This is a genomic window from Sphingomonas psychrolutea, assembly GCF_014636175.1.
Taxonomy (GTDB): Bacteria; Pseudomonadota; Alphaproteobacteria; order Sphingomonadales; family Sphingomonadaceae; genus Sphingomonas; species Sphingomonas psychrolutea.
Map to the genome: position 1 here is coordinate 1 of NZ_BMDW01000027.1, position 49201 is coordinate 49201.

The following is a 49201-nucleotide window of genomic DNA, read 5'->3' on the forward strand; positions in this document are numbered from 1 at the left end:
ATCCCACACGCAGGCACTCGACCTTGGGCTATCTCAGCCCCATGGACTTCGAGAAGCAGGCTCATGTAGTCTAACTTGGTGTCCATGGGACCGGCAGCAACTCACCCTCCCTCTCCCTTTGGGAGAGGGAGGGAGGAGCGAAGCGACGGAAGGGTGAGGGTGAGGGTGACTGCGGTTGATCAAAAGCCAAACGAACGGAACGAGTGGGGAGTTACCCACACCCCCACACCGCCTCACCCCACGAAGGCACGCTCCACCACGAATTGCCCCGGATTGCTCCGCGTCCCCTCGCGCAATCCCGCGGCCTCCAGGATTTCGATCATCTCGCGGTTGAAATCGATCGAGCCGCAGATCATCCAGCGCGTCGTGCTCAGATCGCCCTCGGGCAGACCGACATCGGCGGCGAAGCGGCCGTCGCGGATGCGGTCGGTGACGCGGCCCTGGCGGTGGAAACTGCCGCGCGTCACGGTCGGATAATAGGTAAAGCGATCCGTGAGCAGCTCGCCGAAAATCTCGTCGGTGCGAATGTCTTCCTCGAGCAGCGAGTGGTACGCGAGCTCTTCGGCCTGCCGCACGGTGTGCGCGATCACGATATGGCCGAAGCGCTCATGCGTGTCGGGCTCGCGCAGCACCGACAGGAACGGCGCGAGGCCGGTGCCGGTGCCGATCATCAGCAAATGCGCGCCGGGCTCCAGCGCGTCGGGGACAAGCGTGCCGGTGGGTTTACGCCCGAGCAGGATGTGATCGCCGACTTGCAGATGCTGGAGCCGTGAGGTGAGCGGGCCGTCCTTCACCTTGACCGAGAAGAATTCGAGATGGTCCTCCCACGCCGGGCTGACGATCGAGTAAGCGCGCATCAGCGGCTTGCCCTCGGGCGTGCCGAGCCCGATCATGATGAATTCGCCCGAGACGAAGCGGAAGCTTTGCGGGCGTTCGATGCGGAAGCTGAACAGCGTCTCGGTCCAATGGTGGACCCAGGTCACCTTCGGGCAGAACAAGTCCTTGGCTTCGGCAATCGCCTGAATGTTAACGTTGATATCGGTCATTCGTGCACCTTTTCGGGCTTAGTCTGGCCCCGCGGCCCACGCCGTTAGCAAGGTATGCGCGATTGCATAAGGGGGTGGCGGCAGGAACGGGCCGTCTTCCCCCGCCAGAACCGCGCGCACGACAGCGCGTTCCACCCAGATCGCATCTTCCAGTTCATGCGTGTCGAGCGTGATCGTGTCGTCCTCGGCCATGCCGACACACGCGATCATCAGCGAGGAGGGGAAGGGCCAGGGCTGGCTGGCGATGTAGCGCACGTCGCGCACGCGCACGCCCGCTTCCTCCATGATCTCGCGCGCGACGGCTTCCTCGATCGATTCGCCGGGTTCGAGGAACCCCGCAAGCGCGGAATAGCGGCGCGGTGGGAAGGCGGGCTGGCGGCCCAGCAGCGCGCGACCGTCATGTTCGGCGAGCATGATGACGACCGGGTCGACGCGCGGGAAATGCTCGGCCTGGCAATTCGGGCAGTTGCGGCCCCATCCGGCGCGGAACATCGCGGTCTGGTGCCCGCAATTGGCGCAAAACTGGTGGCGGCTGTGCCAGTCGAGCACGCTGCGCGCCGCGGCATAGGTCGCTGCTTCGCCGGGTGCGAAGGCATCGAGCATCCCGAACAGCCGCATCGACCGCCCCGCCGGCGCGCGCATCCCCGGCGTGTAAGCGGCAAAATGCGGGCGCTTCGACTCGTCGAGCCCGAGCAGGACGAGTTCGGCATCGTCGGGCGCATCGGCGAGCGTGGTCCAGCCGAGCAGGCCGTCGCCGGTCAGCTCGGGCATGAACGCGTCGAGTTTCAACAGCCGTGCGCGCCAGTCGCCCTGCGCCGCCGCGAGCGCGTCGGCATTATGGCGCAGCGTGTCGGCACGATCGAGCATGCCGCCGGTAAAGCCAGGGGCGATCACTTGGCGCGCGCGGCGTCGGTCAGCAGCGCAGCCATGGTTTGCTTGAGCACCGGATATTTCTCGCCCGGGAAGTAATTGACCATGATCGTGCCGCGCGTCCTGGTGATCGGGTTGACCCACGCCTTCGATCCGGCCGCCCCGCCCCAGGCATAGGTGCCCTTGGGCGCGCCGCCGGGCGAATCCGCGAGCACGACCGATCCGCCCGCGCCGAACCCGGTCGTGCCGTTGGACGATCCCTGATTGGTGTAGCTGACACCCGTTGGCAGCAGGTTGGACATCATCAGCTCGGCGGTTTGTGGCTTCATGACGCGGACGCGGCCAATGCTGCCCTTGTTCTGCAGCATGTGCAGGAAACGATCATAGTCGCGCGCCGACATCACCAGACCGGCACCGCCATAGGGAAAGGTCGGCGGCTGGAGCCAGACCGAGGTCGCGCCGGGATCGAGCGCGACGCGGCGATCGGAGAGCAGCGTATAATTGGTGGCAAGCCGCGCCGCGTCGCGCTGCGGCACTGTCCAGAAGCTCGAGCGCAGCTGGAGCGGATCGAAGATATGCCGCTGGACGAAGCGGTCGAAGGGCTCGCCGCTGGCGACCTCGATCACCCGGCCCATGATGTCGAGGCCGATCGAATAGCTCCACACCGTCCCCGGTTCGGCAATAAGCGGTTGCGCGGCGACTGCCTTGGCGAAGGCTTCGAGCGAGCGGGGGCGCAGTGGGCGGGCCTGTGCCTCGCTCGCCGCGTCCGACATCGCCGGGACCAGCCCGAGCCGGAGATACTCCTTGTCGACCGGTCGGCTGAAGATCGGCGCATAGGCCAGCCCGGCAGTATGCGTCAGCAGGTTGCGGATCAGGATCGGGTGCGTCGCGGGGTGGCTGGCAAGCCCGGTCGGGCCATCGACGACGCGCATATGTTTGAATTCTGGAATGTATTTCGACACTGGATCATCAAGGCCGATCTTGCCCTGTTCGATCAGGATCATCGCCGCGGTCGCAGTGACGGGCTTGGTCATCGAATAGACGCGCCACAGGCTGTCGGGCCCGGCGGCTGGCGCGTCGGGTGTGTCGCTGATCTTGCCCGCGCCGACGAACTGGGTCGGGAAATCGCCGACGCCGAAGCCGCCGACGATGCCCGGCATCTTGTCGGTTGCAACGTAGGAGTCGAACAGCGCCTGCGTCGCGGGCAGGGTGCGCGATTTGGCTGGAGCCGCAACGGGTGCGGGCGACGACACTTCCTGTCGTACGGCCTGGCCGGCGAGCGCGGTGCCGGCGAGCAACACGGCGAATGCGGTGGTCGAAAAGACGTGCCGGAAGATCTTCATGTCGCTCTCCTGATCGCTGCCGCCGCCTTGGCGAAAACGCTAGGCAGCCCGACCGAGTCGAGCTCGGTTACGGGCCACCATGCCCCGACCGCGACATGCCCATCTGCGCGCGCGACCGCAAGCGCGAGTTCGAGGCGGAAGTGCGTGAAGACGTGTGCGACGGTGCCGGGCAGCATCTGCCACTCGGCGGGGAAGGGCGGATCGGCGAGGCCGGGCGGCGCGTCGGCCCACGGCCCGGTCGGCAGCGCGCGCATCCCGCCGAGCAGCCCGCGCGGCGGGCGGGTGACGAGCAGGACCTTGCCCGCATCCTCCGCCCAAAAGATCGTGCCGTAGCGTTGTGGCTTGATCGGCTTTGCGCGTTTGACCGGAAAGCCTTCGGGGTTGCCCGCGCGGTAGGCGGCACATCCCGCCGAGAGCGGGCAGGCGAGACAATGGGGAGCGCGCGGGGTGCAGATCGACGACCCCAAATCCATCATCGCTTGCGCGAAATCCCCGGCGCGCAAGTCCGGCGTGATCGTGTCGGTTGCCGCGCGCAAGGCGGGCATTGCGGCGGGAAGCGGTTGTTCAAGTGCGAACAGCCGCGCAACGACGCGCGCGACATTGGCATCGACCACCACCGCACGCTCCCCAAAGGCGATCGCGGCGATGGCGGCGGCGGTGTAGGCGCCGACGCCGGGGAGCTCGCGCAGGCCTTCCTCGGTATTCGGGAAGCCGCCACGCTCAACCACGGAGCGCGCGCAGGCGTGGAGATTGCGGGCGCGAGCATAGTAACCGAGCCCCGCCCAGGCCGCCATCAGATCGGCCTCGGGTGCCGCTGCGAGTGCTTCGACACTCGGCCAGCGCGCGACGAACGCGGCGAAGCGCGGGGTCACCGCGGCGACGGTGGTTTGCTGGAGCATGATCTCCGATAGCCACACGCGGTACGGGTCGGGCGCGTTACTCCCGGGGGCGGCACGCCACGGCAGCGCGCGCGCGTGCGCATCATACCAGGAGAGTAGAGCGTCGGCTGTTTTGGGGGCGATTTCGGATGGGCGCTTGGCGGACACGCCTCGCCTATGGCATGGACGCAGCGATGAGCAAACGCGGCCCCTCCGCCCCCCCGATGGAAAAGCCGCGCGGCGGGCGTGCGCGCTCGGTCGCGGAGCTGCTGCCCGATGCCGGGCGCGCCGCGTTCCGCCGCTTCGGCTTCGTGCAAAGCGCGGTGGTCAGCCGCTGGGGCGAGATCGTCGGGCCGCGCTATGCCGGGGTGTCGACGCCCGAATCGATCCGGTTCCCGCATGGGGAGCGGACCGGGGGGACGCTCAATCTTGTGGTGCGCGGGGCGCATGCGACGATGATGCAGCATATTGCGCCCGAAGTGATCGAACGCGTCAACCGCTTCTTCGGCTATGCCGCGGTGGCCAAAGTGCAGATCCGCCAGGGCGACGTGCCGGTCCCTGCGCCGCGCGCCGCGCCGCCATCGCTCCGGCCAGTCCCGGTCGAGCTCGGCGCGAGCTTGCGCACGATTGCCGATCCGGAATTGAAGGCAGTGCTCGAAGCGCTTGCGGCAGGCGTGGCGGCGACACGTGGCGCCCCGGTGATGGGAGTGGATGAATGAAGCGGCTTGTGACGGCGATCTTTGCGGCGGCGATCCTGGCGGTTCCGGCGGCACACGCCGCGCCGGTTAAGAAGGCGGCACCCGCAAAGCGTGCCACGGCGCGGCCCGACTGGGTCCAAACCGTTGTGCGCACGCCTGAAGGCGGGATGCGGATGGGCAATCCGGCGGCCAAGGTAAAGCTGATCGAATATGGTGCGCGGACGTGCCCGACGTGTGCGGCGTTCACCCTGGGCGGCGTGCCATCGCTGACCAAGAGCTATGTCGCGACCGGGCAAGTTTCCTACGAATTCCGCGATTATCCGATCCATGGCGCGATCGATCTCGCGCCGATCCTGCTCGGTCGCTGCGTGCCGGGCCGCGCGTTTTTCCCGTTGCTCGAGACGATGATGGCGAATCAGCGCGCGCTGATTGGCCGCCCCGACGAGATTCCGCAGGCCAAGCAGGAGGAATTGCAGAAACTGCCGCCCAATGCGGTCGCGGCGTATCTCGGCAAATTCTATGGCTATACCGATTTCATCGTGAAGGCGGGCTTGCCGGTCGCGCGCGCGAAGGCGTGCCTTGCCGATCGCAAGGCGCTGGATGCGATCGTCGCGCAGACCGCCGCGGCCAACAAAGCCTATACCATTCCCGGTACCCCGACCTTTATCGTCAACGGCGTCGTCGCTGACAAGGTGGCCGACTGGACCGGGCTGGAGCCGGTGCTGCGCGCCGCGGGTGCGAAATAACCTTTCTGTCTGGAGTGAGCTTGCCATGAAACTGTCCTTCCCCGTCGTCCTGCTGGCTGCCGTCGCGCTCGCATCGTGCGGCAGCGGCAACACTGGCGGCAACGTCGTCGCCTCTGCGCCGGTCGCGGCCAAAGCGGCACCCGCGGGCAAGAATTGGATCGAGACCGTCGTCAAGACGCCTGACTACGGATTTCGCATGGGTAACCCCGATGCGCCGCTCAAGCTGGTCGAATATGGATCGCGCGCGTGCCCGGCCTGTGCGGCCTTCGATGCCGAGGGCTTTCCAAAGTTGAAGGAACAATATGTCGCGACGGGCAAGGTGTCCTACGAGTTTCGCGAGTATCCGATCCATGGGGCGCTGGATCTCGCACCGATCCTGCTGGGGCGTTGCGTGAGTGAATCGGCCTTTTTCCCGGTGCTTGACCAGATGATGGCGAATCAGCCGACGCTGCTCGCCAACGAACGCGACGTTTCCACGCGGGTCCAGGCGATGCAGGGTGCAACACCCGCCGCGATCGCCACGGCCTATGCCGAAGGGCTGGGCTATCTCGATTTCGTGAAGCAGCGCGGCGTGCCCGAGGCGAAGGCACGGGCGTGCCTGAATGACGCGGCCGAGCTCGAAGCGCTGACCAAATCGACCGAAAAGGCGAACACCGACTATAAGGTCGCCAGCACCCCGACCTTCGTGCTGAACGGTACGCCGGTCGTGCTCGGGCCCGGGGACGTCTGGCCGCAGATCGACTCGGTGCTCAAGCGCTCCGGCGGCTGAGCCGGGAACCCGGGGGACGAGGGGGCCTGACGCGTGCAAATCAAACGGCTGCGATTGTCGGGGTTCAAGAGCTTCGTCGACGCGGCTGACTTGCGGATCGAGCCGGGGCTGACTGGGATCGTCGGGCCCAACGGCTGCGGCAAATCCAATCTGCTCGAAGCGCTGCGCTGGACGATGGGGGAAACCTCGGCCAAGTCGATGCGTGGTGCCGGCATGGACGATGTCATCTTCGCGGGCACCGGCACCCGGCCCGCGCGCGATTTCGCCGAAGTTTCGATGCTGATCGAGGCGGCGGGGCAAGAAAGCGAAATCGTCCGCCGGATCGAACGCGGCGCGGGCTCGGCGTACCGGATCGACGGGCGCGACGTGCGCGCGAAGGATGTGGCGTTGCTGTTCGCCGATTCGGCGACCGGCGCGCATTCCCCCGCGTTGGTCAGCCAGGGGCGGATCGGCGCGATCATCTCCGCCAAACCGGCCGAACGCCGCGCGATGCTTGAGGAAGCCGCCGGGATCGCCGGGCTCCACGTCCGCCGCCGCGATGCCGAGCAGAAATTGCGCGCGACCGAAGTCAATCTCACCCGCCTCGACGAGCTTATTGCGGATCAGGATGCGCGCGCCAATGCGCTCCGGCGGCAAGCGCGGCAGGCCGAGCGCTATCGTGCGCTGTCCGATCAGATTCGCGTGGCGGAGGCGCGGTTGATCTTCGCGCGCTGGCGCGATGCGCAAGCCGCCGCCGATGCGGCCAAAGCGGACGCGGCGCTGTGCGAGACGCGCGTGAGCGCCGCCGCCGAGGCGCAACGCGCGGCGGCGGCGCATGCCTTGGCGGGGACCGAGGCGCTGGCGGCGGCGCGTGGGCACGCGCAGGCCTTGCGCGAAGCGGCGAGCGAGGCGGGGCATCGACTTGGCGGCTTACGCGCTGAGCAAGCAACGGCGGCACGGCGCGTGACCGAAGTGGCGGCGGCGCGCGTGCGGCTGGCCGAGGACCGCGCGCGCGAAGGGTCGCTCGCCAGCGATGCCGCCGAGGCGATTGCGCGGCTGGCGGAGGAGACCAAGGCGCTGGAGGCACGGCTGGCCGAAGCGGTCGCGCGCGTGCCCGACCTGGAGGCGCGGCTGAGTGCGGCCGAGCGCGCCGGGCGTGATGCCGAAGTTGGGCTGGCCCAAGCGCTTGGGCTCCAAGCGACCGAGGCGGCCGATGCGCGCGTGGCCGAGGCGGCGCTGGCGGCGGCGCGGGTGCGGGCGGAACGCAGCGCGCGCGATCTGGCGCGGGTGACGGCGGAGGTCGCGGCGCTGGGCGACGCGGCACCGTTGCTGGCCGGGCGCGCGGCAGCCGTAGCAGCGCGGGCGCGGGCCTTGCGCGAGATTGAGGATGCGCGCGCTGCGCTGACCCGCGCCGATGCGGACGAACGCGGCGCGATCGACCAGCGCGACCGCGCGCAAGCCGCGCGCGCGACCGCGCATGCCGATCTGTCGGCGCTCGACAGCGAAGCGGCGGCGTTGACCAAGGCGACGCGGCGCGAGGGTCGCGAACGGCTGCTCGATCAGCTCCGGCCCGATCCCGGCTATGAGCGCGCTTTGGCGGCGGCGCTGGGCGACGATCTTGAAGCTGGGCTCGATCCGGCGGGCGAGCGCTTTTGGGCGGGGGCGGATGTCGCGCCGGGCGATCCGGATGCGCCCGATGGGACGGTTGCGCTCGCGCGGCATGTCGCGGCACCCCCGGCGCTCGCGCGGCGGCTCGCGCAGATTTTCGTCGGCGACACGGATGAGGGTGTCGCACTCGCGGTCGGGCAACGGCTGGTGACGATGGCGGGCGTGCTGCGGCGCTGGGATGGCTATGTCGCCAAATCGGGCGGCGCGGCGGCGGCCGAGCGGCTCGAGCGGATCAACCGGCTGCGCGCGATCGAAGCGCTGCGGCCAGCGGCGGTCGCGGCGGTCACGGCGGCGGATGGTGAACTCGTCCGGATCGATACGGCGATCGCCGCCGCGCGCGCGGCGGCGCTGGCGGCGCGGCGGTCGCTGGAACAGGCCGAAGCTGCGGCACGCGACGCAGCGCGCTCCGAAGATCGCGCGACCGCCGCGATCGAGCGGATCGAGGCACAGCGCGCCGATCTTGCGGCACGCCACCAACGCACCGTCGCCGAACAGGACGAAGCCACGTCCGAAGTCGCACGCGCCGCGGCGGCGCAAGCGGCGCTTCCCGATGGCAGCGCGACGCGCACGCGGGTGCAGGCGCTGTCGGGCGAAGCCGATGCGCGGCGCACCGCAATCGCCACCGCGCGCGCCGAGCGGGTGGGCCTCGACCGCGACGTGGGTGCCGCGCGCGAGCGGCTGGCGGGGATGGCGGCGGAGGCGAAGGGCTGGCGCACCCGCGCGGGCGAGGCGGCGCGGCGCATCGCCGAGATGGACACGCGCGACGGCGATCTGGCGCGCGAGGCGGCGACGCTGGCGGGGCGGCCCGAGGCGCTGGCGGCGGAGATTGTCGGGCTCGAAGCATCGCATGCGACCGCGCGTGCCGCGGCCGACGCGGCGGCGGTGGCCGAGCGCGCCGCTGAGACCGCGCTGCGCCAGGCCGAGACGGTCGCCTCCGCCGCCGGCGAAGCGCTGGCGCAAGCACGCGAAGCGCGCGCCGGGGCGGCAGCGCGCGCGGAAAATCAGGAATTGCGTCGGGTCGAGATGAACCGCCTGTCGGGCGAGCGCTTCCAATGTCCCTCGATTTTGCTGCCCGAGCGCGTCGGTTTCGACGCGGTGCGGGTGCGCGAGCCGGGCGAGGAATCGGCGAATCACGATAAATTGCTGGTCGACCGCGAGCGGATCGGCCCGGTCAATCTCGTCGCCGAAACCGAACTCGCCGAACTTGAGGCGGCCAGCATCGGCAATGCCGCCGAGCGCGAGGAATTGGGGCTGGCGGTCAACCGGTTGCGCGGCGCGATCGGCACGCTCAACCGCGAGGGGCGGCAGCGGCTATTGGCGGCGTTCGAGGCGGTCGATGGGCATTTCCGGCGGCTGTTCACCACCTTGTTTAATGGCGGGCAAGCGCATCTTGAATTGATCGATTCGGACGATCCGCTCGAAGCAGGTCTCGAAATCATGGCACAGCCGCCGGGCAAGAAGCTCCAGTCGCTGACCCTGTTATCGGGCGGCGAACAGGCGCTGACTGCGGTCGCGCTCATTTTCGGGCTGTTCCTGACCAACCCCGCGCCGATTTGCGTGCTCGACGAAGTCGATGCGCCGCTCGACGATGCCAATATCGAACGTTTTTGCGGGTTACTCGACGCGATGACGCGCGAAACGCAGACGCGCTATCTGATCGTCACGCACAATGCGGTGACGATGAGCCGGATGCACCGCCTGTTCGGCGTGACGATGGTCGAGCAGGGGGTCAGCCGCCTGGTGTCGGTCGATCTCGGCGGCGCGGAAACGCTCCTCGCCGCCGAATAAGATATCAGCGGCAGCGCTTCTTCGCGGTGATCGTGCGATCGATCGCGCGGCCGCCAAGCGCGCCGCCGACGCCGCCTGCGACCGTACCGAGCAAGCCACCGCCAAGGGCATTACCGACCAGCGCACCACCGACGCCGCCCGCAACCAAACCGGTCGTTCCGCTCGAATGGCGGCACGAGCGATATTTGCGATTGTCATGGCTGTAATAGCGATGCTTTTTGGCTTCGGCCTTGTCCACCGGAAGCGACATCGAGACCGGAATTGCGAGCGAAACGGCGGCGAGCGTGAGGAAAATCTTGCGCATAATACGGTCCCTTATGATCCTTGTGGCTGCGTAACGTTCTCAGGCGGCAAAGAGTTGCATCGCCTCGAGCGATCAAAGGCTTGTGTCGCAACGGGTTAGAACATAAACGGAACGCATGGCCCAACTCGATGTCCAGCAGAAACTCGCGATTCTTGCCGATGCGGCGAAATATGATGCGTCGTGCGCGTCATCCGGCTCGGTCAAACGCACGTCGCGCGACGGCAAGGGGATCGGATCGACCGATCAGGGGATGGGAATTTGTCACGCTTATGCGCCCGACGGGCGGTGCATCAGCTTGCTCAAAATCCTGCTCACCAACAGCTGCATCTTCGACTGCCATTATTGCATCAACCGCAAAAGCTCGAACGTGCGGCGCGCGCGCTTCACCGCCGATGAAGTGGTGCGGCTGACGCTAAGCTTTTACCGGCGGAATTATATCGAGGGGCTGTTCCTGTCCTCGGGTATCATCGGCAGCTCCAATTACACGATGGAGCAAATGGTCGAGGTGGCGCGGTCGTTGCGCGAGGACCACCATTTTCGCGGGTACATCCACCTCAAGACGATCCCCGATGCCGATCCCGAACTGGTGCATCGCGCGGGGCTGTATGCCGATCGGCTGTCGATCAACGTGGAATTGCCGACGGTCTCGGGACTTAAGCGACTGGCACCCGAAAAGTCGGCGGAGCGGATCGAAGACGCGATGGCGGGGACAAAAGCGGCGATCCTCGATACGGCGGATGCCAAGAAGCGCTACAAATCCGCACCGCGCTTCGCCCCCGCCGGGCAATCGACACAAATGATCGTCGGGGCCGATGCCGCGACCGATGGCGAGATCGTGACCAAGGCCTCGGCGCTGTACGACCGGTTCGGGTTGCGGCGAGTCTATTATTCGGCGTTCAGCCCGATCCCCGATGCGAGCACGGTGCTGCCGCTGCAACGCCCGCCGTTGATGCGCGAGCATCGGCTGTATCAATCGGACTGGCTGATGCGCTTCTATCATTACACGCCGGGCGATGTGGTCGCAGCGGCAGATGCGACGACGGGGATGCTGCCGCTCGACATCGATCCCAAGCTTGCGTGGGCGCTGAAGTTTCGCGGGAGCTTTCCGGTCGATGTCAACCGCGCCCCGCGCGAGGCGCTGCTGCGGGTGCCAGGACTTGGCGTGAAGGCGGTGGGCGCGATCCTGACCGCGCGGCGCTGGCGGCGGTTACATCTGGCGGATGTCGCGCGGCTGACGGTGTCGGTGGCGAAGGTGCGGCCGTTCCTGATCACCGAGGATTGGCGGCCGGTCGCGCTGTCCGACCGCGCCGAGTTGCGCCCGGTGGTCACACCCAAAGCGGCGCAATTGGAGTTGTTTGCGGCTTGAGGAGGCAGGCGCGATGCATGTCGTAACGCTCGACGACTCCGATGATCTCGACGGCTGGCGCGTCGCCGCGCGCGCGCTAGCGATGGCCGGGGTAAATCCTGCTGACATCGTTTGGCAGGTGGGCGATCAGGCGACCGATCTGTTCGCGGGTGCGGCCGATCCGCTACCGACCAGCGGCACGCCGTTCGCGGTGCCGCGCGCGTTTCTCGATCTTGCGCGCTCGGTCGTGCTGCACCGCGACCCTGAGCGCTTCGCGCTGCTCTACACGTTGCTGGCGCGGCTGCGCGCGCAGCCCGGTGCCATCCAAGACCGGGCCGATCCGCTGGTGCGGCGGCTCGAGCATCTGGCGCAGGAAGTGCGACGCGATATCCACAAGATGCGCGCGTTTCTGCGCTTTCGCGAAGTGGCGGAGCCGGACGGCACGCCGCGCTTCGTCGCGTGGTTCGAGCCCGACCATCATATCCTGCGCTACAATGCGAAGTTCTTCATCGATCGCTTCGCCAGCATGCGCTGGTCGATCCTGACGCCCGATCGGTCGATTCACTGGGACGGCGCGACGCTCAGCGAAGGGCCGGGCGCGGTCAAAGGCGATGCCCCCGCTGGCGATCCGATTGAGGAGGTATGGAAGACCTATTACGCCTCGATCTTCAATCCGGCGCGGGTGAAGATCGGCGCGATGCTCAAGGAAATGCCGCGCAAATATTGGAAGAACATGCCTGAAACCGCGTTGGTGCCGGGGCTGATCGCGGCGGCGCAAGCACGCGAGAGCGGGATGATCGATACGGCGCGGCATGAGGTGGGCGGCAATGTCGCGGCGGCGTGGGCGTTGCTGCGCGACGAGGCGGCGGGGTGCGCGCGTTGCCCACTCCACAAGCCGGCGACGCAGACAGTGTTCGGCGAGGGGCCGGTCGATGCCGCGCTGATGTTCGTCGGTGAGCAGCCCGGCGATCAGGAGGATCTGGCCGGGCGACCCTTCGTCGGCCCGGCAGGTCAAATGTTCGACCGCGCGCTGGCGGCGGCGGGGATCGATCGGGCGGGGGTGTACCTCACCAACGCGGTGAAGCATTTCAAGTTCGAACAGCGCGGCCCCCGCCGCATCCACGCCAAGCCGGGGGTGGGCGAGATCGACGCGTGCCGCTGGTGGGTGGAGCAGGAACGCTTGCTGGTGCGGCCGAAGGTGACGGTGGCGCTCGGCGCGACCGCGGCGCGCAGTTTGCTCGGGCGGACGGTGACGATTGGCAAGGAGCGCGGGCGCGCGCTCCCGCTATCCGACGGGAGTGAGGCATGGATTACCGTGCATCCGAGCTATTTGCTGCGGATCGAGGACAAGGGCACGGTCGCCGAGGCGTTTGAGCACTTCGTCGCGGATTTGCGCGCGGCAAATCAGCGGATCGCCGCCCTCTGATAACACTTGTAGCGATCGCTACAACGCTGTAGGTCACCCGTAGCACTCGCTACGGAGATTGGACATGACGACCTTTACCGCTCGCCAAATCGCGATCCTGATCGTCTTTGGGGCCTTGCTCTGGTTCGGGGCGGCGCTGCTGATCCGCGCGCTCGAACCATTAGGTGCGCTGCGCGGATCGGGGGTGGCGCTCTTTTATGCGGCGCTGATTCCTGGCACCTACCCCTTCATCCTGCTTGCCCGCAAAATCGGACGATTGCAGCCCGGCCAGACGCTGATCGCCGTGGTCATCGCGACGACGACCGCTTCGTTCCTCGATGGCACGGCGCTGATGGTCTATCCGGCGCTCTACGGCGCCGATCGCGGGGGTGCTGGAGCAGCGATCCTGTGGGGCGTCGGGGTCGGGCTGGCGCTCGCGCTCGTAATGGACCGGCCGAAGCGGGGGAACGGTAGGTAGACTTGCGCACCACCAACCGTTCGCCCTGAGCCTGTCCAAGGGCTGCTCACCACTCGCACGGCATACTTTTGTTGCACGCTGCCTTTAGACAGGCTCAGGGTGAACGGTAGAGACTGTGCGACCTTGAGCGGCCAGTGCCCTACAACGCCGCCCGCGCCACATCCTCGAGCCCGATGCTTTTCAACAGCACCATGCCCTCGACCGTCACGAGCAAGCGCGCGGCGTCGCGCGCGCGGTCCGCACTGTCGAGCTGCGCCGCGCCCCAGGCGAGGAAGCCGCGACCGATCCGCCCGCCAATCTCGCGGTACAGCGCATCGCCGTGTCCGGCCCGCGCCGCCATTTCCAGCCATAACCGCATAAACGGCCACAGCGCATCATCGAGCACGATCGGCCCAAGCCGCGCACGCAAAGCGTCGAACGGCAGCGGCGTCGCCGCAGTGTTCGCGCCGAGCAGCAGCACCATCCGCGTGGCGACACGTTCGAGCGTGGCCGCCATGATCTCGGCCTTGTCCTTGAAATGGTAAAGCAACATCCGGTCGCTCAGGCCCGCCGCCGCGGCGAGCGGGCGCAAGCTCGATCCGGCAAGGCCGTGCGCGAGCACATGATCAGCGAGCTTGTCTAACAGCTCGGCGCGCCGGGTATCGGATGTAACCACTGCGCCCCCGGAATGGCCTGCTTCGCCTGACGCGGCTCGCGTCAAAAAGGTGGGGAGTTTCTGTTGCTCGGTACTCCCCGGACCGCCGGTGTCTGCTTCTGTTGCCCGGTGCAGCCCGAACCGCGTTCTTTTGGGGTAACCTAGGCCGTTAGGCCTTTAGTTACGCCGCAATCGCGAGTGCTTCGTTATCGTTAGCACTTGTGGTTTTGAGCCTTTTACAGGTTACTCAGCCCGGGAAAAAACGGCGCTTTTCAATACACGTCGATCCTGGTTCGACCCCGTCAGAGCCCCTCTCGGGAGAGGGGTTTTGGTGGAGTCGCCGGGTACTGCCCCCGGGTCCGCTGCATCTATTGTACGCCGCACTTTATCGCCATAGCCGGACGGATCCGGCGAAACTGATATAGGCGCGCGGCGCGAAATTGCAAAGGCTGCCTTCCACTCGCCACAAATTGCGTGCATTGGGTATAGTATCATGCTGACGCAACGTTCCCGCTACGCCCTTCGTGCAATGCTGTTTTTGGCCGAGGCCCCCGCGGGTGGCCCCCCGATCCCGATGAATCGGATCGCCGCCGAGGCCAACGTCCCGCGCAAGTTCCTCGAGCTGATCCTGGCCGATCTGCGCGAGGCGGGTTTCCTGCACAGTCACCGCGGCAAGATGGGCGGCTATTGCCTGTCGCGCCCGACGCATTTGATTTCGCTCGGCGAGATCATCCGCGTCATCGAAGGGCCGCTTGCGCTGGTCCCGTGCGTCAGCCGCACCGCGTATCGCAGTTGCAAGGATTGCAAGGACGAAGCGACGTGCGCGATCCGCCACGCAATGCTGCGCGTACGCGACGAGACCGCGCGGATTCTCGACGGCACCAGCCTGGCCGATGCGGCGGCCGAGGAATTGGTCGCGGCTTAAATTCCCTCTCCCTCTGGGAGCGGCAGGGAGGAGCGAAGCGACGGAAGGGTGAGGGCGACGATGGTTCGCCAATCACCCTCATCCGGCCCTGCGGGCCACCTTCTCCCAGTAGGAGAAGGAATTAGCGCTTCTTCAATTCGTCCCTGATTTCGCGCAGCAGCGTCACATCCGCCGGTTCGACCGGCTCTGCGACCACTTCCGGCGCTGGCGGCATCATCCGGTTCACCGCGCGCACGAGAAGGAAAATGATGAACGCGATGATCACAAAATTGACCGCCGCCGTCACGAACGCGCCATAGCCCAGCAACGGCATGCCAGCCTTTTTGAGCGCGGCATAATCGGACGATCCGGCGAGCGCGGCGGGCACCGTGCCCAGCACCACGAAATAGCTCGAAAAATCGAGTCCACCGAAAATTTTGCCGATCACCGGCATGATGACATCATCTGTCAGTGAGGTGATGATCTTGCCGAACGCCGCGCCGATGATCACCGCGACCGCGAGATCGAGCACGTTGCCGCGCGCGATGAAGGTCTTGAACTCCTTGAACATGACGTGTGCCCTCCCGATTTCGCTTCGTGTCGCCACCCTACGCAGGTATCAAGGCGGCACAAGTTCTGGAGGGACACGTCAATGAAGTATCGCACCCTGTTCGCACTCACCGCCAGCGTTACGCTGGCAGGCTGCGGCCTCAACAGCGTGCCGACGGCGGAAGAGAACGCCAAGGCGAAATGGGCCGATGTCGAGAATTACTATCAGCGCCGCGCCGATCTGATCCCCAATCTGGTCGCGACGGTGAAGGCGGCCGGCGCGCAGGAAAAGGCGATCCTGGTCGAGGTGACGCAGGCCCGCGCATCGGCCAGTCAGGTCAAAATATCGGGCGCGGACCTCAACGATCCGGCCAAGGTGCAGGCCTATGAGCGGGCGCAGAACGGCGTGACACTGTCGCTGCAGCGCTTTCAGGAGGCTTACCCCGAGCTGAAATCGCAAGGCAATTACGCCACGCTGATGTCCCAGCTTGAGGGTAGCGAGAACCGCATTTCGACCGCGCGGCACGATTATAACGACGCGGTGCAATCGTATAACACGACGATCCGCACCTTTCCCGATGCGATCGGCGCCAAGGTGTTTTACGGTGCCAAGCCGCTGGTGCCGTTCAAGGCGACCACGCCGGGGGCGGAAGCCGCGCCATCCGTCGCGAACGCATTCGGCAACACCAACTGAACGATCCGGGCCGGAGGCCCATTTTTATGCGCCTGATTCAGGCTATTCTCGCGGCGTGCGCTGCGCTGCTGCTGGGGCTGTCCCCGGCAGCGGCGCAGACCTATCCGAAATTTACCGGTTTGGTCGTCGATGCCGCCAACGTCCTGCCCGCCGCAACCAAGGCGGATCTTAACGCAAAGCTGCAGGCCTTGCAGCGCGATACCAAACGACAATTGGTGGTGGCGACGATCCCCGATCTGCAGGGGCGGGAGCTGGTCGAATATGGCGTTGGCCTGGGTCGCGCGTGGGGCGTGGGGCTGAAGGACGTCGATAATGGCGCGATCCTGTTCATCGCGCCGAACGAACCCGCGGGCCGTCGCGGGCCGCGACTCGAGGTCGGACGCGGGCTCGAACCGTTCCTGACCGATGCCTTCTCCAGCGTGATGATCCGCGGCGTGATGCTGCCCAAGCTCAGACAGTCGAACGATATTCCCGGCGCACTGGAAGCGGGGACGGACGCGATCATCGCGCAGCTTCGCGCGTCGCCCGAGGAGCAGAAGGCGCGGCTCGATGCGGCGGCGGCAGAATTCGATCGCACCCACCGTACGGCGCGATCGGGCGGCGGCGGGATCCCGGTCGGGTTGATCATTTTCGGTTTCATCGCGGCGTTTGTGTTGCTGTCGTTCGGGCGGCGCGCGGGCGGCCAAAAATATGCCGCGCGCGGTGGTGACGGCGGTTTGATGCCGATCATCCTGTGGGGCATCGCCAATGAAATCGGTAATCAGGCGTCGCGCGGAAGCTGGGGCGGCGGCGGCTCGGGCTTTGGCGGCGGCGGTTCCGGCGGCGGCAGCGATTCGGGCGGCTGGGGCGGCAGCGATTTCAGCGGCGGCGGCGGCGGCGATTTCGGTGGCGGCGGCGCGTCGGGGGATTGGTGATGGCACAGTTCGTTCTCACCCCAGCCGACCGTGATCGTGTGACCGAGGCCGTCGCCGCGGCCGAACGCGGCACCGATGGCGAGATCGTCACGATCGTGGCGGGCAGTTCCGATCGCTATCAGGATGTCCCGCTGCATTATGCGGTGCTGGCGATGCTGTTGGCGGCGGCGCTCGCGACGATCGATGTGGATTGGCTCAGCTGGGGCGGCAGCGCGTGGGAGGCGGTCGATGCGGGGCGCATCCTGCTCGGCCTCGTCATCGTACAAGCCGTGCTGTTCCTGGCGGTGCGCTATGCGGTTGCGTGGACGCCGCTCAAAATGGCGCTGACGCCGCGCGCGACCAAGCGGCGGCGCGTGCGGCGGCGCGCTGTGCAATTTTTCAAGGTGGGCGCCGAACGCCGCACCCAAGCGCGCGTCGGCATCCTGCTCTATCTATCGACCGACGAGCATATGGCCGAGCTGATCGCCGACGAAGCGATCGTGCGCGCGGTGCCGGCCGAGCGCTGGGGCGAGGCGATGGCGGCCTTGGTCGGGGCTGTGCGCGACGGGCGATCGGGCGATGGAATGGTCGCGGCGGTCACCGCGATCGGCGCGATTCTGAGCGAGAGCTTCCCCAAGACGACCGACGATGTCAACGAACTGCCCGACCGGGTGATCGAGCTTTGAGCGCCGAGACCGTCTGGGAAGGCAAATATATCAAGGTGCTGCAGGACGGCACGTGGGAATATGTGGCGCGCGCGCGCGGGATTCAGGCGGCGGTGATTCTCGCGGTCGAGGACGGGCATGTCCTGCTGGTCGAGCAATATCGCGTGCCGCTCGGGCGGCGCTGTCTGGAGTTACCGGCCGGATTGGTCGGCGACGAGGATGCCGGCGAGAGCGTCGTGGCGTCGGCCGCGCGCGAGCTGGAGGAGGAAACCGGCTATCGCGCGCGCGCGATCACACCGCTTGGCTTTTTCCATTCCTCGCCGGGGATGGTGTCCGAAGGGTTCACGCTGGTGCGCGCGACCGGGCTCGAGCGCGTCGGGCCGGGTGGCGGGGATGCGGGCGAGGACATCACGGTGTTGCGCGTGCCGGTGGCGGGGATTGCGGATTTGGTCGCCGCCAAACGTGCCGAGGGCGTGGCGATCGACGTGAAGGTGCTGCTGCTGCTCGGCGCGGGGATGCTGGCGGGCTAGCGTTCTTCGTCACCCCGGCCTTGTGCCGGGGTCCACCCATCCGTCGGCACTGTGCTGCGTGAGATGCGAGCGCGGTGCCGCTTGCACCGTGGACCCCGGCACAAGGCCGGGGTGACGGAAGAAAAATCCTACCGGAAATTATCCGCGTAAGACTGCAGTTTCAGCGTCCGCTCCGGCGCCGCAACCACGGTGAACGCCAGCCCCTGCCGCTCGGCATAAGCGATTGCGGCCGCTTGCGTCGGGAAAGTGAGGCGGACCTGATCGTTGGTGTCGCCTGATCCCGCCCAGCCGGTCAGCGGATCGGGGCGCTTGGCCTCGGCGGGTGCGAATTCGAGCACCCAGATGCTGGTGCGGGCACGGCCCGACGACATGGAATTTTTCGGGCGTTGATAGATTCGGGCGGTCGACATGGTTGCTCCCTTATCGCGCTTTTCCCGCCCGCGCATCCGCGTTTTTTGTGCGCAGCGTTGCAGGCGCGGCGGCGGGGTCGTCGGGCCAGGGGTGGCGCGGATAGCGACCGCGCATTTCGCGTGCCACGTCGGCCCAACTGCCCGCCCAAAAGCCCGGCAAATCGCGCGTCGTCTGGATCGGGCGACCGGCGGGCGAGGTGAGGCTGAGCACCAATGGCACGCGCCCGCCCGCGACCATCGGGTGGGTGGCGAGGCCGAACAGCGCTTGCGGGCGGAGCTCGACGCGCGGGCCGCCCTCGGCCGCATAATCGATTGCGTGCGTCGATCCGGCGGGGCTGGTGAAATGCGTCGGCGCGAGGCGGTCGATCGTGCGCAGCGCGTCCCAATCGATCAAACCGCGCAAGGCCTCGGTGAGCGTGCCCGGGTCGACCGCGTCGAGGCGGCGCTTGTTCGCGAGCAGCGGGGCGAGCCAGTCCTCGGCACTTTCGAGCAGCGTCGCATCGTCGAGCGCAAGCTCGGCGCCGCCATGCGCGGCGGCAAAGGCGGCGCGGTGGCGCAGCGCGAGCGCGGCGTCGCTCCACGGCAAACGCGCGAGGCCATGGCTGCGAACGCCTTCCAGCAAGGCAGTGGCGATCGCTTCCGGGTCGGCGTTGGCGTCCGGCCCGCTCGACAGGCGCAGCGCGCCGAGGCGACGTTCGCGTAACGCCTGGACGCCGCCGTTCGCCGGATCGAAGCTCACACTGCGGTGCGTCGCGATCCGCTCGCCGAACAATGCCTCGATCGTGGCGAGGTCGATCGCGGCGGCGGAGAGGATCCGCGCGCTCGCGGCCATGCCCTGCGTTTCGGCAACCGCGAGCCATTCCTCGCGCGCGAGGCTTGAAGTGGCATCAAGCTTGAACCCGCGCCCGCCGACCGAGGCCCAGGCCTCGCCCGATGCATCACGGCGACGCGCGATGCGGTCGGGAAAGGCGAGGGCGATGGCCAAACCTTCTCCCCTCCCTGAAAGGGAGGGGCTGGGGGTGGGTTGGTGTGAGGAGAGTGCGGCGCTCCCCCGGGAGCGACCCACCCCCAACCCCTCCCTTCCAGGGAGGGGAGAAAGAAGCGACGCCCACCGCTTCGCCAGCTTCCGCCCCGCCTCGGCACGCTGCCCTCGCTCGCTGTGCCATCGCCGCCGCCGCGTCTCCAAATCCACGTCATTCCCGCCGAGCCCGCGCTCGCCGAGCAACACCGCAACCTCCGCCGCGACCGCACCCAGCCCGCGTTCGCCGCTGCGCACCAGCATATGCCCAAGCCGCGGGCTGAGCGGCAGGCGTGCAATCGCGTGGCCGTGCGCGGTCGGGCGGCCATCGCCGTCGAGCGCTTCCAGCGCCAGCAACCGCGCGCGCGCCTCCTGCACCGCCGCTTCGGACGGCGGATCGAGCCAGCGCAGGCTGCGCGGGTCGGTAACGCCCCAGAGCGCGCAATCGAGCGTCAGCGCCGACAGATCGGCCTCGAGGATTTCGGGCGGGTCGAAGCGCGGCAGCCCCGCCGTCGCCGCTTCCTCCCACAACCGATAGGCGACGCCCGGCATTTGCCGCGCGGCGCGACCGGCGCGTTGCGTGACGGCGGCCTGGCTCGCGCGTTCGGTGACGAGCCGGGTCATCCCCGCCGCACGATCATAACGCGGGCGGCGCGCGAGGCCGGAATCGACCACCACCGAGATGCCGTCGAGCGTCAGGCTGGTTTCGGCGATGCTCGTCGCGAGCACGATCTTGCGACGGCCCTCGGGATCGGGCGCGATCGCGGCGCGCTGTGCGGCGGGATCGAGGCTACCGTGGAGCCGGTGCAGCACAATGCCGCTACCGAGCCCGTCGAGCCGCTCGGCGGTCCGCTCGATCTCCGCGACCCCGGGCAGGAACGCAAGCACACCGCCCGTTTCCTCGCGCAAAGCGAGCCGAATCGCGACGGCGACCGAATCCTCGATCCGCGCTTCGGCGGCGCGGCCGATATGGCGCAGTGTCAGCGGGTGCATCCGCCCCGCGCTTTCGATGGCCGGTGCGTCGCCCATCAGGACGGAAAAGCGCGCGCCGTCGAGCGTCGCCGACATCGCCACCAGCCGGAGATCTGGCCTGAGCGCGCCTTGCGCATCGAGCGCGAGCGCGAGGCCGAAATCGCTGTCGAGGCTGCGTTCATGCACTTCGTCGAACAGCACGGCGGACACGCCGGTGAGTTCGGGGTCGGCCTGAATCCGCGCGACGAAAATCCCCTCGGTCACCACCGTCACGCGCGTTGCGGCCGAGCGCTTCGAATCCATCCGGGTCGCATAGCCGAAGGTGTGGCCGACGCCCTCGCCCGCATTGGCCGCCATGCGTTCGGCGGCGGCGCGCGCGGCAAGGCGGCGCGGCGAGAGCAACAGGATTTCGCCGCTGCACCACGGCTCGGTGAGGAGCGCGGGTGCCACCGCAGTCGTCTTGCCCGCGCCCGGCGGCGCGACCAGCACGGCGTTCGCGCAGTCTTGCAGCGACGCGAGCAGATCGGGCATGACGGCATGGATCGGCAGCGCGGTTTGCCCGCGGGGGGATCGCTCGGGTTCGGCTGACAGATTTGTCATGCCCGGGGTCCTAGTATCTCACGGGGGGCTGATGCTAGCGTCTTCCTTTATTTGACGAAAGCGAGTGCATTGGCCGGACATAGCCACAGTCATCACGGGCACGACCATGGGCACGATCACGGGCATGGCCATAGCCATAGCCACGGGCATGGCCACGCCCATGCGCCGCCCGCCGGGCACGACCGCGCGTTTGCGATCGGCATCGGGCTCAACCTCGCGTTTGTCGGGGCGGAGGTGGTGTTCGGGCTGATCGCGGGGTCGGTCGCGTTGCTCGCCGATGCCGGGCATAATCTGTCCGACGTGCTCGGGCTGTGCGCGGCCTGGGCGGCGATTGCGCTGGGCAAGCGCGCTGCGTCGAAGCGTTTTACCTATGGCTTGAAGGGATCGACGATCCTCGCCGCGTTGCTCAACGCGTTGCTGTTGCTGGTGGCGCTCGGCGCGATCGTGCTGGAGGCGGTGCAGCGCTTCGCTTCGCCTGCACCGATTGACGGGCCGATGGTGGCGTGGGTCGCGGGTGCCGGGATCCTGGTCAACGGCGCGACCGCGCTGCTGTTCATGCGCGACCGCAAAAACGACATCAACATTCGCGGCGCCTATCTCCACATGCTGAGCGACGCGATAGTTTCGGCCGGCGTGGTCGTGGCGGGCCTGGTGATCTGGTGGACGGGCGCGGTGTGGATCGATCCGCTGGTGAGCATCATCATCGCGGTGCTGATCTTCCTGCAGACCTGGGGCTTGCTCAAGGAATCGATCGAAATGGCGCTGTCGGCGGTGCCGCGCGGGATCGATTCGGACAAAGTGTGGAGCGAATTGCGCACGCTGCCCGGCGTGGCGCGCGTCCATCACGTCCATATCTGGCCGATGAGCACGACCGAGACGGTGCTGACCGCGCATCTGGTGATGCCGGGCGGGCATCCCGGCGATGCGTTTCTTGATCATGCCCGTGGGATGTTGAAGGAGCGTTTCGGGATCGGCCATGCCACGTTGCAGGTGGAACTGGCGGGCGGGGAGACGCCTGCGGCGAAGGTCGGCTGCTAGTACGCCCGCGCCACCGCGAATTCGACCGCCTCGACCATCACTTCCTTCGCCTTGCTGTTGGCAAAGATGCCCAGCGCATCGATCGCGCGCTGGCCATAATGCCGGGCGCGGGCGAGCGTGTCGTCGACCGCGCGAGTCGAGCGGACGAGCTCGATCGCGCGCGCGAAATCCTCGTCGCGGTTGCGGTGCCCCTCGATGGCGGCCTTCCAGAAGGTGCGATCCTCGGCCGAGCCGCGCGCATAGGCCAGGATCACCGGCAGCGTCGCTTTGCCTTCGCGGAAATCGTCGCCGGCATCCTTGCCCATCGTGTCGGCGTCGGACACGTAGTCGATCGCGTCGTCGACCAATTGGAAGGCAATGCCGAGGTTGCGGCCATAGGCATCAAGCGCAAGCTCTTCCGCTTCGGGCCGTTCGGCCACCACCGCCGCGACGCGGCAGGCGGCGGCGAACAACGCTGCGGTCTTCGCGCCGATAATGTCGAGATAGCGTTCCTCGGGCGTGTCCACCCGGCGTGCGGCGGTCAGCTGATTGACCTCGCCCTCGGCGATGATCGCGCTGGCGCCCGACAGGATGCCGAGCACTTTCAGCGATCCGTCCTCGACCATCAGCTCGAACGAGCGGCTGAACAGGAAATCGCCGACCAGCACGCTCGCCGGATTACCCCAGATCAGATTGGCGGTGCGTTTGCCGCGGCGCAGGTCCGATCCATCGACGACATCGTCATGGAGCAAGGTGGCGGTGTGGATAAATTCGACCGCCGCGGCGAGCCGGTGGTGGCGCGTGCCCATATACCCAAGCAGCCGCGCGCTCGCGAGCGTCAGCATCGGGCGCATCCGCTTGCCGCCGCCCGCGATCAAATGCCCGGCGAGTTCAGGGATCAGCGGGATCTGCGATTGCATCCGCGACAGGATGACCGCGTTGACCATGTTCATGTCGCCCGTGACCAGCGCGACCATCGGATCGAGCGAGGCGGCGGGGCGGCCCGGATCGCGGTGCGGGTCAAGGCGGTGGATCGTGGCGGTCATCGTAGCCGGGATGTGGCGTTGCCGCTGCCCAAAGGCAAGCCTTTCCCGACTTGCGCAGGCGCGCGGCGGCACGCAAAAGGACGATCCCGGACGATATTCGGGATGGGGAGTGCGCGGTGATCGACGAAACGCTGAACGGATACCGCCAAAGCATCGACAATATCGATGCTGCCTTGGTGTGCATGCTGGCCGAACGCTTCAAGGTCACGCAGGCGGTTGGGCGCTATAAGGCGACCGCCGGGCTGCCCCCGGCCGATCCAGGGCGCGAGGAAGCGCAGATCACGCGGCTCCGCGGTCTGGCGCGCGATGCCAATCTCGATCCCGATTTTAGCGAGAAATTCTTGCGCTTCATCATCGACGAAGTGATCCGGCATCATGAACGGGTGCGGGACGGGGGGTAGGCGGCGGACACTGCGGGGCTAAACCCCACACGATCAAACCGCAGGCGTTGGACGTTGGCGCGCGATGGCGGCGACTCGCTCGAAAATCTGCCGCACGGTTGTGGCAGATGCTGCTTCGAACGCGCCAGCCATGACCTCCGCCGGGGACCACGCCATTGACGGCATTTCGTCATCGAGCATGCTCCATTCGGGAAACATCCGCGTCTCAACCGTATCGGACAGCAACAATCGAACCTCGGAATGGCGATCGTCGCGCAGGATGCGGGCGTAGAGCGCATCGATTGCCGGGGCCGCGCCTTCGATCAGTTGAAGATACAGATCGTGGCGGCAAATCAGCGCGCCGGTAATGGCGTCCCGCGCATTGTTACGCCGCGCACCCACCAGGATCCCGGCAAGCATCGCGCGATCGAACCCGAACGGTTGCGAGCGATAGATCACCTGTTTCACGGCACGAACTCCTGTCAGGGTCGGGAGAACAGGCTACGCGATCCACGGCGGCGCGGATCGCGGCGTCGGACGCACGCGATGGTGTTCCGAAATTTCAACGAAAAAGGGGCCCGCGTTGCCGCGAGCCCCTTATCCTCTCCCGAAACTTCGTCCGGTTTAGTCGCGATCGCCCGTCAGGAAGGCTGGCGCGAATTCAGGCGCTGGGCCGTTGTCGTCACCACCGGCTGCACGCTCGGGGCGCGGAGCGCGCTCACCGCCGCCATCACGACGGGGCCCGCGGCCACCGTCGCCGTCACGACGCGGACCACGGTCACCGCCGCCGCCGCCACCCCGGTCATTTCTGGGACCGCGATCACCGCCGCCGGGACCACGACCGCCGTCGCCATCACGGCGCGGGCCACGATCCGGGCGATCGCCGCGCGGACGCTCTTCGCGTGCCGGGCGGGTGTCTTCCAGCTCGGCACCGGTCTCCTGATCGACGACGCGCATCGACAGACGAACCTTGCCGCGCGGGTCGATCTCGAGGACCTTGACCTTGACTTCCTGGCCCTCGGAAAGAACGTCCGAGACCTTCTCGACGCGCTCGTTCTTGATTTCGGACACATGGACGAGGCCGTCCTTGCCGCCCATGAAGTTCACGAACGCCCCGAAATCGACGAGGTTGACGACCTTGCCGTCATAGACCTTGCCGACTTCGGCTTCCTCGACGATGCCCTTGATCCACTTGATCGCGGCTTCGATCTGCGACGTGTCGGACGACGACACCTTGATCACGCCCTCGTCGTCGATGTCGACCTTGGCGCCGGTCGTCGCGACGATCTCGCGGATGACCTTACCGCCCGTGCCGATCACGTCCCGGATCTTGGTCTTGTCGATCGTGAAGGTCTCGATGCGCGGTGCGTGCGCCGAGAGTTCCTCACGCGTGTGGTCGAGCGCCTTGGCCATTTCGCCCAGGATGTGCGCACGGCCTTCCTTGGCCTGTGCGAGCGCAACGCGCATGATCTCGTCGGTGATGCCGGCGATCTTGATGTCCATCTGCATCGTGGTGATGCCCTCGGACGTGCCCGCGACCTTGAAATCCATGTCGCCGAGGTGATCTTCGTCGCCCAGGATGTCGCTGAGAACCGCGAAATCCTTGCCCTCGAGGATCAGGCCCATCGCGATGCCCGACACCGGGCGCTTCAACGGCACACCAGCATCCATCATCGACAGCGAACCGCCGCACACCGTCGCCATTGACGACGAGCCGTTCGACTCGGTGATGTCCGACAGAACGCGGATCGTGTACGGGAACTCGTCCTTCGACGGCAGCACCGGGTGCAGCGCGCGCCAGGCGAGCTTGCCGTGGCCGACTTCACGACGGCCCGGCGCGCCGAAGCGGCCGACTTCACCGACCGAATAGGGCGGGAAGTTATAGTGCAGCATGAAGTTTTCGTAGGACAGGCCGGTCAGCCCGTCGATCATCTGCTCGGCATCCTTGGTGCCGAGCGTGGTGGTGCAGATCGCCTGCGTTTCACCGCGGGTGAACAGCGCCGAACCGTGCGCGCGCGGCAGGAAGTGCACCATCGCCTCGATCGGACGGATCTGCGTGGTGGTGCGGCCGTCGATGCGCTGGCCGTCCTTGAGAATGGCACCGCGAACGATCTCGGCCTCAAGCTTCTTCATCAGCTTGCCGGCAGCCATCTGGTCCTGCGGGGCAGCATCGGCGAACGCTGCCTTGCCCTTGGCGCGGGTTTCGTTGAGCAGGTTCGAGCGCTTGGACTTGTCGGTCACCTTATAGGCAGCCGCAATGTCCTTGCCGATCAGCTTCTTGAGCTTGTCCTTGGCCGCGGTCAGATCGGCCTGTGCGGCCATTTCCCACGGATCCTTGGCAGCTTGCTCGGCGAGATCGATGACGAGGTTGCAGACTTCACGGCACGCCTTGTGCGCGAACTGCACCGCGCCGAGCATGACCTCTTCCGAAAGCTCCTTGGCTTCGGATTCGACCATCATCACCGCGTCACCAGTAGCGGCGACGACGAGATCGAGCTCGCCGGCCTTGATCTGCTCGATCGTCGGGTTGAGGATGTACTCACCGTCGATATAGCCGACGCGCGCCGCGCCGATCGGGCCCATGAACGGCACGCCCGAGATGGTCAGCGCAGCCGATGCAGCGACCATCGCCAGCATGTCGGGCTCATTCTCGCCGTCATACGACAGGACCTGACAGATCACGTTGATTTCGTTGTAAAACCCTTCCGGGAACAACGGGCGGATCGGGCGGTCGATCAGGCGGCTGGTCAGCGTTTCCTTTTCGGTCGCGCCGCGCTCACGCTTGAAGAAGCCACCGGGGATACGGCCGGCCGCCGAATATTTTTCCTGATAGTGAACGGTCAGCGGGAAGAAATCCTGGCCTTCCTTCACCGACTTGGCGGCGGTTACGGCGCACAGCACCACGGTTTCGCCCAAAGTCGCCATCACGGCGCCGTCAGCCTGGCGCGCAACGCGGCCGGTCTCGAGGGTCAGGGTCTTGCCACCCCATTGGGTGGTTACGGTCTTGGTATCGAACATTGTATTTCCTTCAACGCCGGTCGCCCTATGCGATCCGGGGCCTTTGAGTGAGCCTTGAGTGGCTCATGGGATTTGGCCGAATTGCCTTATCCCCTTCCGTCACCCCGGACTTGTTCCGGGGTCCACTTCACCGCTTGGCCAAGCCCTGCGGTGGATCCCGGCACAAGGCCGGGATGACAAAAGGGGCGACCCGCAGGCCGCCCCTCCTGAATTACTTGCGAAGCCCGAGCTTCGCGATGAGACCGGTGTAGCGTGCGCCGTCCTTGTGGCGGAGATAGTCGAGCAGCGAACGCCGCTTGTTGACCATCATCAGCAGACCGCGGCGCGAGTGATTGTCTTTCTTGTGGCCCTTGAAATGCTCGGTCAGGTTGCGAATGCGCTCGGTGAGGATCGCGACCTGGACTTCGGGGCTGCCGGTGTCGCCTTCGACGCGGCCATGTTCCTTGACGAGCGCGGTCTTGCGCTCTGCAGTGATCGTCATGTGTTTTCCTTCGACATCGTTTACAGGTTGAAACCGCGAACGACACGGACCTCGCGGTCCAGAACCTCGACCAGAGCGATCGGAACATCGTCCGAAAGCGCGAAGTAGGGGCCATCGTCTGCGGCAATCCCGATCAACACCCGCCCCTGTCGGAGCAGCCCTGCCTGATCGGGGGAGAGGGGTAGAGCCGGGATGTCGTCCAGCCCCGCCCTCAACGGCAGGAGTTTGTCTTCAAGCGTGCGCGCCTTACCCAATTCGGCCAGTTTGTCCAGCGATATCGCTTGGGACAGGTCGAACGGCCCGGCTTTGGTGCGGCGCAGATAGGTAACATGGCCGACCGTCCCGAGCGCGATCGCAATGTCGCGCGCTAGGGCGCGGATGTAGGTGCCCTTGGAGACATGCGCGGTGAGGGTGACGCTATCCAACGCTTCGTCACCCCGGGCTTGACCCGGGGCCCATCCCTCCACTTGCGGCGTCGTTGCTTGTTGCACGATGGGCCTCGGCTCAAGGCCGGGGTGACGAAGAGCGAGAGCATGGACCACAACGAAGCGCCCCGCCAGCACCACATCTTCCCCCGCCCGCGCCAGATCATACGCCCGCGCGCCATCCACCTTCAGCGCGGAGTAAGCCGGCGGCACTTGCTCGATCGGCCCGGTAAACCGCCCCAGCACCGCCTCCACCTGCGCGAACGTTGGCCGCACGTCACTCTCGGCAATCACCTTGCCCTCAAGATCGAGCGTGTCGGTCTGCACCCCAAAACCGATCGTGAAGTCATACACCTTGTCGCTGTCGAGCATCCGCCCAGCGAGCTTGGTCGCCTCGCCCAGCGCGATCGGCAACACGCCCGTCGCCAGCGGATCGAGCGTGCCGCCATGCCCAACCTTGATCCCGCGCTTGCTGACATCGAACCCGGCATCGCGCAGCGCGCGCTTCACCGCCGACACGCCTTGCGTCGAGCCGAGCCCGAGCGGCTTGTCGAGGATCAGCCAGCCATGCACGCCGCTCACAATCCGCCGAGTTGCGCGATGCCGAGGAAGCCCTGGAACACCGCATTGGCAATCGGCCCGATGAACCGCCGGACGATATCGAGTTGCGGGCTGATCATCGGCAGCACGAACAGCAGGATCAGCAGCAGCGGAAAGCCGAACCGTGCGAGCTTGGCATAGTGCGCGGCCGCGGCGCGCGGCAACAGACCCTGGACGACGTGTCCGCCATCGAACGGCGGCAAGGGGATCAAATTGAAGACGCCGAGGAACACATTGACCTGCAGGAAGCTGACGAGCGAGAGAAACGCGAAACCCGACACGGTGTAGAGCGCGCTGGCGGGCGGCACTGCACCGGAAAAGAACCCCGCGAGCGTCAGCGCCGTCAGCATCGCCAGCACGAAATTCGTCCCCGGCCCGGCCAGCGCGACGAAGATCATGTCGCGGCGGGGCTCCCGCAGATTGCGATAATCAACCGGCACGGGCTTGGCCCAGCCAAAGATCGGTGCGTGCGCAATCGCCAGCACCATCGGCAGCACGACCGTGCCGACCGGATCGACATGGCGAATCGGGTTGAGCGTCAGCCGCCCCATCCGGGCGGCGGTATGATCGCCGAACAGCCGCGCGACATAGCCGTGCGCGACTTCGTGAAACACGATCGCGATGACGAGGGGGATGAGCCACACCGCGATGGTGTAGGGCAGGGGAAGGTCGGTCATGGGTTCCGTTCAGTTCAGCTTGCTTGAGCCAGCTTCTCGCTGAAATGGCGACGGCACAGCGCAATGTACAGGTCGTTGCCGCCAATCTCGGTCTGCGCCCCCGCTGCGACCGCCTTGCCCGCGGCATCGACACGCAGATTCATCGTCGCCTTGCGCCCGCACGCGCAGACCGATTTGATCTCGATCAGCGAATCCGCAATCGCCAGCAACCGCGCCGAGCCTTCGAAGAGATTGCCCAGAAAATCGGTGCGCAGCCCGTACGCGAGCACCGGGATACCGTGCGCATCCGCCAGCGTGGCGAGCTGGTCGACTTGGCCGGTGGTCAGAAACTGCGCTTCATCGACCAGCACGCATGCGGGCGCATCGGCGCCGCTCGCCAGCACTGCTGCCGCCAGATCGGTCGCGCGGTCGAAGGCCAAAGCGGGCGTGTCGAGCCCGATCCGCGAGGTGATCTTGCCCGCCGCGAACCGGTCGTCGATCGCGGCGGTGAACAGCACGGTCCGCATCCCGCGCTCGCGATAGTTGAAATCGGCTTGCAGCAAATTGGTCGATTTGCCGGCGTTCATCGAGGCGTAGTAGAAATAGAGCTTGGCCATCAGATCATCCAGTGAGCTATGTCCCATTCGCGCGGATGACAGTGTCGAGCTCAGTCGTCGCCCAAATCCTGCGCGACATGCGGCGCGCGCAGCAGCGTGTCGATATGGCTGCCTTCGTCGAAACTTTCGTCGGCGAGAAACTTGAGCTTGGCGGCATATTTCATATGCACCCGCGCGGCGACTTCGCGCTGGAGATAGGCGGTGTTGGTGCGCAGCGCCTTCAGCACCGCTTCCTCGTCACGGCCGAGCAGCGGCTTCATGAACACCGTCGCATGGCGCAGATCGGGCGACATCCGCACTTCGGTGATCGTCACCGGATGCTTGGCGAGCGTCTCGTCATGCACGTCGCCGCGCGCGAGGATGTCGCTGATCACATGCCGCATCTGCTCGCCGACGCGGAGCAGACGGACGGCACGGGTTTCAGGGGTTTCGTTTGGGCGCATAATGCCTTCTTACACCTCTCCCAGCGGGAGAGGGAGGGGCCCAAGCCATTTGGCTTGGGAGGGTGAGGGTGAGGTCGCGCTGTCGCACACCCTCACCCCGCGCCGCTCCGCGGCTTGCCCCTCTCCCGCCGGGAGAGGGAGATTTCTCACAAAGTCCGCTCTCGCAACTCGACCTCGAACGTCTCCAAAAAGTCGCCCGGCTTGATGTCGACGAAGTTCGACGTGAAGGTAACCCCGCACTCCAACCCGGCCCGCACTTCTGCGACATCGTCCTTGAAGCGCCGCAGCGAGGCGATTTCGCCCTGGTAGATGATGACATCGGCCCGGGTGATACGCGCCTTGAGCGCCTTGCGGATGTTGCCCTCGGTGACGAGCAGACCTGCTGCCTTGCCGTGCTTGCCGGCTGAGAAGACGTCGCGAATTTCGGCACGGCCGACCACCGTTTCGAACGCCTCGGGGCCAAGCTCACCCGCCATACCGGCGCGGATTTCGTCGGTCAGATCGTAGATCACGTCATAATATTTGAACGCGACCTTGTGCCGCTCGGCAATCTCGCGCGCCTTGGCGTTGGGCCGCACGTTGAAGCCGATGATCGGCGCGCCGCTTGCACCCGCGAGCGTCACGTCGCTCTCGGTGATGCCACCGACGCCCGAATGGAGCACGCGCGCCTTGATCAGATCGGTCGAGATCTTGTTGATCGCGCCGACGATCGCCTCGACCGAACCTTGCGTATCGGCCTTGACCACCAGCGGATATTCGATCGCCTGCTTTTCCTTCAAAGCACTGAACATGCTCTCGAGGCTCGCCGGGCCACCCGCGGTGCGCTTGCTGGTCATCACGCCCTGGCGATATTCCGCCACTTCGCGCGCGCGCGCTTCGTTTTCGACCACCGACAGCGGATCGCCCGCACGCGGCACGCCCGACAGGCCGAGCACTTCGACCGGCATCGAGGGCCCGGCTTCCTTGATCTGCTGACCCTTGTCGTTGGTCATCGCGCGGACCTTGCCGCTTTCGGCACCGACGACGAAGATGTCGCCGACCTTCAGCGTGCCACGGTTCACGAGCACGGTCGCGACCGGACCACGGCCCTTGTCGAGCTTGGCTTCGATCACGGTGCCCTCGGCCGGGCGATCGGGATTGGCCTTCAGCTCGAGCAATTCGGCCTGCAGCTGGATCTTCTCGATCAGTTCGTCGAGCCCGGTCTTCTTGAGCGCCGAGACTTCGACGTCCTGGACGTCACCCGACATTTCCTCGACCACGACTTCATATTGCAGCAGCGCTTCGCGCACTTTCTGCGGGTTGGCGTCGTGCTTATCGACCTTGTTGATCGCGACGATCATCGGCACGCCGGCGGCGCGGGTGTGATTGATCGCCTCGACCGTCTGCGGCTTGATCGCATCGTCGGCGGCGACCACCAACACGACGATGTCGGTGACGTTGGCACCGCGCTGGCGCATTTCGGTAAAGGCTTCGTGGCCGGGCGTGTCGAGGAAGGTGATCTTCGACTTGTCTTTGAGCGTCACCTGATACGCGCCGATATGCTGCGTGATGCCACCGGCTTCACCGCGCACGACATCGGTGCCGCGCAGCGCGTCGAGCAGCGAGGTCTTGCCGTGATCGACATGGCCCATGATCGTGACGACGGGCGGACGCGGCACCGCATTTTCATCGGCATCCTCGCGCGTGTCGTTGGTCAGATCGACGTCCGAATCGCTGACGCGGACGATGTTGTGGCCGAATTCGGTCACGAGCAGCTCGGCCGTGTCCTGGTCGATCGTCTGCGTCATCGTGACGGGCATGCCCATCTTGAACAGCGTCTTGACCAGGTCCGCGCCCTTTTCCGCCATGCGGTTGGCGAGTTCCTGGACGGTGATCGCCTCTGGCACGACGACATCGCGGATTTGCTTGGCCTGCACTTCGCGCGGGCCGCCCATCCGGCGATGTTCTTTTTCGCGCGCACGCTTCAGCGCGGCAAGGCTGCGGGCGCGGGCGCCGTCGCCATCGTTGAGCGCGCGGTTGACGGTCAGTTTGCCGCCGCGACGCTCGTCCCCCTTGCGGTCGCGTTGACCCGGTCGCGAGGGTGATTCGGTGGCGGCAGGTGCCGAAACGCCGATCGCCGGACGCTTGGCCGCGCCGGGAGTGGCGGATGCGCTCGTCTCGGCGGCGGGTTCAGGGGTTGGTGCGGGGGCAGGGCGCGGCCGTTCGGGACGCGCCACCGGCGAAAACATGCGCGGGGCGGGCAGCGACGGATCGAGGCCGAACATCCGCGGCGGCTCGGGCGCGGCCGGTGCAGCCACGGCTGGGGGAGCAACGGGCGCGGCGGCGGAAGCAGCAGTGGCTTCGACCGGCTGCGCGGCCGCCGCTTCGGCAACGGCCGTGGGCGCAGCCGGTTCCTGGGCCAGTTCTTTGGCTGGTTCTGGAGCCGGTTGCGGCGTCGGATCGGGCGCTGCGGCGCTGTCGGGGGCATCGCCTGCACGGCGATTTTCCTCGGCGCGGCGGCGTTCTTCCTCTTGCGCTTCGATTCGGTCGCGCTCTTCACGGCGACGCGTTTCCTCGAGCGCGTTCATCCGCGATTCTTCAGCCTCGCGCAGCAACTTGGTCTGCAGCTCCTGGCGGGAGAGCAGCGAATTGCCGGGCGAGATCGGCGCGGGTGCGGGCGGCGGGGCGGGACGTGGCGCTTCGGCCGCCGGAGCGGGCGCAGGCGCCGCTTCGACCACGGGGGCCTCGGCCGGACCACCGGGTCCGAGGATGCGGCGGCGCTTCACTTCGACCACGACGGTGTTCGACCGGCCATGGCTGAAGCTTTGCTTGACCTTGCCGGTCTCGACCGTGCGCTTCAGCCCAAGCGGCTGACGCATCCCGAGTTTCGGCTTTTCGTTGTCGGTGTCGCTCACTCAAGTTCCTCGCATGTGTCGTCGTCCGCGACGGAGTTGCCAGCTCCGGTCGGGATAATTTGAAGCGCCGATGCGCCCTGCGAAACGGTTTCGCAAGTCGGAAGGGCGGGATGGGATCCGATGAAATGCAGCCAGCGGGTCAGTGTTTCACTCACTCGCCGCGCCGCATCACGCTCTGTCAGACCGATATGTACCACATTCTGCCGACCCAGTGCCACGGCCAATATGGTGCGCGGGACGGGCAGTGCCAACCCCCTGAGGTCGCTGCCCTCTTCGTCCTTGCCGACGCGCCACGCCTGGTCGAGCTTGCGGTTGCCGTCGGTGCCGGCATCGGCCGCGTGGAGCAGCAAGTGCAGCTTGCCCGATCGCGCCGCCGCCTCGATCTTTTCGGCACCGGTCAGCAGATTGCCCGTACGCGCCTCGAGCCCGAGCCGGTCGAGCACGGCGCGTTCAAGCGCGGCGGCGATCATATCAGGGAGATCGTCCGGAATCGCGATCGGCCCGGTCTTGAACGCGCGCGCAAGCGCGGCCTTGAGCTTGCCCTTGGCGATCGCGCTTTCCAGCTCGGCGCGGGTGACGCCGATCCAGGCGCCGCGACCGGGGGCCTTGGCCCGCACGTCAGGAAACACCGCGCCGTCGGGGGAGAGCGCGAGCCGAATCAGCGACTCACGCGGCGCGCGCTCGCCGAGCAGGATGCAGCGGCGGATGGGATCGTGCGCGTTCATCGTCCGTCACCCCCCCGTTTCGTCACCCCGGCCTTGTGCCGGGGGCCACCGTGCCGCAAATTCTGCGTCCGACGATCGAGCGGCACAGTGGACCCCGGCACAAGGCCGGGGTGACGGGGGTTGGAAAAGTGCGAGAACGACAACCGTGCGTGTATATCCTGGCCAGCGGTTTCAACGGCACGCTGTATGTCGGCGTTACGTCGAATCTGATTGGACGGATTCTCCAGCACAGAGACGGGGTGTTCGATAGCTTCACCAAACGGCACGGGATTATCCGTCTTGTTTGGTTCGAGATGGCTGACACCATGGAGGCCGCGATCACCACGGAAAAACGGCTCAAAAAATGGCAGCGCGACTGGAAGAAGAATCTGATCGAACGCAACAATCCGTACTGGGAGGATTTGGCCGTAGCGCTGGGCTTGCCACCGCTTAGCTAAACCAAGCCCGTCACCCCGGGCTTGTCCCGGGGTCCACGGTGCAACACGCCCCTCGGCACGCCGAATACGCGGCCCGGTGGCCCCCGGGACAAGCCCGGGGTGACGGTCGTTCTGGGTAAACCCTAGCGTTTCATTGCGAGGATTCCGCATGAGCGTCCTCCTGCAACTTAGGCGCGTCGCGATCCACGATCAGCACCCCGCCGGCACCATAATTCTCGGTCGACACTTCCTCGATCACGATCTGCACCGCAGCCGGGTTCTTGCCCAGCCGCTCCACGAGCGACTGGGTGACGTCCGCGACGATCCCGGACTTCTGGTCCTTCGTCGCGGTGCCCGAGATGCGGATGCTGACGAAGGGCATCAGGCCTTTTCATCCTCGAACCAATGCGCGCGCGCCGCCATGATGATCTCGTTGCCCTGCGCTTCGGTCAGGCTGTATTCGCCGAGCACGCCGCCCTTGTCCTCGGGACGCTTATTCTGCTCGGCCCCTTCGGCGCGGCGGCGTTGCTCCTGGCGCTTCTTCTGGATCAGCTCGTCGGTCGCCAGATCGGCGAGATCGTCGAGCGTCTTGATCCCGGCCTTGCCGAGCGTGACCAGCATCGCTTCGTTCAGATGCGGCAATTCGGCGAGCGCATCCTCAACGCCCATGCCGCGGCGTTCCTCGCGGTTGGCGACTTCGCGGCGGTCGAGCGCCTCGGCGGCGCGGCTCTGCAATTCGGCGGCGAGATCGTCATCAAAGCCTTCGATCGAGGCGATTTCCTCGACCTCGACATACGCGACTTCCTCAAGCGCGCCGAAGCCTTCGGCAACGAGCAACTGGGCCAGCGTCTCGTCGACGTCGAGCTCGGTCTGGAACATCTCGGTGCGCTCGGCGAATTCCTTCTGGCGCTTCTCGGAGGCGTCCTGCTCGGTCAGGATGTCGATCGCCTTGCCGGTGAGCTGCGACGCCAAACGCACGTTCTGGCCGCGACGGCCGATCGCGAGGCTGAGCTGATCGTCGGGAACGACGACTTCGATGCGGTCCTCTTCCTCGTCGATCACCACGCGCGACACCGAGGCCGGCTGGAGCGCGTTGACGACGAAGGTCGCGGTATCGGGCGACCACGGGATGATGTCGATCTTCTCGCCCTGCATTTCCTGCACGACCGCCTGAACGCGGCTGCCCTTCATGCCGACGCACGCACCGACCGGATCGATCGACGAATCATGCGAGATGACGCCGATCTTCGCGCGCGAGCCGGGATCGCGCGCGGCGGCCTTGATTTCGATGATGCCGTCGTAAATCTCGGGCACTTCCTGCGCGAACAGCTTCTTCATGAAATCGGGGTGCGCGCGGCTGAGGAAAATCTGCGGCCCGCGATTCTCGCGGCGCACATTCAGGATCAGCGAGCGGATGCGGTCGTTGACGCGCACCACTTCGCGCGGGATTTGCTGGTCGCGGCGGATCACGCCCTCGGCGCGGCCGAGATCGACGACGACGTGGCCGAATTCGACGCGCTTGACGACGCCGGTGATGATCTCGCCCATGCGGTCCTTGAATTCTTCATGCTGGCGCTCGCGCTCGGCGTCGCGGACCTTTTGGAAGATGACTTGCTTGGCGGCTTGCGCGGCGATGCGGCCGAATTCGATCGGGGGCAGCGGATCGACGATATAATCGCCAACGACCGCGCCGGCCTGAAGCTTCTGCGCTTCCTTCAAATTCACTTGCTTGAAATAATCATCGACCGCCTCGACCACTTCGACGACGCGCCACAGGCGCAGGTCGCCGGTCTGCGGATCGAGCTTGGCGCGAATGTCGTTTTCGGCGCCGTAACGGGCCTTGGCGGCGCGCTGAATCGCGTCCTCCATCGCCTCGATCACGATCGCCTTGTCGATCATTTTCTCGGTCGCGACGGCGTTCGCAATCGCGATCAGCTCGGCGCGGTTGGCGGTAACGCCGGAGGTCGCTGGGATGGCCATCAAATCTGTCCTTCGTCTTCGGTACCCTCGGGCACCAATTCTTCTTCGGTTTCTTCTTCCTCGACCCCGTCCATCGAAAGCGGACGGGTCGCGGCAATCAAGGCGTTGGTCAGCACCAATTTGGCGGTACCGATTTGCGAAAACGGCACTTCCATCTCGCCCTTGGTGGCGACGTAAATGGTGATGATATCGCCCTCTACGCCTTTGAGCAGGCCGGTCAGCACCTTGCGCCCGTCGATCGGGCTGCTGAGCACGATGCGCGCTTCATGCCCGTCCCAATCGGCGAAATCCTTAAGCCGCGTCAGCGGACGGTCGATCCCGGGCGAGGAGACTTCGAGGCGATATTCCTCGCTGATCGGGTCGCGGCCTTCGGCCTCGAGCGCGTCGAGCCGGTCGGAGATGCTGCGCGACAGTGCCGCGCAATCGTCGATCGTCAGCTGGCGCGTGGCGGGGCGTTCGGCCATCACTTGCAGCGTCAAGTCGCCCTTGCCGCCGAACAGCTTCACGCGCACCAGATCGAAGCCGAGCGCTTCGGCGAGCGGGGCGACAAGCGCGGTAAGATCGGGCGTTTCGGCCACAGGAGTCCAATGCAAGGGTCTTCGGCGCCGGAACCGGGGGGCTCCAGCCTCTTCACCGTAACGATGTAGAGAGTGAGGACGATATAGGCGGCTCGCGGGCGGCTGGCAAGCGCCGTCCACCAATCCGTCACCCCGGACTTGTTCCGGGGTCCACGCTGCTGCAAAAACCGTCGGCGGGGTTCGCGGAGCAGGGGACCCCGGAACAAGTCCGGGGTGACGACGGTATGGTACTCCGTCACAGGAGATTGCCATGCGCGTACGGGTTTTGATGCTTTCGGTAGCGATGATCGGGTCGGCCTGTTCGGCGCAGGGCACGCAGAAATTGCCGCGTAACGCGCCCGAAGCCACGGTCAAGAACGTGCCCGCGACGACCGGCCGCGCCAATCTGCGTGAGACGCCGCCGCCCTTCACGATGACCCGGATCGGGACCTTCGCCGAACCCTTCGCGCTTGCCATGCTGCCGGGTGGCGCAGCGCTGATGACCGAGAAAGCCGGGCAGTTGAAGCTGCGCTGGGCCGATGGCAATGTCGTGACGGTAAGCGGCGTGCCGCGTGTGGCGAAGGTCGATCAGGGCGGCTTACTCGATGTCGCGATCGCGCCGGGTTTCGCGGCGAATCGCGGTATTTATCTCAGCTATTCCGAACCGGGCAAGAACGGCGCCGCGCTCGCGCTCGCGCATGCGACGCTGAAAATCACGCAAGTTCAGTGTGTTCGCGCGCCATGCCCGGCGCAGGCATCGCTCGAGGGTTTCCGCGTGCTGTGGCGCTCGGGCATGAACGGCGTGGGTGGGCAGTTCGGCGCGAACATCGCCTTTGCCCCCGATGGCAAATCCCTGTTCCTGTCTTCGGGCGAACGCCAGCGTTTCACCCCGGCGCAGGATCCTGAACAGCGGCTCGGCAAGATCCTGCGGCTGACGCTCGACGGCAAGGCGTGGCCGGGTAACCCGCAATATAAAGCGGGCGGCGTGCGCTCCGAAACGTGGAGCACCGGCCACCGCAACCCCTACGGCCTCGCCTTCACCGCCGACGGTCGCTTGTGGGAGGAGGAGATGGGGCCGATGGGCGGCGATGAACTCAACCTCATCCTGCCGGGCAAGAATTACGGCTGGCCGGTCGTCTCCAACGGCGACAATTATTCGGGCAAGCCGATCCCCGACCATCCCAGCCGCCCCGATCTCGAAGCGCCGAAACTGTGGTGGAACCCGTCGATCTCGCCGGGCGGGATGATCGCCTATTCGGGCGCGATGTTCCCGGGGTATCGCGGCAATCTGTTTATCGGCGCGCTTGGCGGCCAGGCGCTGATTCGAATCGTGGTCACTGGCGACAAGGCCATGGCCGTCGCGCAATGGCCGATGGTCGCGCGCGTCCGCGATGTGGCGCAAGCGGCCGATGGCGCGATCTGGCTGATCGAGGATGAAGGCGCGTTGCTGCGGCTGACGCCGAAGCGGTAAGGCGGGTGGGGTCTTAGAGCGGGATGACGTTAGTCGGACTCCCCCCCCTGAAGGGAAGGGGCTTGCCGGATCAACGTAACGTCATCCCGCTCAATCCGCGTCGGAAAATACCGCGGGGCGCTTCTGCATATTGGCGGCGACCTGCTCCATCATCGGGGCCTTGCCGATCACCGCGATCTGCTCAGTGGTTTCGGCCTCGAGCATCGTCAGCGGATCGGCATCGTGCGCCATGTTGCACAGCCGCTTGGCCCCGCGAATCGCATTGGGGTTCTTCGCGGCAATGTCGCGCGCCAGTGCCATCGCGGCGGCGTGTGGGTCCTCGGCGATGCGCGTGATGAAGCCGTGGTGCAGCGCTTCGTCTGCGTCGAATTCGCGCGCGGTATAGACCAGCTCGCGCAGCACATCGTCGCGCACCAGCCCGCGCCAGATCGGGAAGCCCGCCATATCGGGGACGATTCCCCAATACAGTTCGCGGATGGCAAAGCGCGTGCCCGGCGCGGCGATGCGGATGTCGGCACCCGACATGATCTGAAAACCGCCGCCCATCGCGACACCGTGCACTGCCGCGATCACCGGCACCGGCAAATTGCGCCAGCCCCAGGTGACGTGTTGCGGCAGGATCGATCCCTGATCGTTGCGGTCGATTCGCGAGAGGCCGGATCCGCCGCCCGCCATGCTCGCCATGTCGAGCCCGGCGCAAAAGCCACGCCCCTCACCTGACAGCACGACGCAGCGCACATCCTTGCGCGGGTGCAGCGCGTCGATCGCCGCGCCGATCCCTTCGAACATCGCCGGGTCGATCGCATTCATCTTGTCGGCGCGCGTCAGGCGCACATCGGCGATATGATCGGTGACGGTGACGGATACGCGGTCGTTCATCTAGCTAACTCCATCTTTCGTCACCCCGGACTTGTTCCGGGGCCCACCCATCCCCGAACCTTTCGCTGGCGAGGCGCGGTGGACCCCGGAACAAGTCCGGGGTGACGGCAAGGTTTAAACGATCCCGGCGTTCATCTCACCCCAATACTGATCCCGCAGCAGCCGCTTATACAATTTGCCCGTCGCGTGACGCGGCAATTCTGCGCTGAAATCGATCTGGCGCGGCGTCTTCACCCCCGACAATTCGGCGCGACACCACGCCGTGAGTTCCGCCGCCAGCGCATCGCCCGCCTCGGCCATGTCGACCGGCTGCACCACCGCGACGACCCGCTCGCCCATTTCGGGGCAAGGCGCGCCGATCACCGCCACATCCGCCACGCGCGGATGCGTGATCAGCCGGTTCTCGATTTCCTGCGGATAGATGTTCACCCCGCCCGAGATGATCATGAAGCTCTTGCGGTCGGTGAGATACAGATAGCCATCGGCGTCGATCCGCCCGATATCGCCAAGCGTCGACCAGCCGAGCGCGTTGCGCGCCTCCGCCGTCTTGGCCGGATCGTTATGATATTCGAACGCGCCGCCGCCCTCGAAATAGACCAGGCCCTCCTCGCCGGCGGGCAGTTCAACGCCATCCTCGCCGCAAATGTGCAGCACGCCATACGCCGCCTTGCCGACCGATCCTTTGTGTTCCAGCCACTGCGCCGAATCGATCGTCGTCAGGCCATTGCCCTCGGACCCGGCATAATATTCGTACAGCACCGGCCCCCACCAATCGATCATCGCTTCCTTGACCGGCACGGGGCAGGGCGCGGCGGCATGGATCGCGACCTTGAGGCTCGACAGATCATGCGCCGCGCGGGCGGCGGCATCGAGTTTGAGCATCCGCACGAAATGCGTCGGCACCCATTGGCTGGCGTTGATGCGGTAGCGCTCGATCGCCGCGAGTGCCGTGTCGGGGTCGAAATGCTGGAGCATCACCACCGTCCCGCCGAGCCGCTGCACCGTCATCGACCAGCGCAAGGGGGCGGCGTGATAGAGCGGCGCGGGGCTAAGGTAGATGCTGTCCGGCCCCAGCCCGTACAGCCCGCGCGCGAGCATCATCAGCACCGTCGCGGCGGTGATGTCGGGGTCTTCGGGAAGTGCGACGCGCACGCCCTTGGGCCGCCCGGTCGTGCCCGAGGAATAGAGCATGTCGATCCCGGCGCGTTCGTCGGGGATTGGGGTGGCAGGCATCGCCGCGACCGCATTTTCCCAAACATCCCAGCCGGGCACCGCACCGCCGACCGAAAAGCGCAGCCCGCCCGCATCGGTGCCTGCGATACCGGCGAGGCTGGCCGAGACGATCAGCAGCTTCGCCCCTGAATCGGCGATGATATACGCCAGCTCGGGCGCGGTCAGCTTGGTCGAGATGCAGACGAAGAACAGTCCGCTGCGCTGCGCGCCCCAGGCGATGTCGTAAAATTCGGGCGTATTCTCCAGCATCAGCGCGATTGTATCGCCCGCCACCAGCCCGCGCGCGCGGAAAAGCTGCGCCGCGCGGTTCGACCGCGCGTCCAACTCGCCAAACGTGATCGTCTCGCCGGTCTCCGCGACGATCAGCGCAGGTTTGGCGGGGTCGGTCCGCGCATGGATGCTAGGGTGCGACATTCTGGGCCTCTCCAGGCTTCTGGTTTCGTTTTGCAACCCGATGCTATACGCCCGCTTCCGGCACGGCAAGGCGATAGCCGACGCCCTTTTCGGTGTGCAGCATCGCGGACTCGAATCCCCGATCGAGCTTGGCGCGCAGCCGCGAGACATGCGCCGCGACAAGGTTCGTGCCGGGGTGGAAGCGCAGGCCCCAGACCGCGCTGCGCAATTCGTCGTGCGACACCACCGCACCCGCGCGCTCGGCCAGATAGAGCAACAGCCGATATTCGCGCGGCAACAGATCGAGCGCGCGTCCGGCGCGCATCGCACAGCGTTCGACTCGGTCGATCGTCAGCGGCCCGATCCGCACCGCGGTCGGCACCCGCCGCACGAGCGCCGCCAAGCGCGCCGCGATCAGCCCGTCGCTGGAAGAGAGTGCGACCGCGTCATCGGCCCCCGCATCAATCGCAGCGGCAACCGCAGCATCGCCGCCACGCACCACGTGCAGCGTCGGGATGTGCGCGGCATATTCGGGGCCCGCTGGAGCACCGTCGATCACGAACCGAACGCCGGCTTTGACGACCCCGCCCCCCGCCACCAGCCGCAAGCCGCGTTTCGCCATTTCGGCCCCGAGACCAGGGCGCACGACGCCAAAGGCGAGAACGGACTCCACGATCACGACATATAATCGAAGCACGATACGCAAATGCCGCAATTCTAGTCCATTATGGATTGACGAGGGCCCGTGCCTGGTGCGCGACATAGCGGTCGGGATCGTCCACGCCGCGTTCGAAGATAGCGATCCGGTCGGCGCGATCCTCTTCGCACGACGCCAGCGCGCGCAGCGCCGTAACCCGCATCCGCGCGGCGGGGTGGCGCAGCGCGAGTTCGCTCGCCAGGCCGCGTCCGGCCTCCCCGCCATAATGCACCGCCAAGGCGACCAGCGCTTCGGACGGCGCGGTCGTCAGACCCTCCGCGATCGTGCCCGCCGCGATATCGAAGCGGAACTGGTCGCGCCACGGCTGCGCGCGGTCGAACGCGAGGATGTTGAGCGAGACCGACAGGCTGTCGGGCGGCAATTGCACATGCATGTCGTGCCGCGCGCGGTAGAGCAGCACCTTGCCCTCCTCCAGCCGCGAGCGCTCGACGAACCGCAGGCCGGCCTCTTCGCCCGCCACCCCGACCAGTGCCTCCACGTCATACTCGTAATAATCGCTCCAATAGCCCGGCCCCTGATAGCCGACCGTCAGAAACGAGAAATTATGGTCGTGCGGCATGTCGTAGAAAAACGGCGCGGTCCCGCTCGCGCGCACCACCGCATCGGCGCGGGCGGGCCAGAAATTCGCGCGCAACACGTACCGGCCATTGGCCGGGCGCAGCAGGAACACTTGCGCCCCATACGCATTGCCCGCCGCCTGACCCGAACAGCGGTCCTCCAGCTCGGCAATCACGAGATCTGCGAGGAACGTGCGGTTGCGCGCCAGCCGCGCGAGCATGGGACCGAGCGCGGCGAGCGACTCCGCGTCGCGCGGATCGAACGCGCTGGCGTCGAGCGCGTCGACCAGATCGTCGAGCCCGATCGCATCGCCATGTCCGGGATCGATCACGCGCGGCATCAGGCGGCCAGCCGCTGTTCGACCAAGGCGAGCGTCGCGTTGGCCGCCGCGCGGACCTCCGCATTGGGGTCGCCGCCCGCCATCTCGCGCAAGCGTGGCAGCGCGGCCCGCGCATCACTCGCCAACCACTCGCGCATCGCTGCCCAGCGCAGGAAAAAGGCCGGGTCGCGCGTCGCGGCGGCAAAGCACGCTTCGCTCCCCCGTCGCCCTGCCAGCCGCAAATAGGCCAGCAGCATCTGCGTGCGCGCGGCACGGTCGTCATTCGTCGCGACCCGCACCAGCGCGCCGCTGTCGATTGCATATTCGCGCGCATAGGGAATCGTCTGCGCCCGCAGCGTTGCGCTCAGCGTCACGACATCGCTGGTTGCATCGGCGATGACATGGCCTTGCGTCCGCCCGTCGCTCCGCACGACATCGCCATCGCCGAGCCGCAGGTCGGGTAACGGCGCGCACGGCTTTGCGGTCGTCGCCGAAAAATCCGCGAGCATCGGCTCGGCCTCCCACCGCCGCAGCCGCGCGTTCCCGGCGCGGACATAGCGCGTCACCGTCACGCGCCCCGGAATGACGACCGTGCGCGGCGGGGGCAAGTGCGCGAGCGCGTCGGCGGACAGCACCGTCGCCGCAATCGACACCGCCGCCGATTCGAACAGCACCGTCCCGATCCGCAAGCCATCGCGCGCGACGCGAAACGGCGGTTCGAACCACGGATCCTCGGCCAGCGCGGCGATCAGCGGCGCGATCAGCGCGCCGACCCAGTCGTGATCGCGCAAAAGCGTAGAAATCGCACGCTCCACCGCAACTTCGGCGAACAAATCCTCCAATCCGCGATACGGTTCGCTCGCCCGGAACGCGGCGGCGGCGGCAAAAGAGCGTGCCGCCGCCGCGTCCAAACTGACCCGGTCGGGCAGCACGATCAAGGGTGAACCTCATAAATCAGAATCGCGACGCCGATGATGTAATCGAAGATATCGTCGCCGACGATTTCGAGCGAACGGATCGCGCCGCTCGTGCCGACGTGCGTCGCAAGATCGACGATCTGGTTGATATCAATGCTGAAAATTTCCATCGCCTGCCCCCATGGTGCGGATGAGCCCGCATTAGGAGGCTAAATCGATCGCTGGTCGCGCGCTTAGTTAAATCGCTGTAACGTGGTGCACGGGCGCGCGCCCTTGCGCCGATGCTGCCTTGCGGTACGGAGGTGGCATGTTTCCTGCCGATCCCCCCGCCTTCGATCCGCAACGTTTCCTGCGCTATGGCGTCGGCGGGCATGGCAGGCTGCTGGGGTTGACCTATCACGCGCACGGGCCCGATTGGGTCGAGCTGCATTTGCCGTATCGCGCGGAATTAATTGGCGATCTGGACAGTGGTGTGCTCGCCTCCGGCCCGATCCTGACGATGATGGACATGGCGACCAGCATGGCGGTGTGGACTCGGATCGGTCGCTTCCGCCCGCACGCAACGCTCGATCTGCGGATCGATTATCTGCGCCCCGCGACGCCGGGCAAGGCGGTGTTCGGGCGCGGCGAATGCTATCGGATCACGCGCTCGATCTCGTTCGTGCGCGGGCAGGCGCATGATGGCGACCCGGCCGATCCGCTGGCGCATGTCGCGGGGACTTTCATGTTTACCGATGCGCCGGTCGAGCCTTCGGTCGGAGCAGGCGCATGAAATTGCCGCCTTATGCTGATCTGCTGGGGATCGCGCCCGTGGGTGGTAACGATCCGACGCTGCTGACGATGCCGAGCGCCTACACGTTGCTCGGGCGGCCCGGCTATTTGCACGGCGGCGCAATTGGCGGCTTGCTGGAAATGGCGGCGATCATCGCATTGCGTCACGCGCTCGCGGCCGATGGCGGCGGCCAGATCAAGCCGATCAACGTCACCGTCGACTTCATGCGCGGCGGGCGCGAAAAGTCCACCTTCGCGCGCGGTACGGTCACGCGGCTCGGCGGGCGGGTCGCCAATGTCGAAGCAATCGCGTGGCAGGATGACGCGGCCAAGCCGATCGCGGCGGCGCGGATGAATTATCTGATCGTGCGCGGCTGAGCCGACCGCTTACCGCCGGACCTTATGCGCTTCCAGACCGGCGCGGAAATCGTCGGGCAGCGTTGTGATCCCGCCGCTCGCGCTCATCACGATCACGACGTCGCAGGTGGCGACGCATTCGCCCTTCTGGAACCCCGCCGACAGGATGTGCCAGCTGCGATTGCCGATATCGCCAATTCCGGTCGCAATCTCGACATCGGCGGGAAAGAAGCTCTCGCCGATGTAATTGATCTCGACCTTGGCGACGAGCCAGCGATGCCCCGCCCAACCGGCCAGATTCATCGACCGGTTGAAGCGTACCCGTCCGCTTTCGAACAAGGCCGCCATCGCGACATTGTTGATATGGCCGAGCACGTCGAGATCCTGAAAGCGGGTCTGGATCGGTTCGCTGTGCGGATAGGATGCGGGGTCGATCCGCCAGGATTCGGGTTTGGACATGGCGGCGACCTACAGGCCGCTCGGGAACACGTCCAGCTTGCCGAGTGGCACGCCCTTCGACCGCAGGATCGCATAGACCATGTTGGCGTGGAAGGCGATGTTGGTCGCCGCGAACACCGTGACCCATTGCGCAGCGGGCAGGGTAGGCTCCATGTTTGGCCCCAACTGGGCGGTGATGGAGACATTGTCGCGACCGGCGAACTGTTCGGGCGTCAGCGCGGCGAGCCACGCCTTTGCCGCTACGATTGCGGCCTGATAGCCCGCGACGTCGAGATCGGCTGTGACCGGTTCGGGGATGGCCATGTCGATCGCGCGCGCGATCCAGGATTGCGAAAAGTTGATGACGACCATCGCCTGAAATGACACCGGGTGCATATCTTCGGCAAGCCGCCAGCCAAGCATGTCCGCCTCGGGAAGGCTGTTGGCCGCGGCGAAGGCGCTGCCCTTGGTGAGCAGGTGCGCGACGGTGTCGAGCTGGCGACGGAACAGGTCGACGAAGCTGAAGAGCGTGGTGGTCATGGGGAGGGTTCCAAATTCCCCTCCCGCTTGCGGGAGGGGTTAGGGGAGGGGTTGTTATCGGGGTCTAAATTCAGCGGCCGCATGCCCTCCCGCAAGCGGGAGGGGAGAAAGACGGCGGCCTTAGTCAGCGAGGCGCCATTCTAATCGCGCCATCCAACCGCACGTCCTCGCCATTGAAGTACGAATTTTCCAGCATCGTCAGCGCCAGATGCGCATATTCCGCTGGCATGCCGAGCCGCTTGGGGAAGGGGACCGAGGCGGCGAGATTGTCCTTAACCTGCTGTGGCGCGCCCTGCATCAGCGGAGTTTCGAAAATGCCGGGCAGGATCGTGTTGATGCGGATACCCTCGCCCATCAAATCGCGGGCGATCGGCAGCGTCATGCCGACCACGCCGCCCTTCGATGCGGAATACGCCGCCTGGCCGATCTGGCCGTCCTCCGCCGCGACCGAAGCGGTCATCACGATCGCGCCGCGCTCACCATCGGTGCCGGGGTCGAGCGTCAGCATGCCCGCCGCCGATTTGGCAACACAGCGGAAGGTGCCGACGAGGTTGATCTGGATCAGCCAGTCGAACGCCGCGAGGCTGAAATGCTTGATGCTGCCATCTTCCTTGGAGCGGCTCGCGGTTTTCATCGCATTGCCGGTCCCGGCGCAGCAGACGAGCACCGCCTCCTGTCCGTTGGTGGCACGCGCCTTGGCGAAGCCGGCGTCGACCGATTCCTCGGAGGTGACGTTCACTTCGCAGAACACGCCGCCGATTTCGGCGGCGAGCGCTTCGCCCTTTTCGGCCTGCAGATCGAAGATCGCGACCTTGACGCCCTTGGCGGCAAGCGCGCGCGCGGTGGCGGCACCGAGGCCGGATGCGCCGCCAGTGACGACGGCAGCGGTGGTGGAGTCGAGTTTCATCGTGTCATTCTCCCCTTGTGTTCCTGCGGACGCAGGAACCCAGAGCCGCAAGTGCGGCGTTCATAACCCTAAGCTCCTGCGTTCGCAGGAGCACGGCGCAAAAATCAAAGCCGCTCGATGATCGTCACATTGGCGATGCCGCCGCCCTCGCACATCGTCTGCAGGCCATAGCGCCCACCCGATGCCTTCAGCGCGTGCACCAACGTCGCCATCAGCTTCGTGCCGGAAGCACCCAGCGGATGGCCGAGCGCGATCGCGCCGCCATTGACATTGAGTTTCGCATGGTCGGCACCGGTGTGCTTCAGCCACGCCAGCGGCACGGGCGCGAACGCTTCGTTGACTTCGTACAGGTCGATTTCGTCGATCTTCATGCCCGAACGCTGCAGCGCGCGGTCGGTCGCGAAGAGCGGTTCCTCGAGCATGATGACCGGGTCGCCGCCGGTGACGGTCAGATTGACGATCCGCGCGATCGGGGTGAGGTTATGCGCCTTGAGCGCGGCCGCGCTGACGATCATCACCGCGCTCGCCCCGTCGCAAATCTGGCTGGCATTGGCCGCCGAGATGCTGCCGCCTTCCTGTAGCAATTTGACCTGGCCGATGCTCTCGGGCGTCGCGTCGAAGCGAATGCCCTCGTCGATCGCGTGCGCGATGACGCCCTCGGGGGTCTCGACATCGATTGCGACGATCTCATCGGCGAAGGCCCCGCGCTGGGTCGCGGCGGCGGCGCGCTTGTGGCTTTCGGCTGCGAAGGCATCGAGTTGTGCGCGGTCGAAACCGTGCTTCTTGACGATCATTTCTGCACCCATGAACTGGCTGAACATGATGCCGGGATATTTTTCTTCAAGTTGCGGCGATTTGTAATTGCCCAGCCCCTCTTTCATGAACAGCGTCGCGGTCGACCCCATCGGCACGCGCGTCATGCTTTCGACGCCCGCTGCGATCACGATGTCCTGCGTGCCCGACATGACCGCTTGGGCGGCGAATTGCATCGCTTGCTGCGACGATCCGCACTGGCGATCGATCGAGACGGCAGGCACGCTGTTAGGCAGATTCTTCGCGGCGAGCACGGCGTTGCGGCCGACTTGGCCCGCTTGCTGCCCGCCCTGCATGACGCAGCCCATGATGACATCGTCGACGGCTGCGCCATCAATCCCGGTGCGCGCGATAATTGCGTCGAGCACGTGGGCGGCCATGTCGACAGGGTGCGTTCCGGCGAGCTTGCCGCCACGTTTGCCACCGGCGGTGCGGACTGCGTCCACAATATAGGCTTCGGCCATGCTCGACTCTCCAGATCGGTTGTTGTTTGCAACCTCTTGCCGCGAATGCGCGCGTTGGGCAAGGTGGGTTGGCGTACCCGATGATCGAAAGGCGAGATGGCATGAACGTGAGCGAGGCGATTGCGGCGCGTCGATCGGTGCGAGGATATCGCACCGATCCGGTCGATTCCGCGGTTTTGCATGGTATCGTCACCAAGGCGGCGCGGGCGGCGACGGGGGGCAATTTGCAACCTTGGCACGTCGATGTTCTAATGGGCGCGCCGCTGGAGGCGCTGAAAGCAGCAATTGCCGCGAAGCTGTGGCGTGGCGAGACCGAGACGCCGGCGTATGACATCTATCCCTCCGAACTCGTCGCGCCGTATCGCGACCGGCGTTTTGCGGTGGGGGAGGCGCTATATGCCGAAATCGGCATCCCGCGCGACGACAAAGCCGCGCGGCGGCTCTGGTTCGCGCGCAATTTTCAGTTTTTTGGCGCGCCTGCCGCCTTGTTCTGCACGGTCGATCGGCGGATGGGACCACCGCAATGGGCCGATCTCGGCATGTATCTGCAGAACGTGATGCTGCTCGCGGTCGAGGCCGGGCTCGCCACCTGCGCGCAGGAATGCTGGGCGGTCTATCCCGAGACGGTCGCGGCCGCGATCGACGTTCCGCCGGAACGGATGCTGTTCTGCGGGATGGCGATCGGCTTTGAAGATATTGAAGAGCCCGCGAACCGCCTGTGCAGTCCACGGGCTCCCGCGACAGAGTGGTTGAAGATCAGGGAATGATGAGACAAATTCTGCGCTAGCAAAGACCCAATGACCAGCTCCGCACCAATACTCTGTTAAAGCCTCATGTCGCCTCTTCCAGCCGGGACGTCGCAGTCTAGATTCCACGCAAAACATAGTTTATCTAATGCGGTGTCCGGGAGGGAAAAATGAGCGATTTCAATCGAGGTGGACTGAGTTTAGCGGAGATCAAAGAAGAGATCTTTGATCCCGTTCTAGCCAAAATGATCTATATCCGAGTCGTTCATGGGGCTCAAATTACGGAATATCTTCGGTATCGCCCGATCGTGGACGAATTGACTCCGGTCCTTCACAGATTGATCAATCCCGCACTTCTGGATTCGATCGTAAATCGACGTGAGAACCCGCAATTCAACGTCGATTCCTTGAAGCGGAAAATTTACGTCCCCGAAGACCAGGCGCGGTCGTGCCTTCGCAAAATCGTCGAGATCGAGCATGGCATTCGAGACATGACACTTGTTCGGAGCGTGACCGAATCGTGTATGAATTTGCTACTACGCCTTATCCATTCGAAGGAGTTCGCGGCTGAACTTGCCGGCGTCCTCGCGCCGTTCGATATCGACTATCCGCCGAGGCCGCCTAAGCGGCCAAAGCCGCCCAAGAGGCCGAGATGAAATGGACCATCTTGCGCCAACTCTCCCAGTCTCAAGCGGTCTATTGGGCTTTCGGGTTATGGATCCCCGTGATCACAGGAGTGCTGCTGGCTAGGGCGGGGGCGCTGGTGACGCAATATCCGGATTTTGCCCGCATTCATTACCCCAGCGTGGTGTTTTCGGCGTTTCTGCTAGCCTTGGCGGGGACGGCATGGGCCATTTTTGCAACGGTCTGCAATCTCGCGCCCGACGCCGCTATCCGCGAACATAAAAGCCAGGCCGAGTATCTCGAAAAATGTCAGAAGGCGTATTCGGGTGACGACTGGCCGCCGATCTTCACGGCTTTGGTACAAAAATGGGAACGGACAAATCGCCTGAACCTGACAGATGTCGCGTTGGTAACGGTCCTGCTCGTCTTAGCCTTCACCTTGGCAGCGCTCGCCTTCTGGCATCTCCTGACCGCGATATCGCCATTGATTGCGATTTTGATCCATCGCTAAGAGCCCGTCTTGAATCTCAAGCGTAACGAGCGAGGCGTCGGAGGATAACGAGGGCGGCGGCAGCGTAGAGGAAGGCTGTTGCGGAACGGATGGTGTTTTCA

At 65.9% G+C, this 49201-nt stretch carries 53 protein-coding genes and 1 other RNA gene; 21 read left to right on the plus strand and 33 right to left on the minus strand.

Going from position 1 to position 49201, the window contains the following annotated elements; all coding sequences use genetic code 11:
• Positions 1 to 233: 233 nt before the first annotated feature.
• The 4 genes from IEV62_RS16360 to IEV62_RS16375 are packed head-to-tail and all read right to left on the minus strand — an operon-like array spanning position 234 to position 4305.
• A complete protein-coding gene (locus tag IEV62_RS16360; RefSeq protein ID WP_188449392.1) occupies positions 234 to 1046 on the minus strand; it encodes a ferredoxin--NADP reductase in 813 nt (270 codons plus the stop codon).
• An 18-nt stretch (positions 1047 to 1064) separates the two neighbouring features.
• A complete protein-coding gene (gene nudC / locus IEV62_RS16365) occupies positions 1065 to 1913 on the minus strand; it encodes an NAD(+) diphosphatase (protein ID WP_229733296.1) in 849 nt (282 codons plus the stop codon).
• Positions 1914 to 1936: 23 nt separating this feature from the next.
• The gene (locus IEV62_RS16370) at positions 1937 to 3259 is read right to left on the minus strand and encodes a serine hydrolase domain-containing protein (protein WP_188449396.1); all 1323 of its coding nucleotides are present in this window, start codon (positions 3257 to 3259) and stop codon (positions 1937 to 1939) included.
• Positions 3256 to 4305: an A/G-specific adenine glycosylase gene (locus IEV62_RS16375; RefSeq protein ID WP_188449397.1), complete on the minus strand. Its 1050-nt coding sequence runs from the start codon at positions 4303 to 4305 to the stop codon at positions 3256 to 3258. The genes IEV62_RS16370 and IEV62_RS16375 overlap by 4 nt, the downstream gene beginning before the upstream one ends.
• A gap of 14 nt (positions 4306 to 4319) precedes the next feature.
• On the opposite strand from IEV62_RS16375, the gene IEV62_RS16380 reads away from it, so the two are divergent.
• From IEV62_RS16380 to IEV62_RS16395, 4 genes are read left to right on the plus strand one after another with little or no spacing between them, the layout of a single operon-like run.
• The gene (locus IEV62_RS16380; protein WP_188449398.1) at positions 4320 to 4856 is read left to right on the plus strand and encodes a DUF721 domain-containing protein; all 537 of its coding nucleotides are present in this window, start codon (positions 4320 to 4322) and stop codon (positions 4854 to 4856) included.
• Positions 4853 to 5581, plus strand: coding sequence for a thioredoxin domain-containing protein (locus IEV62_RS16385; protein WP_188449400.1), 729 nt, complete (start codon positions 4853 to 4855; stop codon positions 5579 to 5581). The genes IEV62_RS16380 and IEV62_RS16385 overlap by 4 nt, the downstream gene beginning before the upstream one ends.
• A gap of 25 nt (positions 5582 to 5606) precedes the next feature.
• The gene (locus IEV62_RS16390) at positions 5607 to 6350 is read left to right on the plus strand and encodes a DsbA family protein (RefSeq protein WP_188449402.1); all 744 of its coding nucleotides are present in this window, start codon (positions 5607 to 5609) and stop codon (positions 6348 to 6350) included.
• 33 nt (positions 6351 to 6383) lie between these two features.
• A complete protein-coding gene (locus IEV62_RS16395; protein WP_188449404.1) occupies positions 6384 to 9785 on the plus strand; it encodes a chromosome segregation SMC family protein in 3402 nt (1133 codons plus the stop codon).
• 4 nt (positions 9786 to 9789) lie between these two features.
• On the opposite strand, the gene IEV62_RS16400 is transcribed toward IEV62_RS16395, so the two are convergent.
• Positions 9790 to 10089, minus strand: a complete 300-nt coding sequence (locus IEV62_RS16400) for a hypothetical protein (RefSeq protein WP_188449406.1) — start codon at positions 10087 to 10089, stop codon at positions 9790 to 9792.
• 115 nt (positions 10090 to 10204) lie between these two features.
• Here IEV62_RS16400 and IEV62_RS16405 point away from each other — a divergent pair, with 115 nt between their 5' ends.
• The 3 genes from IEV62_RS16405 (at position 10205) to IEV62_RS16415 (ending at position 13317) form a co-directional block, all read left to right on the plus strand.
• Positions 10205 to 11455 carry a putative DNA modification/repair radical SAM protein gene (locus tag IEV62_RS16405; protein WP_188449408.1) on the plus strand — a complete coding sequence of 417 codons (1251 nt, stop codon included), beginning with the start codon at positions 10205 to 10207 and terminating at the stop codon, positions 11453 to 11455.
• Positions 11456 to 11468: 13 nt separating this feature from the next.
• Positions 11469 to 12860, plus strand: a complete 1392-nt coding sequence (locus tag IEV62_RS16410; RefSeq protein WP_188449483.1) for a UdgX family uracil-DNA binding protein — start codon at positions 11469 to 11471, stop codon at positions 12858 to 12860.
• A gap of 64 nt (positions 12861 to 12924) precedes the next feature.
• Entirely contained in the window at positions 12925 to 13317 is a 393-nt protein-coding gene (locus tag IEV62_RS16415) for a hypothetical protein (protein ID WP_188449410.1), read from the plus strand.
• A 139-nt stretch (positions 13318 to 13456) separates the two neighbouring features.
• Here the strand turns inward: IEV62_RS16415 and IEV62_RS16420 are convergent, their stop codons facing one another.
• Both IEV62_RS16420 and ssrA read right to left on the minus strand, forming a co-directional pair.
• Positions 13457 to 13972: a TetR family transcriptional regulator gene (locus tag IEV62_RS16420; RefSeq protein ID WP_188449412.1), complete on the minus strand. Its 516-nt coding sequence runs from the start codon at positions 13970 to 13972 to the stop codon at positions 13457 to 13459.
• 87 nt (positions 13973 to 14059) lie between these two features.
• Positions 14060 to 14402: a transfer-messenger RNA gene (gene ssrA / locus IEV62_RS16425) on the minus strand.
• Between the two features lie 42 nt (positions 14403 to 14444).
• On the opposite strand from ssrA, the gene IEV62_RS16430 reads away from it, so the two are divergent.
• Complete coding sequence (locus IEV62_RS16430) at positions 14445 to 14876, plus strand: RrF2 family transcriptional regulator (protein ID WP_188449414.1); 432 nt, start codon at positions 14445 to 14447, stop codon at positions 14874 to 14876.
• Positions 14877 to 14997: 121 nt separating this feature from the next.
• On the opposite strand, the gene mscL is transcribed toward IEV62_RS16430, so the two are convergent.
• Positions 14998 to 15426 (minus strand): large conductance mechanosensitive channel protein MscL, encoded by a 429-nt coding sequence (mscL, locus tag IEV62_RS16435; protein ID WP_188449416.1) that lies wholly within the window; start codon positions 15424 to 15426, stop codon positions 14998 to 15000.
• 81 nt (positions 15427 to 15507) lie between these two features.
• Between mscL and IEV62_RS16440 the strand changes: the two genes are divergently transcribed.
• Genes IEV62_RS16440 through IEV62_RS16455 form a run of 4 tightly spaced genes read left to right on the plus strand, consistent with a single transcriptional unit; the run spans position 15508 to position 18186 of the window.
• Positions 15508 to 16098, plus strand: a complete 591-nt coding sequence (locus IEV62_RS16440; RefSeq protein WP_188449418.1) for a LemA family protein — start codon at positions 15508 to 15510, stop codon at positions 16096 to 16098.
• 26 nt (positions 16099 to 16124) lie between these two features.
• Positions 16125 to 17012, plus strand: coding sequence for a TPM domain-containing protein (locus tag IEV62_RS16445; RefSeq protein WP_188449420.1), 888 nt, complete (start codon positions 16125 to 16127; stop codon positions 17010 to 17012).
• Positions 17012 to 17677, plus strand: coding sequence for a TPM domain-containing protein (locus tag IEV62_RS16450; RefSeq protein ID WP_188449422.1), 666 nt, complete (start codon positions 17012 to 17014; stop codon positions 17675 to 17677). The genes IEV62_RS16445 and IEV62_RS16450 overlap by 1 nt, the downstream gene beginning before the upstream one ends.
• A complete protein-coding gene (locus tag IEV62_RS16455) occupies positions 17674 to 18186 on the plus strand; it encodes an NUDIX hydrolase (RefSeq protein WP_188449424.1) in 513 nt (170 codons plus the stop codon). The genes IEV62_RS16450 and IEV62_RS16455 overlap by 4 nt, the downstream gene beginning before the upstream one ends.
• 128 nt (positions 18187 to 18314) lie before the next feature.
• Here IEV62_RS16455 and IEV62_RS16460 read toward each other — a convergent pair whose 3' ends face one another.
• Positions 18315 to 18596, minus strand: coding sequence for an ETC complex I subunit (locus IEV62_RS16460; RefSeq protein WP_188449426.1), 282 nt, complete (start codon positions 18594 to 18596; stop codon positions 18315 to 18317).
• Between the two features lie 10 nt (positions 18597 to 18606).
• Positions 18607 to 21186 (minus strand): ATP-dependent helicase HrpB, encoded by a 2580-nt coding sequence (hrpB, locus tag IEV62_RS16465; RefSeq protein ID WP_188449428.1) that lies wholly within the window; start codon positions 21184 to 21186, stop codon positions 18607 to 18609.
• A gap of 69 nt (positions 21187 to 21255) precedes the next feature.
• Here hrpB and IEV62_RS16470 point away from each other — a divergent pair, with 69 nt between their 5' ends.
• Positions 21256 to 22224: a cation diffusion facilitator family transporter gene (locus IEV62_RS16470; RefSeq protein WP_188449484.1), complete on the plus strand. Its 969-nt coding sequence runs from the start codon at positions 21256 to 21258 to the stop codon at positions 22222 to 22224.
• On the opposite strand, the gene IEV62_RS16475 is transcribed toward IEV62_RS16470, so the two are convergent.
• Positions 22221 to 23249: a polyprenyl synthetase family protein gene (locus tag IEV62_RS16475; RefSeq protein WP_188449430.1), complete on the minus strand. Its 1029-nt coding sequence runs from the start codon at positions 23247 to 23249 to the stop codon at positions 22221 to 22223. The genes IEV62_RS16470 and IEV62_RS16475 overlap by 4 nt on opposite strands.
• Before the next feature lie 116 nt (positions 23250 to 23365).
• Here IEV62_RS16475 and IEV62_RS16480 point away from each other — a divergent pair, with 116 nt between their 5' ends.
• Positions 23366 to 23650 (plus strand): chorismate mutase, encoded by a 285-nt coding sequence (locus tag IEV62_RS16480; RefSeq protein ID WP_188449432.1) that lies wholly within the window; start codon positions 23366 to 23368, stop codon positions 23648 to 23650.
• A gap of 33 nt (positions 23651 to 23683) precedes the next feature.
• On the opposite strand, the gene IEV62_RS16485 is transcribed toward IEV62_RS16480, so the two are convergent.
• The 9 genes from IEV62_RS16485 to IEV62_RS16525 form a co-directional block, all read right to left on the minus strand.
• Positions 23684 to 24097 carry a BLUF domain-containing protein gene (locus IEV62_RS16485; RefSeq protein WP_229733299.1) on the minus strand — a complete coding sequence of 138 codons (414 nt, stop codon included), beginning with the start codon at positions 24095 to 24097 and terminating at the stop codon, positions 23684 to 23686.
• A 156-nt stretch (positions 24098 to 24253) separates the two neighbouring features.
• The gene (pnp, locus tag IEV62_RS16490) at positions 24254 to 26647 is read right to left on the minus strand and encodes a polyribonucleotide nucleotidyltransferase (protein ID WP_188449435.1); all 2394 of its coding nucleotides are present in this window, start codon (positions 26645 to 26647) and stop codon (positions 24254 to 24256) included.
• Positions 26648 to 26858: 211 nt separating this feature from the next.
• On the minus strand, positions 26859 to 27128 hold the full coding sequence (gene rpsO, locus IEV62_RS16495; protein ID WP_188449437.1) for a 30S ribosomal protein S15: 270 nt from the start codon (positions 27126 to 27128) through the stop codon (positions 26859 to 26861).
• A 20-nt stretch (positions 27129 to 27148) separates the two neighbouring features.
• Positions 27149 to 28135, minus strand: a complete 987-nt coding sequence (gene truB / locus IEV62_RS16500) for a tRNA pseudouridine(55) synthase TruB (RefSeq protein ID WP_188449439.1) — start codon at positions 28133 to 28135, stop codon at positions 27149 to 27151.
• Positions 28132 to 28830, minus strand: a complete 699-nt coding sequence (locus IEV62_RS16505) for a site-2 protease family protein (RefSeq protein ID WP_188449441.1) — start codon at positions 28828 to 28830, stop codon at positions 28132 to 28134. Before IEV62_RS16505 ends, truB begins: the two co-directional genes overlap by 4 nt.
• Positions 28831 to 28844: 14 nt before the next feature.
• Positions 28845 to 29426 (minus strand): thymidine kinase, encoded by a 582-nt coding sequence (locus IEV62_RS16510; RefSeq protein ID WP_188449443.1) that lies wholly within the window; start codon positions 29424 to 29426, stop codon positions 28845 to 28847.
• Positions 29427 to 29476: 50 nt separating this feature from the next.
• On the minus strand, positions 29477 to 29869 hold the full coding sequence (gene rbfA, locus IEV62_RS16515; RefSeq protein WP_188449445.1) for a 30S ribosome-binding factor RbfA: 393 nt from the start codon (positions 29867 to 29869) through the stop codon (positions 29477 to 29479).
• A gap of 146 nt (positions 29870 to 30015) precedes the next feature.
• Positions 30016 to 32763 carry a translation initiation factor IF-2 gene (gene infB / locus IEV62_RS16520; protein ID WP_188449447.1) on the minus strand — a complete coding sequence of 916 codons (2748 nt, stop codon included), beginning with the start codon at positions 32761 to 32763 and terminating at the stop codon, positions 30016 to 30018.
• On the minus strand, positions 32760 to 33488 hold the full coding sequence (locus IEV62_RS16525; RefSeq protein WP_188449449.1) for a DUF448 domain-containing protein: 729 nt from the start codon (positions 33486 to 33488) through the stop codon (positions 32760 to 32762). Before IEV62_RS16525 ends, infB begins: the two co-directional genes overlap by 4 nt.
• A 50-nt stretch (positions 33489 to 33538) precedes the next feature.
• On the opposite strand from IEV62_RS16525, the gene IEV62_RS16530 reads away from it, so the two are divergent.
• On the plus strand, positions 33539 to 33925 hold the full coding sequence (locus IEV62_RS16530) for a GIY-YIG nuclease family protein (protein WP_373868606.1): 387 nt from the start codon (positions 33539 to 33541) through the stop codon (positions 33923 to 33925).
• Positions 33926 to 34055: 130 nt separating this feature from the next.
• Here IEV62_RS16530 and IEV62_RS16535 read toward each other — a convergent pair whose 3' ends face one another.
• From IEV62_RS16535 to rimP, 3 genes are read right to left on the minus strand one after another with little or no spacing between them, the layout of a single operon-like run.
• The gene (locus IEV62_RS16535) at positions 34056 to 34286 is read right to left on the minus strand and encodes a tautomerase family protein (RefSeq protein ID WP_188449450.1); all 231 of its coding nucleotides are present in this window, start codon (positions 34284 to 34286) and stop codon (positions 34056 to 34058) included.
• The gene (nusA, locus tag IEV62_RS16540; protein WP_188449451.1) at positions 34286 to 35884 is read right to left on the minus strand and encodes a transcription termination factor NusA; all 1599 of its coding nucleotides are present in this window, start codon (positions 35882 to 35884) and stop codon (positions 34286 to 34288) included. The genes IEV62_RS16535 and nusA overlap by 1 nt, the downstream gene beginning before the upstream one ends.
• On the minus strand, positions 35884 to 36462 hold the full coding sequence (rimP, locus tag IEV62_RS16545; RefSeq protein ID WP_188449452.1) for a ribosome maturation protein RimP: 579 nt from the start codon (positions 36460 to 36462) through the stop codon (positions 35884 to 35886). The genes nusA and rimP overlap by 1 nt, the downstream gene beginning before the upstream one ends.
• 250 nt (positions 36463 to 36712) lie before the next feature.
• Here rimP and IEV62_RS16550 point away from each other — a divergent pair, with 250 nt between their 5' ends.
• A complete protein-coding gene (locus IEV62_RS16550) occupies positions 36713 to 37912 on the plus strand; it encodes a PQQ-dependent sugar dehydrogenase (protein WP_188449453.1) in 1200 nt (399 codons plus the stop codon).
• A gap of 90 nt (positions 37913 to 38002) precedes the next feature.
• On the opposite strand, the gene IEV62_RS16555 is transcribed toward IEV62_RS16550, so the two are convergent.
• The 6 genes from IEV62_RS16555 to IEV62_RS16580 form a co-directional block, all read right to left on the minus strand.
• Entirely contained in the window at positions 38003 to 38791 is a 789-nt protein-coding gene (locus tag IEV62_RS16555) for a crotonase/enoyl-CoA hydratase family protein (RefSeq protein ID WP_188449454.1), read from the minus strand.
• 114 nt (positions 38792 to 38905) lie between these two features.
• Positions 38906 to 40438 carry an acyl-CoA synthetase gene (locus IEV62_RS16560; protein ID WP_188449456.1) on the minus strand — a complete coding sequence of 511 codons (1533 nt, stop codon included), beginning with the start codon at positions 40436 to 40438 and terminating at the stop codon, positions 38906 to 38908.
• Positions 40439 to 40481: 43 nt separating this feature from the next.
• Positions 40482 to 41090, minus strand: a complete 609-nt coding sequence (locus IEV62_RS16565) for a winged helix-turn-helix domain-containing protein (RefSeq protein ID WP_188449458.1) — start codon at positions 41088 to 41090, stop codon at positions 40482 to 40484.
• A gap of 52 nt (positions 41091 to 41142) precedes the next feature.
• Positions 41143 to 42033, minus strand: a complete 891-nt coding sequence (locus tag IEV62_RS16570) for a transposase (RefSeq protein ID WP_229733301.1) — start codon at positions 42031 to 42033, stop codon at positions 41143 to 41145.
• Complete coding sequence (locus IEV62_RS16575) at positions 42033 to 42950, minus strand: hypothetical protein (protein WP_188449462.1); 918 nt, start codon at positions 42948 to 42950, stop codon at positions 42033 to 42035. The genes IEV62_RS16570 and IEV62_RS16575 overlap by 1 nt, the downstream gene beginning before the upstream one ends.
• A complete protein-coding gene (locus IEV62_RS16580; protein WP_188449463.1) occupies positions 42947 to 43099 on the minus strand; it encodes a hypothetical protein in 153 nt (50 codons plus the stop codon). Before IEV62_RS16580 ends, IEV62_RS16575 begins: the two co-directional genes overlap by 4 nt.
• Positions 43100 to 43236: 137 nt before the next feature.
• Between IEV62_RS16580 and IEV62_RS16585 the strand changes: the two genes are divergently transcribed.
• Both IEV62_RS16585 and IEV62_RS16590 read left to right on the plus strand, forming a co-directional pair.
• The gene (locus IEV62_RS16585) at positions 43237 to 43701 is read left to right on the plus strand and encodes a PaaI family thioesterase (protein WP_188449465.1); all 465 of its coding nucleotides are present in this window, start codon (positions 43237 to 43239) and stop codon (positions 43699 to 43701) included.
• On the plus strand, positions 43698 to 44078 hold the full coding sequence (locus IEV62_RS16590; protein WP_188449467.1) for a PaaI family thioesterase: 381 nt from the start codon (positions 43698 to 43700) through the stop codon (positions 44076 to 44078). The genes IEV62_RS16585 and IEV62_RS16590 overlap by 4 nt, the downstream gene beginning before the upstream one ends.
• Before the next feature lie 9 nt (positions 44079 to 44087).
• Here the strand turns inward: IEV62_RS16590 and IEV62_RS16595 are convergent, their stop codons facing one another.
• From IEV62_RS16595 to IEV62_RS16610, 4 genes are all read right to left on the minus strand, one after another.
• A complete protein-coding gene (locus tag IEV62_RS16595) occupies positions 44088 to 44516 on the minus strand; it encodes an acyl-CoA thioesterase (protein WP_188449469.1) in 429 nt (142 codons plus the stop codon).
• A gap of 9 nt (positions 44517 to 44525) precedes the next feature.
• Positions 44526 to 45035, minus strand: coding sequence for a DUF1993 domain-containing protein (locus tag IEV62_RS16600; RefSeq protein WP_188449471.1), 510 nt, complete (start codon positions 45033 to 45035; stop codon positions 44526 to 44528).
• Positions 45036 to 45159: 124 nt separating this feature from the next.
• Positions 45160 to 45942 (minus strand): SDR family NAD(P)-dependent oxidoreductase, encoded by a 783-nt coding sequence (locus IEV62_RS16605; protein WP_188449473.1) that lies wholly within the window; start codon positions 45940 to 45942, stop codon positions 45160 to 45162.
• 104 nt (positions 45943 to 46046) lie between these two features.
• The gene (locus IEV62_RS16610; RefSeq protein WP_188449475.1) at positions 46047 to 47219 is read right to left on the minus strand and encodes an acetyl-CoA C-acetyltransferase; all 1173 of its coding nucleotides are present in this window, start codon (positions 47217 to 47219) and stop codon (positions 46047 to 46049) included.
• Positions 47220 to 47320: 101 nt separating this feature from the next.
• On the opposite strand from IEV62_RS16610, the gene IEV62_RS16615 reads away from it, so the two are divergent.
• The 3 genes from IEV62_RS16615 (at position 47321) to IEV62_RS16625 (ending at position 49100) form a co-directional block, all read left to right on the plus strand.
• Entirely contained in the window at positions 47321 to 47986 is a 666-nt protein-coding gene (locus tag IEV62_RS16615; protein WP_188449477.1) for a nitroreductase, read from the plus strand.
• Between the two features lie 149 nt (positions 47987 to 48135).
• Positions 48136 to 48621 (plus strand): hypothetical protein, encoded by a 486-nt coding sequence (locus tag IEV62_RS16620; protein WP_188449479.1) that lies wholly within the window; start codon positions 48136 to 48138, stop codon positions 48619 to 48621.
• Positions 48618 to 49100, plus strand: a complete 483-nt coding sequence (locus IEV62_RS16625) for a hypothetical protein (RefSeq protein WP_188449481.1) — start codon at positions 48618 to 48620, stop codon at positions 49098 to 49100. Before IEV62_RS16620 ends, IEV62_RS16625 begins: the two co-directional genes overlap by 4 nt.
• Positions 49101 to 49201 lie beyond the last annotated feature (101 nt).

What these genes read in the sequence shown, in the direction of transcription:
- IEV62_RS16585 (WP_188449465.1), top strand. Translation starts at nt 43,237, where the DNA reads ATGTTTCCTGCCGATCCCCCCGCCTTCGATCCGCAACGTTTCCTGCGC.
- IEV62_RS16525 (WP_188449449.1), bottom strand. Translation starts at nt 33,488, where the DNA reads ATGAACGCGCACGATCCCATCCGCCGCTGCATCCTGCTCGGCGAGCGC.
- IEV62_RS16600 (WP_188449471.1), bottom strand. Translation starts at nt 45,035, where the DNA reads ATGACCACCACGCTCTTCAGCTTCGTCGACCTGTTCCGTCGCCAGCTC.
- IEV62_RS16460 (WP_188449426.1), bottom strand. Translation starts at nt 18,596, where the DNA reads ATGTCGACCGCCCGAATCTATCAACGCCCGAAAAATTCCATGTCGTCG.
- rpsO (WP_188449437.1), bottom strand. Translation starts at nt 27,128, where the DNA reads ATGACGATCACTGCAGAGCGCAAGACCGCGCTCGTCAAGGAACATGGC.
- mscL (WP_188449416.1), bottom strand. Translation starts at nt 15,426, where the DNA reads ATGTTCAAGGAGTTCAAGACCTTCATCGCGCGCGGCAACGTGCTCGAT.
- IEV62_RS16510 (WP_188449443.1), bottom strand. Translation starts at nt 29,426, where the DNA reads ATGGCCAAGCTCTATTTCTACTACGCCTCGATGAACGCCGGCAAATCG.
- IEV62_RS16430 (WP_188449414.1), top strand. Translation starts at nt 14,445, where the DNA reads ATGCTGACGCAACGTTCCCGCTACGCCCTTCGTGCAATGCTGTTTTTG.
- pnp (WP_188449435.1), bottom strand. Translation starts at nt 26,647, where the DNA reads ATGTTCGATACCAAGACCGTAACCACCCAATGGGGTGGCAAGACCCTG.
- IEV62_RS16410 (WP_188449483.1), top strand. Translation starts at nt 11,469, where the DNA reads ATGCATGTCGTAACGCTCGACGACTCCGATGATCTCGACGGCTGGCGC.
- IEV62_RS16580 (WP_188449463.1), bottom strand. Translation starts at nt 43,099, where the DNA reads ATGGAAATTTTCAGCATTGATATCAACCAGATCGTCGATCTTGCGACG.
- IEV62_RS16400 (WP_188449406.1), bottom strand. Translation starts at nt 10,089, where the DNA reads ATGCGCAAGATTTTCCTCACGCTCGCCGCCGTTTCGCTCGCAATTCCG.
- IEV62_RS16475 (WP_188449430.1), bottom strand. Translation starts at nt 23,249, where the DNA reads ATGACCGCCACGATCCACCGCCTTGACCCGCACCGCGATCCGGGCCGC.
- IEV62_RS16595 (WP_188449469.1), bottom strand. Translation starts at nt 44,516, where the DNA reads ATGTCCAAACCCGAATCCTGGCGGATCGACCCCGCATCCTATCCGCAC.
- IEV62_RS16535 (WP_188449450.1), bottom strand. Translation starts at nt 34,286, where the DNA reads ATGCCCTTCGTCAGCATCCGCATCTCGGGCACCGCGACGAAGGACCAG.
- IEV62_RS16505 (WP_188449441.1), bottom strand. Translation starts at nt 28,830, where the DNA reads ATGACCGACCTTCCCCTGCCCTACACCATCGCGGTGTGGCTCATCCCC.
- IEV62_RS16560 (WP_188449456.1), bottom strand. Translation starts at nt 40,438, where the DNA reads ATGTCGCACCCTAGCATCCATGCGCGGACCGACCCCGCCAAACCTGCG.
- IEV62_RS16450 (WP_188449422.1), top strand. Translation starts at nt 17,012, where the DNA reads ATGGCACAGTTCGTTCTCACCCCAGCCGACCGTGATCGTGTGACCGAG.
- IEV62_RS16440 (WP_188449418.1), top strand. Translation starts at nt 15,508, where the DNA reads ATGAAGTATCGCACCCTGTTCGCACTCACCGCCAGCGTTACGCTGGCA.
- nudC (WP_229733296.1), bottom strand. Translation starts at nt 1,913, where the DNA reads ATGCTCGATCGTGCCGACACGCTGCGCCATAATGCCGACGCGCTCGCG.
- IEV62_RS16415 (WP_188449410.1), top strand. Translation starts at nt 12,925, where the DNA reads ATGACGACCTTTACCGCTCGCCAAATCGCGATCCTGATCGTCTTTGGG.
- IEV62_RS16550 (WP_188449453.1), top strand. Translation starts at nt 36,713, where the DNA reads ATGCGCGTACGGGTTTTGATGCTTTCGGTAGCGATGATCGGGTCGGCC.
- IEV62_RS16390 (WP_188449402.1), top strand. Translation starts at nt 5,607, where the DNA reads ATGAAACTGTCCTTCCCCGTCGTCCTGCTGGCTGCCGTCGCGCTCGCA.
- hrpB (WP_188449428.1), bottom strand. Translation starts at nt 21,186, where the DNA reads ATGACAAATCTGTCAGCCGAACCCGAGCGATCCCCCCGCGGGCAAACC.
- nusA (WP_188449451.1), bottom strand. Translation starts at nt 35,884, where the DNA reads ATGGCCATCCCAGCGACCTCCGGCGTTACCGCCAACCGCGCCGAGCTG.
- IEV62_RS16610 (WP_188449475.1), bottom strand. Translation starts at nt 47,219, where the DNA reads ATGGCCGAAGCCTATATTGTGGACGCAGTCCGCACCGCCGGTGGCAAA.
- IEV62_RS16625 (WP_188449481.1), top strand. Translation starts at nt 48,618, where the DNA reads ATGAAATGGACCATCTTGCGCCAACTCTCCCAGTCTCAAGCGGTCTAT.
- IEV62_RS16620 (WP_188449479.1), top strand. Translation starts at nt 48,136, where the DNA reads ATGAGCGATTTCAATCGAGGTGGACTGAGTTTAGCGGAGATCAAAGAA.
- IEV62_RS16370 (WP_188449396.1), bottom strand. Translation starts at nt 3,259, where the DNA reads ATGAAGATCTTCCGGCACGTCTTTTCGACCACCGCATTCGCCGTGTTG.
- IEV62_RS16385 (WP_188449400.1), top strand. Translation starts at nt 4,853, where the DNA reads ATGAAGCGGCTTGTGACGGCGATCTTTGCGGCGGCGATCCTGGCGGTT.
- IEV62_RS16570 (WP_229733301.1), bottom strand. Translation starts at nt 42,033, where the DNA reads ATGCCGCGCGTGATCGATCCCGGACATGGCGATGCGATCGGGCTCGAC.
- rbfA (WP_188449445.1), bottom strand. Translation starts at nt 29,869, where the DNA reads ATGCGCCCAAACGAAACCCCTGAAACCCGTGCCGTCCGTCTGCTCCGC.
- IEV62_RS16590 (WP_188449467.1), top strand. Translation starts at nt 43,698, where the DNA reads ATGAAATTGCCGCCTTATGCTGATCTGCTGGGGATCGCGCCCGTGGGT.
- IEV62_RS16615 (WP_188449477.1), top strand. Translation starts at nt 47,321, where the DNA reads ATGAACGTGAGCGAGGCGATTGCGGCGCGTCGATCGGTGCGAGGATAT.
- IEV62_RS16605 (WP_188449473.1), bottom strand. Translation starts at nt 45,942, where the DNA reads ATGAAACTCGACTCCACCACCGCTGCCGTCGTCACTGGCGGCGCATCC.
- IEV62_RS16555 (WP_188449454.1), bottom strand. Translation starts at nt 38,791, where the DNA reads ATGAACGACCGCGTATCCGTCACCGTCACCGATCATATCGCCGATGTG.
- IEV62_RS16360 (WP_188449392.1), bottom strand. Translation starts at nt 1,046, where the DNA reads ATGACCGATATCAACGTTAACATTCAGGCGATTGCCGAAGCCAAGGAC.
- IEV62_RS16380 (WP_188449398.1), top strand. Translation starts at nt 4,320, where the DNA reads ATGGACGCAGCGATGAGCAAACGCGGCCCCTCCGCCCCCCCGATGGAA.
- IEV62_RS16405 (WP_188449408.1), top strand. Translation starts at nt 10,205, where the DNA reads ATGGCCCAACTCGATGTCCAGCAGAAACTCGCGATTCTTGCCGATGCG.
- IEV62_RS16445 (WP_188449420.1), top strand. Translation starts at nt 16,125, where the DNA reads ATGCGCCTGATTCAGGCTATTCTCGCGGCGTGCGCTGCGCTGCTGCTG.